The sequence below is a fragment of the Bacillus sp. L381 genome (assembly GCF_030284525.1).
Classification (GTDB): domain Bacteria; phylum Bacillota; class Bacilli; order Bacillales; family Bacillaceae; genus Bacillus; species Bacillus amyloliquefaciens.
Genome location: NZ_CP127224.1, coordinates 498,874 through 556,544, shown reverse-complemented (window position 1 = coordinate 556,544; position 57,671 = coordinate 498,874). Strand labels below are relative to the sequence as shown.

The window sequence follows — 57,671 nt, the reverse complement described above, 5'->3', positions numbered from 1 at the left end:
CACTTGAAACGATGCCTGTCTATGAAAACGGAGCTGATTTTTCTCAATTACATGCAATGAAAGAAAAATTAATCTATGTGACCCCCTCCCATCACAGCCCTTACGGCGTAAGCATGTCCATTCAGCAGCGCCAGACACTGATCAATTGGGTGAATAAAAGAGAGGGATATATTCTGGAAGATGATTATGACAGTGAATTCCGTTATACGCAGCAGCCGTTTCCCGCTCTTGCCTCCATTCAATCAGACCGTGTGATTTACTTAGGGAATTTCTCAAAATCCTTTCTTCCGGGCATCCGCATAAGCTATATGGTTTTGCCGCAGCGCATTTTACACCGGTTTAAAAAACGGTTTATTCATTTTGAAAGCACCGCTTCTTCGCTTAACCAGCTGGCCATGGCTGAATTGATGAAGGCCGGTGAGTGGACCCGCCATATTAAACGCATGCGCACTGTCTACAAGCGCAAAATGCAGCATTTGATTACACATATCAACCAGCACTTCGGCGATCATGTGACGATCATCGGCGAGCAGTCGGGGCTGTATATATTGGTGAGAGTTCACCTGAACTATTCAGAAGAAACATTAATCGAGCGCGCTTTTCAGTACGGGGTGAAGGTATACCCTACCGCCATTTATTTCGTTTCCGGAAAGCCGGAACCGCCGATCATAAAGTTAGGTTTCGCCCATCTCGATACTGATCGGATCGCACAGGGCATTCAGCTTTTGAAACATGCCTGGCTGACATGAAATAAAAAAGGCGCCATTTGGCGCCTTTTTTTTATTTCGTATTTCTTGTAAACTTCGGCAGGCCAAACATAATGGCGATAATGCCGCAGATTCCGATGAGAACGGGATAAAAAGAGTATGGCAGAATGCTGACGGGTGAAATATTCCCGAATTTCCCGGCCGATAACAGCTGCGCGCCGTAAGGAATGAGCCCTTGTACCATGCACGAAAAGATATCCAGAATACTTGCCGATTTTCTGTTGTCGATCTTAAATTCATCAGCGATATTCTTCGCAATCGGCCCGGCTGCGATAATCGAGATCGTATTATTGGCCGCAGCCAGATTCGTCACGCTGACCAGACCGGCAATGCCGGCTTCAGCGCCTTTTTTCGAACGGATTCGTTTCGTAATGAACTCCAGTAAAAAGTCGATCCCGCCGTTTTGTTTCATAACGCCGACCATTCCGCCGATCAGCATGGACAGGATGATAAGATCGGACATTCCGGCAATTCCATCCGTAATCGCCTTAAAATAAGATGCAAACGTCAGGCTGCCGCCCGCTAATCCGATGATTCCCGTTAAAACCAATCCGCCGAATATGACAGCCATCACGTTAAAACCGATTAACGCAAAGACTAACACGGCGACATAAGGCAGCACTTTGATCCAGCTGTAAGATTCAGCGCCCGCATGGCCTGCGTGGCCTGCCGGAATAAAAAATAGGATAATAACAGTGACAATGGCAGCGGGCAAAACAATCAGAAAGTTCGTTTTAAATTTATCCCTCATTTGTGTTTTTTGCGTCCGGACTGACGCAATGGTCGTATCGGAAATAAAGGATAGATTATCTCCAAACATAGCTCCGCCTACGACGGCAGCCATCGTAATCGCGCCTGGGATGCCTAGCTCTCCGCTCAAACCGGCGCTGATCGGGGCAACCGCCGCAATCGTTCCCATTGAAGTTCCCATCGATATAGAAATGAAACAAGAAATGATGAACAGCCCCGGCAGCAAAAACTGCTGCGGAATAATGCTCAAAGCAAGATTGACAGTTGAATGCACCGCACCCATCGCTTCAGCCGTTGAAGCAAAGGCACCCGCCAATATAAAAATCATCACCATAATGATAATATCAGGATGTCCCGCACCGGAAGCAAACCATTCTATTTTTTGATTGAGCGATTTCTTGCGGTTAAATAACAGCGCAAAAGCTGATGCAATGATCGCGGCAATCAAGATCGGCAATTTATAAAAATCTCCGGTCACCAGACCAGAGCCGACAAAAAGCCCTACGAATAAAACTAATGGCAATAACGCCCAAGGGTTCTTATTATTGTTCATCTGGGTAAACCACCTCTTTTCAGCATTAAAGTCGCTAATCACAGTCTAAGCAACATTTCACACTTTAAAAGTCTGCAGTGAAAAAGTCAAGCTGAAAAAAGGATAAATAAAGATTAAATTAGATTCATTTCTCTCTATTGTGGTTTTTTATGTTTTCCAAAAAAAGGTGCGGATAAAGTCAGCAGAAAATAAAAAAACCAAGGCTTTGTTCCCTTGGTACATTTCTTGCGGCCGGCGCTCAGGTCATCTTCGTCACTCAGAAATACATTCAGCTTTCAAGCTGCCTTTTAGTTTCGCTTCATTTTCAAGTATGATTTCGTAGTCCTCAATCTTCTTGTTTAACCTATTTATGGTTTCATCAATTTCTCTCTGTTTCTCCGTCAGCCTTTTTCTTTCATTAATAAGAATGTTTTTTCGGGGTTCAATCGTATGATCGGCTCCTTCAGTAAATAAAGCGGTATATTCAATCAGCGCCTCAATCGACAGGCCGGCACTTCTCATGCATTTTATAAATTGAATCCAATTCACATCATTTTCATCGTAATCGCGGATGCCGCTTTCATTGCGCTTTACCGGAGGGATCAGTCCTATGCTTTCATAATACCTAAGCGTCGCGGCTGATAACTCAACCTGCTTTGCAGCTTGTGCAATCTTCATGTTCTTACCACCCATCCTTCATCTATCATACCTTTCATAAGCGTGCCATTATAGAATATCATTTCATAAAAAAATAAACCAAATGCCTTGACTTAAAGTCCGCTTTAACATTTAAAGTAAAATTGAAAAGAGGATTCACCACTTTATTTCGGAAAGGAAGATAACCATGTGCAATAATCATCCAACTCGTGTGTTAAGCGCTCCGCATGCAAAAGCTGCATTTGAACGGACGACGATTGAGAGAAGAGCATTACGGCCGAACGATATCCTGATTGACATTAAGTACAGCGGCATTTGTCATTCAGACATCCACAGTGCATTCGATGAATGGGGCGGCGGAATCTTTCCGATGGTTCCCGGGCATGAAATTGCCGGAGTTGTGGAAGCCGTTGGCGATGAAGTCACCAAATTTGCCGTCGGCGACCGCGTGGGTGTCGGCTGTTTTGTAGACTCCTGCGGAGAATGTGAATACTGCCTCAACGGTGACGAACAATATTGCACAAAAGGTGTTGTTCAGACTTATAATAACCTGGACTACGAAGGAAATCCTACGTACGGCGGCTACAGCCAGAAAATAGTTGTCACTGAAAGATTCGTTGTCCGGATTCCGGATCAGCTGGAATTGGATGTTGCCAGCCCGCTGCTGTGCGCCGGTATTACCACGTATTCCCCGCTGAAACACTGGAATGCCGGTCCCGGCAAAAAAGTGGCGATTGTCGGAATGGGCGGCCTCGGACACTTAGCCATTCAATTCGCGCACGCTTTAGGCGCAGAGGTCACCGTCCTCAGCCGCTCAATGAATAAAAAGGACGAAGCTCTTGAATTTGGAGCCGACCATTACTTTGCGACAAGCGATCCGGATACATTCACTGAGCTGGCCGGACATTTTGATCTCATTTTAAATACGGTATCCGCGAACCTTGACGTCGATGCCTACTTATCCCTGCTTCGCATTGACGGTACATTAGTAAATGTAGGAGCGCCTGCTAATCCGGACTCATACAGTGTGTTCTCCTTAATCACGGGCCGCCGCAGCATTGCGGGTTCACTCGTCGGCGGTATTCCGCAGACTCAGGAGATGCTTGATTTCGCCGCTGAGCACGGCATTGCTCCTAAAATTGAAGTGATTCCGGCCAATCAAGTCGACGAAGCGTACGAACGGGTTCTCCAGAGCGATGTCCGCTACCGTTTCGTTATTGATATTTCGACTTTATAATCACCATAAAAAACATACCAATATCAGTTGGTATGTTTTTTCAGTTCAGACGGAATCCGCCCGACAAGGTGGTATGCGGCTTATTTCAGCAGCCAGTCGGGCACCGCTTTTATATAAACCAATTCGCCTATCAGCTCAACAATCGTCTGTGTGACGATAACAGCAGCGGCCAGTGTGGCCCAGGCATCCGGCAAGGCCAGCGCCAACGGAAGAACTGCGAGAGAATTTCTTGTGCCCGTGCTGAAGATCAGTGCTCTTCCTTCACCTGTATCCAAACGAAATGCATATGCGATAAACCGAGAAACAAACGGCATAATGAGCAAGAATAACAGATAGATGGGAATCACACGTACAATGATGTCAAAATCACTGTATACCTTGCCGATTTGTGTAGCGACGACCGCCAGTAAGACAAGAGCCATAAAAGGAACAGGCAGCCAAGCCGTCCATTCTAACACCTTTACTCCCGCCGGCTTCTTATCAGCCCATAATTGAGTCATTACTGCCGCCAGCAGCGGCGCAGCTATTAAAAATAAGAATGCTTCCAGAAACGGTCCCGCATGAACGGCTCCTATGACCTCTTTTCCGATAAACAGCCACAGGTATAACGGCAGCAATACCATCTGAACGACGAACAAAACCGGCGTAGAAGCCAATATTAATTTCTCATTTCCTTTGCCGAGCTGAGTAAAGACGATGACGTAATCGATACAAGGTGTAAGCAATACCAAACAAACTCCTAATAATATAGGAGGAGATTGAGGGAAAATGGCGGTCAAAACCCACACAACGACAGGGACAGCTAAGAAATTACCGATCAGTAATGCCGACATAAACTTGAGGTTTGAAATGGCTTCCCTCAGCTTTAAGAAGGGAATTTGGGCAAACATGGCATACATGAGAACAGCAATAAGCGGTGATATCGCCCACCCCCAGCGAAGTCCTGAATCTTTCCCGGCGATCCCCGCTATTCCTCCGATAACAAGAGACACACCATATATCCAAATTTGCTGATTTTCTAATTTTTCTCTGGTTATTTTCATTGGCTGGCAACCCTCCCCTGCCCATTATACCTTCTTTTATTTATAAGAATCGGGCTGGCGCCGCCGGAATAACAAAACACGACTCACACCTTTATTTATTGGTTATTATTTTTTTGATAGTTACCATATAATTGCCCGCAAGCGGCATCTATATCAATGCCGAATTGACTTCTGATGGTAACGTTAATTCCTGCTGACTTTAATTTTTTATAGAAGTTTACAACTTGATTCTCATTTACTTCTTTAAATCTCATAGGTGAACTAACAGTTGGGTTGTATCTAATGATGTTTACATGGAACAAGTTCCCTCTCTTATATCTGCCTCTTAAAAGCTTTACTACTTCATTCGCATGGTCAATAGAATCATTAACTCCCGGCAGCATAATATAAGCAATATAAACTTTTCTTGAGGTCACACGTATATGCTCATCTAATGTGTCCATTACTTCCATTAACGGGTAGCGTTCATTAATTGGCATTAACTTGCTTCTCTGTTCGTTAAAAGGAGAATGTAATGAAAACGTCAGATTGACCTGCGGATAGTTTTGAGTCATTTTTTTAATGCCCGGAATAATCCCTATGGTCGAAATAGATAACCTGCGAGGACTTAAAGCAAACAACCCCGGATTTGTAAGTACATGTAAAGCATCAAAAACTTGTATATTGGCTAAGGCTTCTCCCATTCCCATAAAAGAAATACTATCAATTGAATGCCCTTTTAAGTGAAAGTACAAAATTTGGTCAGTAATTTCATCTGACGTTAAGTTGCGTTTTAAACCAATATCTCCTGTTGCACAAAATGTACAGCCAAAATGACAACCGCACTGCGAGGATATACAAAATGACTCCCAGCCAGCTTTATATTTCATATTTACCGTTTCTATTTTTTCGTATCCTGAAATTTCAAATAAGACTTTTGTAACTTGCTCAGAATGCTGTGCTTTTAAAGCAGCAATATTTAAAACCGACTCTCCAAACTCCTTAACTAACATTTTTCTCAAGGATTTAGGAAGAACCGTTATTTCATTGAAATGATTTATTCTCCCATGGAATATAGCATTTGTGATTTGTTTCATTCTAAAATCAGGAAATTCATTCTTCTTCAAGAACTCTTGAATTCTTATATACTTGTTTTTTTGTCGCATGTTTTCTCATCCTTCCATAAAACTCTCGTTTGTTTGAGTAAATAGAAGGGAGTTATCATCTAACCTTTTTTAAAAATTAGGCACAAAAAAAACACCGACACAATTATCGGTGTTACGCTTAAATAAAATCATGCACAAATAAACAAGGACATTATGTCATTGAATTATCGCTTATTTGCCATAGAGTAAAAGCGCCGATAACTGTTTTTGTATGGTTATTTGGCTTAAAAAAGGACAGACTGCTCCCTTTGCCGGCCAAGATATTTCCAATTTTTGCATCTGAACCATACAAAATTCTAAAAACGGTTATCATTGCTTTCACCTCTTTCTTGTCAATATTAGTAATAATCACCATATCATAAGGGTTCCCCTATGTAAAGTTTAAAACATAACAATGCTTGACTATAACTGCCTGCTCCGAACATTTCTAAATTGATATAATGGGTGAACGGCAGCTGCCTACTTGAATACCAATCTTCTTATAGTGATTTTTTATATTTAAGACAGTATGATGATTTGTCACTTCATCGATCAGTTCGTTTAATTGATCCAGATTGACCGGTTTATTTTCTAATAAGCTCCTGAAACTTTCTCTGATTTCTTCAGGATAGACATTTCCGACCAAGCTTGACAGACCGTTACACCCGTTATTCAGCATTTCTGGAAAATTAACGTCTCCTGCCGCAAATATAATGAAGTGATCAGGGAACTCTGTTTGTTTATGACGCAGAACGTCTCCCACTTCTTTAAGCCCCCTGATCTCAGGGTGCCGGCTTATTAAATCCTTAAGCGCTTTCTCACTCAGATTAAAACCGGTCCCGCCAGGATTATTATAAAGCACAGCCTTTTTAGAAGTATGACTGAGAAGTTCATCAACGTAATAAATAGCCTGCTGCTGTGTCGGTCTTATATAAGGCGGAAACCCTATGAGTACAGAATCAATATTGGTTTTCTCAATGTTTTTCATAAGTGTTACGGCATCACTGGTTCTTACGGCTGAAACACCGAACATCAGTTCAAGATCTTCAAATTTTTTCTGATTGAAATACTCAATGATCTCAAGACGTTCATCTATGCTCAGTGAATGCTGTTCGCCAGTCGTGCCGCATATGAGTAACGAATTGATACCGCTGTTTTTTAAACGTTCGACAACAGGATCAAATCCTTCTAAACATAAACTTTCATCTTCATGAAAAGGGGTAGGGATTGCAACATTTAGATTCTGCATGAGAATGTCCTCCTATTCTTAATTGCTTGTAGGGTATCATATAACACCGACTGACATTTAAAAAGGTACAGTTTCAGATAATTTAACATGTCAGATACCGTATGAAATGCCCTTATAGCATGTTAACGTTTTTTATCAACCCTGCAAAACCGTGCACGGAATGTCGGGCAGATACACGCCGCTCCTGTTATTCTTTTGTTAAAGGAGGTCAATAAAATGGATTCGATTACAAGTATGAACAGAGCACTAAAGTATATTGAAGAAAACCTTACTAACGATATTGATTTTAAAGAAGCAGCAAAGCTTGCTTTCTGCTCTGAATATCATTTTAAAAGGATGTTTTCCTTCCTTACAGGTATTTCATTATCGGAATATATTCGCCGCAGACGTCTTACTCTTGCAGCTTTTGAACTTAAAGACCGCAGTGTAAAGGTTATTGATATTGCAATAAAGTACGGTTATAACTCACCGGATTCTTTCGCTCGAGCATTTCAACATTTGCATGGCATAAGGCCATCTGAAGCTAAACATAATGGCCATTCACTTAAAGCTTATCCACGAATGACCTTCCAGTTATCAATCAAAGGAGGAAATGAAATGAACTATCGTATCGAAGAAAAAGAGGCATTTCGCATCGTTGGCATTAAGAAAAGAGTTCCTATTATTTTCAAAGGGGTGAATCCGGAGATTGCATCCATGTGGGAAAGTTTAGATGAGGAAACAATAAATGAACTTAAAGAGCTTTCTAATGCAACACCTTTGGGACTCATTAGTGCATCCACAAACTTTTCTGAAGGCCGTACAGAGGAGAAGGGAGAGCTTGATCATTATATTGGCGCAGCAACAACGAAACATTGCCCAAATCACCTATCACAGCTTGAAGTTCCTGCCTCAACGTGGGCTGTATTCGAAGCAATCGGATCATTCCCGGATGCACTGCAAGAAGTGTGGGGACGGATTTATTCTGAATGGTTTCCATCGTCAAATTATGAACAAATAGAAGGCCCGGAAATACTGTGGAACGAGCATAAGGATGTAACATCGCCATCTTTTAAAAGCGAAATTTGGGTGCCGATTTCAAAAAAAGAATGTTATACAAAGAAGTAAAAGGTATTGAAGATTTTTTTAAGGAAGGATTATGCCCCCTTCCTTTTTGTGCGCCAGTTGCAGCCCTGGCTGCATTTTTTCGTCTTTCCTCAATACGCACACAATAGTGCCCGTTTAAAACTCAGCAGCAATTAAAATTTACAGTACCAAAAAATCGCGATTTCATTTGCTGTCGAAAAGTTGGAATAAAGCATAGTATCCACAGCGCCTATTACAAATCGGTGTTTGGCATAAAAATGACAAGCTGACACATTAATATCCTGTGTTTCAAGCATAAGGCCGCAACAATCATTCTCCTTTGCCCACTCCATCGCTTTATTTAATAATGCTGTTCCAACACCATTTTTTCTATAGTCCTTTGCAACAGCAATATCCTCTATCAGCGCATACCCATTCCAATGAGAACGAATCTTTATCCGGCCGATACAATTGTTGTCAGCATAATACAAAAAAACAGCTTTCCCCTCTTCTTCAACATAACTGACATCAATATCATCATCTTCATATTTCTTAACATAAGGTTTAGAAAAACGTTCCTCAGTATATGTCCACACATTGTTTTCAAATGAAGGTGCAATTCTCCCTGACACAACGAAAGGTTCGTTTGGTTTATTGAAATCTTTCATATGACATTGAGTCATTTTAATAATCATATGAATCTCCCTTCTAACGAGATTATATTTTGACGGTTCCATTATATGTTATTCCGCAAATAAATCAATAACTGAAAACGAGAGGCCATACATTCTTATAGAAAAGGTTTGATTCTTCCTAATATGGACTTATACCGCGTTTCTTTTTTTCTTTCTCCACATATCTTTAATACTAGTAAGTTGTAAATTTATATCAGGAGGAGATTTGAAGTGGAAGAAATGAATATGGAGCCATCACGGCTCTGCAGAGAATTTGCACGCATTCTCAGTTCAACGCCCAGTGTCGTAAATGGTGTATGTACGGCTACAAGATTTCGAAGCAACATTCATCCAGTGGTACTCGGAAGAAGAGCCGAGGCATTTCCTTTTATTCCTCAAGCCTTTTCTTTTGAAAGCATGGACCGGGAAGGCAGAGCTTTATGTTTAGGTGAGACTGTTTTACTTCAGGAAGAAGTAAACCCGTTAATGAGTGAGCTGCGCGAATTCGGTATTATCGTAACCGCCGTTCATAATCATTGGCTGTTTGATAAACCGCGTCTGATGTTTATGCATTTTGAATCAATTGATAAACCTCTTAATTTTGCAAGAAAAGTAAGAGAGGCCTTTAGAGTTCTAACCACTAAAACTGTGCGTGCGGTACCAAAAACTGACGGGGCAATGATTGAACAGCATGGTCTGTGTGACGAATTCAATGATATTCTTGGCGGAACCATGCATACCTTTGAAAATGGAATTTGTACAGTGATGAGATCCCGCACAAATATAAAACCAGTAGTGCTTGGAAGACCAGGAAGATCATTTTTGCTCATTCCTCAAATGTTCTCATTTGAATCTATGACAAAAGATGGCCGGGCTCTTTGCAGCGGCGAAACTGTAATCCTTCAAAAAGAAATCAATCCATTTATCAGTGTCCTTCGGGAACATGATCTGATTGTAACGTCACTTCACAATCACTGGCTGTTTGATAAACCAAGACTGATGTATATCCATTTCGAAGCAATTGATAAACCTGTCGACTTCGCATTAAAAGTAAGAGATGCTTTAAAAGTTCTTACTGATAAAGAGGTCAGGGGTTAATATATGTTTCGGCCCTATTGAAATCACAGTCATAAAAAGCGATTGAAAAATCGCTTTTTTACATAGAAAAGGTACTGATGCAATGGAAGCACCGCTGTTGCTCTGACTAATGTTATATTTTTTTCAGAATCGGGCATCCTTAATTTATACAATAAACCTGTTCATTTCCTAACCCAAAACTTATAAGCTTCTTAAAATACTAAACCTCTAAAAAAATAATGATACTTTGCAGATCAAGTAACGGTGTTAGATGAAAAATCCGGAGGCTTTTATGTCACATTTCATAACTTTATTTGAACAACATAGTTATCTGATTTTATTTTCCGGTATTATTTTAGAGCTCTTAGCTATTCCAATTTCAGCCGAGATGATCATGAGCTATGCAGGGTATTTTGTTTATCAAGGAAAAATGAGTTATGCTTTAGCACTTCTAACTGCCTTTATTTCCGCGGGCACGGGGATAACAATCACATATTGGATTGGCAGAACCGGAGGATATAGATTAATCGAGCGGTATGGAAAGTATGTTCATTTAGGGCCCGAAAGGTATAACAAAACAGCGGCTTGGTTTGAGCGGTCAGGGAGTAAATTGCTTATATTTGCTTATTTCATTCCCGGGGTCAGGCATTTTACCGGTTATGTATCGGGAAGTTCCAGAATGTCATTTCCAACATTTATTATCCCTGCTTATATTGGGGCCATTTTGTGGGGAAGCTGTTTTATTACTTTAGGGAAAGTATTGGGGCCTAAATGGGAGACCTTACATCAGGCAGCAAGCAAATATGCAGTCATTTTTCTTTTTGTTTTGGCTGTTTTGTTAGCGGGGTATCTCCTTTTTCGGTTTTATAAAATTCAAATTAGAAACTTTTTTATCCATTGGCTAATGAGATTAACAAATCGTTTCAGAACGATAAGGGCTACTGAAATATTCCTTACTTGCCTTACGTTAGTTTTAATTGGGTTTGTGATCCTGATGTTTAGCTTAGCTCAAGATTATTTAGCAAATGACGTTGCCCAGTTTAATCAAATTGCGGAATACGTCGTTTATACTGCTGTTTATACGGACTGGATGAAAGGATTTTTAATCTTTCAACAGCCGGCTGCCATTGCCGGCCTCATCGTTTTAACCATAATAAGAATTTGGCTAAAGAATCAGAATAGGCTGCTGGAGTATCTATTATTCGCGGTTTCCATTCTCGGCGGAGTCCCTTTTCGCGCATTTATTATGGAGGCCTTCTCTATCCTTCAAACGTTTGGTTTTAAAGGGACATTTCATTCTGACGATTTTCCGGATCTGAATGCCGCTATGATGATTATCATTTATGGAACCTGCATATTTTTACTTATCCGGCATTCAAAAAATAATTATCTGACCATTGTGACTCCCTTATCAGGCTTATTCTTATTAATAGCTTTCGCGATTGTACATATTAAATGGACAAGCATCCTTCCAAGCGACATAGTGGGCGGATACGTATACGGCGGGGTTTGGATGTTTTTTAACTTCCTGTTATTTGAGCTGTTTCGACTTGTGCTTGAAAAGATTAAATGAGAAAGGCTCAACGAGGAGTGAGGCCGCTTTCTATGTGAAGTTCAGACCCAATAATATTTGATGGCTTCATTTGGGCAAATGCCCTTATCAAAAACGATCTGGGTGCATATCCTGCTCCTAAATGTCATTCATTAAGGGAGTTTAGATATGTATTATTATTATACTAGTCCGTATTATGTTTACGATTTCAGACAACAGCCTGATTTAAGTCAGGCAAATCATAAAATGCGAAGCCATTTATCTACGATCCGGCAAATTCCAATACACTCATCCTCCTTCCAAAGATCAATGGCTGCAGTAGTGAAACATCTGCAGGTTGTCAGCAGAGCACTCGCTCTGGGGTGCGGTATGAGTTCAGAATTCAGATTTCTTCCAGACACCTGGGGATTACGTGAACTTCATATTGTACACGCGAAATATCTTACACCATTGAGTTATCACGTTTATTCCGCCTTAGGTGCAGCAGAGCTTCTCGCCTCCGGACAAGGCCGGGCTCCTCATTTTCCTCTTATGGTTGGCTGCATGAATTCAATACTTCGTCTATGGTCAAACTTTCCTGCAGCAATAGCAGACCTGCGAAGAGCGGCCGGCCGCCAATACGCGGCATCTGTAGACGAGGCAGAACGCCTATTAAGACCGATGGTTCAATCCACACAACAGGCATTATCAATCAGCCAATCCGCAGTTAGTCCGGCTATTTGGGAAGCTTCCTTACGCGCCGCACATTTAGCCCGGGAAGTACGGCAGAATGTTGCACAATCAGTGAGTCAGGGATCTTCATATTAGTAAGTCAAGAGATATAACAGCGATACTTTGGGGGCTTTACACAGTCACATAACTAGACTTAATCACACCAAAAGAGAGCAGTAAACATGAGAGTTACTGCTCTATTCACCGTTCATTTATTTTACAGTATTTCATTTCTAGCAAATCCTTCTGCAGCTGAAACACCTCTATGATGTATGATTTGACCTTTTTTATCCAAAACATCTTCTGTTTTCAACTGAAAAAGGGATTCCTTAAACCAGCAGCCCAAGTAATAGATGAATCCCCCCGCCAATTTTCGCCGCTAATCTCCTCATGAAAATCAAATAATCATTTTAATGATGATGGCTGTCATGCGGCTTCTCACTTTTGACCTGACAAAGAATCGTATTGTCGTGATTATGCGCGGCTGTTTCCATTTGAACCGTTACATGCGTAATGCCTTTGTGCTCAAGCACATGTTCAATTTTGCGTAAAATACGTTCACTTTCTGAAATAGTCAGCTGATCATCAACAACAGCGTGGCAAGAAAGAGCATTCAATCCGCTTGTGATAGACCATATGTGTAAATCATGAATGTTTTGAATGCCCTCTGTCTCTTCAATTGTATGAATGATGTCAGTAACATCAATATTTTCTGGAGTACCTTCCATTAATACGTGAATGGCATCTTTAGTCACGTTATAACCGCTCCTTAGGACAAGAACAGCCACAATGACACTGGCCAATGGATCTGCCCAGCCCCACCCAAAGAAGATGATAAGTATCGCAGCTAGTATGGCACCCACGGATCCGAGCATATCACTTATTACGTGTAAATAAGCTCCTTTTATGTTCAGGTTATTCTTTGTATCTCCGCCATTCAGCATAATCCATGCGACCAATATATTCACAGCTAACCCGATGATACTAATGATAAGCATGCCCGTTGTCGCTACCTCCGGGGGATGAGAGAAACGTTTGATTGCTTCATAAATGATATAAAGGGAAATAAGAATTAATGCAACACCGTTTATCACAGCGGCAAGAATTTCAAATCGTTTATAGCCGAATGTCTTATTGTGACTCGCCTTTTTTTCAGCCAATTTAAAAGCAATCAGAGCAATCATTAATGAGATTGAATCACTTAGCATATGACCCGCATCTGACAAAAGCGCCAGACTATTCGTTAAAAATCCGCCTATCGCTTCTATAATCATATAACCTGTAATCAGGATAAAAGAGATCAATAAAACCTTTTTGTTGGACCCATCAGTATGATTGTGACCCATGAAATCTCCTCCTTAACCTAAAATTTCTTGATGCATATGCTTTTATTATTTCTTTTCTGTTATGAAGCATTCTAACATGTCACAAAAACAATTATATATGATCATGTGTTCATATACGTATATAAATGTTCTTTACTATCATTTTTTAATGAAAGATACCCCCTTTACATCTTTAAAAACAAACTGAATAATTAAATAACTTCTGCTGTCTCTCCTAATCAATGATTGATATAATTTTCTTATCATGAGCTTGGGAGGCTGCATTTTTATGAAACCACGGATTACAGTAATCACGTTAGGCGTAGATCATTTAGAAAAATCGCTGCACTTCTATCGAGATGGTCTTGGTCTGCCTACAGAAGGAATAGTCGGTAAAGAGTTTGAGCATGGTGCAGTTGCCTTTTTTGACTTGCAGCCAGGACTGAAACTTGCCATTTGGGAACGCAAATCCATCGCACATGAAACAAATGTTGCTTTAACTGCACCAAGCCCTGTCGAATTTACATTAGGGCATAATGTTCATAGTAAGGCTGAAGTCGATAAAGTAATGGAACAGGCAAAACAGGCAGGAGCAACTATAACTGATCCCGCTCATGATACTTTTTGGGGCGGATACTCCGGTCACTTCCAAGACCCTGATGGGCACCTATGGGAAATCGTTTGGAATCCGCACTGGGATACATTAGATAAAAACTGATATGCTATTTTCTGATGGAGCAGTGTTTTTCATTTAAGAAATAAAAGCACACCTAAATTTTCTGGTGTGTCGGATTTCCGGTATGATTTGGACAAATTCTTAGACAGATGATCGACTAACTTAAAGATAGATAAATACTATCCCCCTATAAAAACTAAAAGACAAGGGCGGCAAGCTGCCACTCTCTTGTCTCTTCTCATTTCAGTTCCCTAAACGGTATGGAGCCGGATGTTTTTTATGCCTGCCCTGCTATGCGGCCTTTTTCACCGTTTAGTTCTGCTGAGCAAGCTCCTTGTTTGATCCTCCAACAGCCTTGCACGGAATTTTCGCGGTGAAAATTTTCTTTCAAGGAAAAAAAGATTCAAGTCTTTTATTAAAATTTTATTTTTTCTTCTTGTGCTTACGTTTACAAACATGTTCTTTCTCTTTCTTATGACGCTTTTTACATTTCGCTTTTGCTGCTAATCTTGCTGCTTCTGCGTTTGCTTCCGCCGCTCTTGCTCTTGCTTCTTCTGCCCTTGCTATTGCTTCTTCTGCTCTTGCTCTTGCCTCTGCTTCTCTTGCTGCTTCTGCTCTTAATGCTTCTTCCACCTGATCAATATCATGACCACTGTCACAGGCTTCGTTGTAAGGCTTTTTTTTCGGAATGAACATTTGATCTTCACCTTGGTTATAATACATAATCATCACTCCTTCTCACATGATGATTAACCAACACATTTCAGAGAAATTTTCATTCATCCATACAATAGACACTGGAGAAACATATACTGAATGATAGTTTTAATGTGAAAGGAGACATCAACTTTGGCAAAATATCGGATGATGACCTTTGATGGGGGCGGTACCTTAGGTGCTTTAAGTTTACAACTATTGAACAGACTGGCTAAACAACATCCAACATTAATAAGCCGAACCCATGTGTTTTCGGGAAATTCAATCGGTTCATTCACTGCCCTTGCATTAGCCAGCGGAAGATCGCCGCAGGAGACATTCCGCTATTTTAAGGAAAATATCCTGCCAGCATTCAGCATTTCCCGGCCGGGCGGACCTGTTTTCAATCAACAATTACCATATTCCGGTTTTATTAAAGCGGTACGAAACTTTTTCCCGGCAGATCTTCGCCTCAAAGATTTAAGAAGACGAATTGTTGTCCCTTCATTCAAATTATATTCTCCAAAACTGGATCGTTGGACTCCTGTATTATTTCACAACTTTCCCGGCTCTCCCTATTTAGATGAGAAAGTGAGTGATGTCATACTGCGGAGCAGCGGTGCTCCCGCGACGCAACGCGCCTATCAAAACTACGTGGACGGATATGTAGTAGCAACGAACCCCAGTACAGCCAGTATCGCGTTTGCAGTAGGAAAAGCCAAAGTCCCTTTGGATCAAATTGCAGTATTATCCATTGGAACAGGTGAAGCCCCGACTCGGTTAAAACGAGATACGAGGGGGTGGGGAATGGTAAGTGCAGATAACATACGTCCCGAAAACCTGAAGAATCTTCCTCCGAATTGGGGAGTCCTTTTGGACAGGTCGCCTAATGAACCTTTACTGCCATTTCTGCAGATTGTCGGTGGCGGAAACGGTTACTATGAATCCATGGTCAGTGCGAATCTTCTGGGAGATCGCTTTTTCCGGTTAGATCCGCGGATTCCTAACTTCTCCAAAACGGACCCTTCCGTGGTTCCCGCTGTCATTGAAATTGCGAACAAAACCAACTTACAGCCTGTGAATAAATTTATAGAGAAAAACTGGAACAGCAAATAAGAACGGACAAAATACCAAGAGTGGAAAAACCCTTGGTATTTTTCGATTCGGCCGAGAGGACTTGAACCTCACCTCATACGGGTTATTCACCCACTAGGCCCTCAATAGCCTGTTATTTCAAGCATTTGCAGTCATTCATTGTATCTATTTACACCGTTTTATGTTCAATTTAGGCAAGCATAAAGTACTTTGTTTATTCTTTATTTCCAAGTGACCATATCACCACCGGAATTAATAATAACGATAATATTCCTCCGCCAAGTGATAATGTTAGGTAACTTGCGCCTGCTACGACCATTCCGGACAATGCTCCGCCGGCAGCTCCGGACAACGCAATCAAAACATCCACTGTACCTTGAGTTTTAGCCCGTGCGGAAGCTTCAGTTGAATCAACAATAAGTGCAGTTCCGCTTATTAAACCAAAATTCCATCCTAACCCGAGCAAAGATAGAGCAATGACCATAAGAATCATAGAATCTCCCGGGGCAAATGCCGATATGAGTCCTGCAAAAAGCAGCGTAATTCCAGAAGATACAGCCATTACAGTACGGCCTAATTTATCCGCAAGCACACCTGTCACCAGTGAAGGGAGATACATAGCACCTATATGAAAACCAATAACAAGACCGACTGCACCCAAGTCATGCCCATGATGTCTCATATGAACCGGTGTCATTGTCATAATAGCTACCATTACAATTTGAGTAAGAATCATAACCGCTGCGCCCGCAATGATCCCTCTTTTTTTCTTTGTGTGTTCGTCCGCGGTCACTTGGCCTCTATCATCAGGTTTTTGGCCGGAAATTTCTATTGTTCTTGCTATGACTAACGGATCCGGACGGAGCATGATGAAAAGCGTGGCACCTGCTAAAATATATGCTGCTGCCGCTAAAATGAATGGGCCCGCAAGTGACGGAACACCAATAGAGAGAGCAAATTTCCCCATTACATTCACTAAATTCGGGCCCGCCACTGCACCAAATGTGGTAAAAACCATAGTCATACTGACAGCAGTCGCCCGCTGTTTGTGATTTGCCAAATCCGTACCTGCATAGCGGGCTTGCAGATTTGTCGCTGTTCCCGCACCATAAATAATCAAAGAAGCAAACAACAGAAAAACACTATTTATCATTGCCGCAATGATGACTCCTATCGCTCCCAGTCCGCCAATCATAAAACCGGCTGAAAGACCTGTTCGCCGGCCATAACGCTGAGAAAGCCTTCCCACAAATAATGCGGCCCCTGCTGATCCTAAAGTAAATAAAGCAGAAGGTACACCGGCAAACGCATCTGTACCAAGCATTTCCTGTGCAATAAGCGCACCGACAGTAACTCCTGCCGCCAGCCCTGCACCGCCGAAAATTTGTGAAAGACTGACGACAGCTAAAGTACGCTTATATAACGCTTTTTGTTTTTCAGGAGAATCTATGAATTGCCGCAATGATGCCGATAGACCATCTGACACATTTATACTGTCTTTTTGAAGCATAACCCGACCTGCCTTTCTTATAACCTCCAACAGATTTGGATTATCATAACACGCGCAAAAAAGCCATACAATATGAGAATTGTATGGCGAACAATATTACATATGCTCATCCAGCAAGCGTTTAAGAATCATTAAGCCCTGCTCAAGCTCCCGAAGCGTTTTCGGTGCACAGACAGACACTCTGACAGCCCTTTCCGGACAACTATTCCCAACGACAAAGCGTTCAGCCGCATACACTTGCACTCCATGTTGTGCGGCTAAATTTTCAAATTCCGCACCTGTCATGTTTCCGGGTAACATTAACCATCGAAAGATTCCCGTTTCAGCACCTGCACACGTATAGCCATGTAAATATTGATTTACGATTTTGTTTCTGCGAATGGTCTGTTCACGATGACTTTCAATTAAGACTTCAAATTGATTCGATACGATCGTACGTGCAGTAAGTTCTGCTAATAGCGGAGAAACAGTTATATTTAAATTGTAAAGCGCCTTTGAAATCGGCTCATTATATTGATCGGGACTGCGACATACGCCAGCCTTAACCCTGGTGCTAATGATTTTGACAGACCGGCAATGTGAATGGTCTGTTCCGGTGCAAATGATGCGATGGCCGGAAGCGGATTTTTCCCCAGAAGGTGGTACGATGCATCTTCAATAATGAACTGATTATATTTTTTTGCAATGCCCGCAATCATCTTTCGATTCTCAACAGACATAAAAGACGCTGTCGGATTATGATAATCCGGGATTAGGTAGATGCCTTTAATATTTTCATTTTTACACGCATATTCAAATGAGGAAGGGCTCATTTCATTGTTCTCTGATTTTATCGGCACAATCTGCACACTCAGCATTGATGCGGCCGTTTTCAAGCCGGGATATGTATGATGATCAACTCCGATGCGATCTCCCGGTTTACAAAGACTTGCCAATGTGGCGGCAATCGCATTTTGCCCGCCGTTTGCAAATAAAATGTGATCAACGGACGTTTCAAATCCGCCTCTTCGAATCAGCTTGACAGCCGCATCTTTCTGCCAAAGACTTTCACCTGTCCGGCCATAGCCGAACCACTTTTCGTAATCTTCCTCTTGCAGCATACTTTTCAGCTGGAGCAGCAGCGGCTCATAAGAAACCTGATCCGGAAGTGTCGCTCCCATTTCAATTAAATGCTTCGGCTTTGTATCTTCGAGCAGATACGCATTCGATAATGCATCGTAAGCAACAAAAGTCCCGCTCCCGACAGATGCACTCAACAGACCTTTTAACTCGCAAACTTTAAAAGCCTTTGAAATAGTGCTTACATTTAAATCCAAATAATCAGCTAATTCTCTCTGAGGAGGCAGCTTGGTTCCGGGTAATAAAACTCCTTGTAATATATCCTGTTCCAATTTTCCCGCAATTGCTTTATAAATGGGCTTTTCCGTCTTATCAATCGTCGGCTTCCAGCTCATCGGATAGTTTTCAAAAGAATTGATCGGCATGATATGCTTCCTTTTTTCATTCAATTATATGATCGCACCGTTTAGAAAACAATTTTTAATCCATTATGCCAAACACATACTTTGAAATATTCCAGCAGCCAATCACCCCAGAGGATTTGGTTGACATACAAAATCGTGCAGTCGCTTTCCCTTACGCAGGAAGACGGCTTTTTAGATTGATGTCCTCTTATTATCAATTTATTTTTACAAATTTTGAAAACTGCACAGTTATAGATGAATTTCCCATGAAAAAGAGCAGACACAAAGTCCACTCAACTATTCAAAGAGTTATTTTGTTAATGATAAATACTTATTTACAATGGCTTGAGCGAGACAAGCTGATGAATCCACAAAGGTAATATCGCTGCTTTTTTTATCTGTGACAACATTTAAATCTGTACATGCAATGATAGCCGTATCAACCTTTTCTGCTAATTCACGGTGTAATTCATCAAATAATGTAATAGACTCATTGATTTGTCCTTGTTTAATCTTTTCTATTATTTGATCGACACAGATTTGCCAGCTATCTTGATGTAAAAAATCATAATTTTCTCTGATTAAGGCTTCTTGAAATATTCCAGATTGAACCGTTGGATAGGTGGCTAAAAGGGCTGCTTTTTTTGAGCCTTTTGGTATTTTTTTTATTGTTTCATCAACCATGTTTAGTAAAGGGACTGAAATCGATTTTTTTAATTGATTAAAATAGATATGAGCGGTATTACATGGGATTGCGATAAAATCAACACCAGTTTTTTCAAGCTTTACAGCACCCTCAATAATCGCCATTTCCATGTCCATATGATTGAGAGGTTTATTCATGTAAAAAGGAGTCGGACAAGAATAAATCATCATATGAGGAAAATCAATGTCATTTATTGCTCCATATATTTTTTGGCACTCGTCTACTACTTTATCTACAAATGGCCCGGTAGATTTTGTCCCATTCCTGCCATTATTCCAATCATAGTTGTCCTCCTATAAAAATGGTACTCAAATGATTAATTAAAAAAGCTTTTAAGGCAGTTGCTGATCTTGATGATCTCCGGTGTGCTGAGATGCAAGCTTATCCGATGCATATGTCGAAGAATCCTTCTTAGAACACGAACTGGCAAACGCAAATAGAAAATCAAACAATTAGCTGAATTGCTTTCCGGACCATCAATTAAAGAAGCCTCCAAACCTGAAGTGCTCCTCTAAAGCCGGCCTGAAGTTTCATTTCATCATAACACTCATTTTAATTGTTGATTGATTTTGTTCAGCAATTCATTTAAGGTTTGCTGCTCCTCTTCAGTAAGGACAGAAATGATTTCATCTTCCACTTTTTGAAAGGATTGATTAAAGGATTTAATCAGTTCAATGGCTTTAGGCAAAACATAAATATTTTTTTGCCGCTCATTATTAGCAGGGATTTTGCGCTCAACCAATCCTTTTTTCTCAAGGCCTTGAAGCATACTTGTTATACTTGCACCGCGCAAATGGAAACGATCTGCAAGGTCCTTTTGAATTAAATCTTTATCTTGATTCTTGTAGATATAGTCAATGATTTTTCCTTGTTGAGAGTTTAACCCCAAATCTTTTATGCTTTCGTCTGCTCTTTTTTTCAGTTTAAGTCCGATAATTTGAAACAAATCAAGGTAGGTTGTATCCTTTCGAGACTTCATGGTATACCTCCTAATAGAACCGATAATTAGTTAGTTAACTAACAGTCAATAGATGAACTATACAAAATTTACACTTGGTTGTCAATGACTGAATTTATAATATTGACAGTTAGGAAGCTAACCGTTAGAATCCTAACTAAATTGTTATTTACCAAGGAGGAACATCAAAATGACTGCTACGGAAAAAGTTACGGCCATTACAAATGTACGTATTTTCGATGGGGAAAAGGTTATCGATGCAAGAAGTATTGTTATCAAAGGTGAAAAAATTATTGCAGTGGGCGAAGATATTCCAGAAAATGCAATAATATTCAATGCGGAAAATGCAACTTTACTTCCTGGTTTGATTGATGCACATGTCCACACTTCTATAGGTGGACTAAGGGATGCTTTAAAATTTGGTGTGACAACCGAACTCGAAATGAACGGCGATTTTACTAAAAGAGGGCGTGAGATCCAGTTGAAAGATTTGGTTGATGTCGCCGACGTTCGTTCCACTGGTACTGCGATCACTGCACCGGGCGGTCATCCAGATGAACTGTTACCAGATGGAGATGAAATTCCTGAATTTGTCTTGAAAGAATTAGAAAAGCTACCGAGGGAAGACAGGGAGGCTATGCTTGCTGCATACGCTCATGATCACGAAGAAATTCCTCAGGTGACTACTGTGAAAGAAGCAATCAAGCATGTGCATACCCAAGTTAAAAATGGAGCCGACTTCATTAAGGTTATGATTGAAGAAGGTACTGTCATGGGCGCTCCGGGACTGCCTGTTTTAAGTGACGCTATTTTAAAAGCAGCTGTTGATGAAGCTCACAAATTAGAGAAAATCGTCATTGCCCATGTATTGACAGCTCAATCTTCCCAAGAAGCCATCAATATTGGAGTAGATGGTTTGGGCCATTTGTTTATCGACAGGCCAGAATCAACGTCCGAGCTGGTGAGCTCTATAGCTGAGTCAGGGGCTTTTGTCACACCATGCCTGGTATTGAACTCATCAATCCTTGGAAATTCGGCATCGGGATTAGCAGATGATCCACGTGTATATTCCAAATTAAGTCCAGAATGGATTGACGTTTTGAACTCAAGCTTTAATACCTTTCCCCAAGGCAGCATGGTGAATAGCTTTCAAAATGTAATGGATCTTCACAATGCAGGTGTAGATATTCTGGTCGGGACTGATGTCTCCCCGGTTCCTGTTCCGAATCTCGGCGGTCTTGCTCATGGTGCCAGCGTTCATCATGAAATGCAATTGCTGGTTAAGGCGGGATTCACTCCAATAGAAGCTCTTCAGTCGGCTACGTCAAAAACGGCTCGTTGCTTTTGTCTTGATGATCGCGGTCGTATTGCCGAAGGTATGCGTGCTGACTTTGTACTGGTAAACGGCGATCCGACGACCAATATAACAGATACTTTGTCAATCGGATCTGTATGGTTCAAAGGTATAAAACAATCAATTTAATGGTTCATTCATTATTTTTTCTTCTTATACTGTTTGTCTATGTCAGCCTAAGTTTCCAGTTGGATACTTTCCTTTTCTTATCAGCCCTTTGGCTAACGATAGGTGAGCAGAAGAGGAAATATCGGACCTATTCGTTTTGATGATTTAAGGTCACATGTCGCTTTGCTTATCAACCAAGGTGAAGATATCTAGTGATAAAAGAACGTCTGGGACATGGGTTCAGTTGTCTTTAGAATAGCAAGTCCTTTTTCAAGGCCGTATTTTCATCATAAAAAAATAATTACCAAAGGTGGTTAAACCCTTGGTATCATTGGGATGCGGCCGAGAGGACTTGAACCTTCGCGGGTTATTTACCCGCTAGGCCCTCAATAAAGTGAAAGGTTATTGTTAAAAAAGCCTATGTTTCCTCATTTAAACTCTTCATTTACACTCATTTTCATTATTTTTGATTTATTTCGGGCACAAAATGGGCACTGTTTGGGGCTTATAAATATTAATATTCCTTGTAATCATTGTGTAGCTATGCACATGCGACTGGTGCCACGTTCGGCCAGATTGCTATAACGTGGAATTTTATAATAACTAAAGTTTGCCCAATCTATTTTGTTTATCTACACATAAAATATTCTATGATTAATTACTCCAAACAGGAGGTGACTCTGAAGAGGTTATGATGAATAGATTGTAAACAAGATCTAATTAATTTTCGCAAATGATGGTTTGCCTTAGTCATTTCATATTTGTTCTGCTAATCATTGTAGATTGTTGAACGCCTGCGGAGCAGATCCGCGTCTAATAACTTATGACCTGAAAGGAGGAAAACCCATGCCTTTATTTGGATTATATGCAAGAAACCGATTTTTTCGTGGCGGTTTTAGAAGGGGATTTGGCCCTCTTGCATTCGAAAGAAGAAGACGGTTTGGATTCGTTGGAAGAGGACGCAGATTTTATTAAGTGAATTATTTTATTCATGTTTCCAGAGGGCCTGCGGGCTCTTTTTTGTTTTCTCTTTATTGAAAGCAGTCCTCCCGCATTCCCATGTTGCATTGCTGATACATCAAGAGAAGATTACATAACGATTAAATAGTGTTTGAGCCATGGTTCTGTCAAAACCACAATTGATGTCTATGGTCACTTATATCCTAACAAACAAAAAAATGGCAGAGAAGTTAGATAGCTTACTATAAGTAGGTTGTCAGTTCCAAACAATAATAACAAATACAAAAAACACCAATGGCCTTTGACCCTTGGTATCATTGATACGGATGAGAAGACTTGAACCTTAACGGGTTATTCTCCCACCGGGCCCTCAACATTACAATTCCAAATTATTGGTTATGAAAGCTTATTTTCATTACACAATATAACTTCAACATTGACGAAATTTCTAGATATAATTCATTTAACCCTGTATTTAAATTAACGGGCAAGTTAGTGAAAGAAGAAGGAATAACATGCAGTTATATTGAGAATATAAAAACAAATAATTTATATACATTCCGCATATTGTCAATTCAATATGTTATACTGTAAACAAACCTTTGAAGTTTTAAACCTTTTTCTATTACCTTGTACCATCTCTCCCTACTCGAACGTTGAGTAGGGTTTTTTATTAAGTATTATACAGAGAATATAAAAAAACAGGCCCTATATAAAGAGCCTGTTTGTATAAACGATTGAAGATTAAGCTTTTTGAACGTTAGCAGCTTGAGCTCCACGAGCACCTTGCTCAACGTCAAACGTTACTTTTTGACCTTCGTCTAAAGATTTGAATCCGTCACTTTGGATTGCAGAAAAGTGTACGAATACATCGTCTCCATTTTCACGTTCGATAAATCCAAAACCTTTTTCTGCATTAAACCATTTAACTGTACCTTGTTCCATTTTTGTTGCCTCCTAGTGTGATATCACACATTGTATTACTATCCTTGCCCAAAGTATCATCAAGACGAAAAGTCGATATTCATACTATCCTTTACACGAACAAAAATAATTCCCCTTTATCATAGCACGAAACGGAAATAACTGCAAATTAATATTACATTTATTTGCGGGGTGTTTTGGTATGGTTTTTAGAGGTTCCAATAGGGTTAAATCAAAAGGGATAACAAGCAGTAAGACGTCTCTTTTTTAGCTGCCGTATAATAGACGAATCTAATCTGTCATCAGCAACATGAAAAGGAGCTTTGATAACAGGGACATCATTTGTTAAAACCATTCCTGCTATGCTACCCAATAAACAAAATCCGGCTGGTCTTCATTAATCATCTCCCCTTTTTTATTTTCCGTCTCGCTTCAATACTTCAATCGATAATATTCATTAGAACGTGATAAATCCCCTTCTTCATAAAAAGAATCCGCTGTTCTGATTCAAAATTTTCAATGTCTCCGAACATTCTTCTTTTATTCAGATACGAAAAGGTCTCTTCAATTAAAAAGAGCAGACTTATATGTCTGCTCAAAATATCCTCACCAATCTAATCCGCCAAGACAAGAATAGATACCAGGATAATTAGGCACAAAACGCAAGTTGAATATACTTCCCACCATCATATAATTGATTGTACTTTAGCTTCAGCTGTTCTAACCAACAATGATCTTCAGGCTTCCCTTTTCCCTGCTAATCTTGAAGCAGCTTCTTCAACTTCTTTATTTGCTTTTTGTAAAACATCCTCCGGACTTAGTAAAGCTGTTCCTTGCACTCGTATAATTTGATAATCCTCAATACCGAGGAAATTGAACATTGATTTCAAATATTTATGAGAGTATTCAACTTCTTCATACCAATCATCATTTGTATAAATTGATCCGCTAGCTTGTATGACAAGCATTCTTCGTCCATCTTTAAGCAGACCCACTGACCCAGTGTCAGTATATTTAAATGTTTCACGTGCGATCATGATATTGTCCATGTAGTCTTTTAATTTTGATGGAATATTGAAATTATGCAAAGGCAAAACGATGACATACGTTTTTGCACTTTTAAATTGTTTCAATACTTCTGTCATACGTTCCGTTACTTTTTGTTCATCACCAGTCAGTTCATCGCCTTTTCCTGCCTTTTCCCATGCGCTTAAAACTGTTTTATCAATCATAGGCACTTCATCACTATACAAGTTAATCTGCTCAAGCTCTTCACTCTTTGGAATTAATCCTTTGTAAGTTTCCAAAAAATGGTTCATTACCTGCAAACTGTATGATGATGCATCATCTACTTTCGGATGTGCGTTAATGATAAGTGTTTTGCTCATTTGAAATTCCTCCTTTTATCTTCTATTAAAGACCAATTTGATCGACGATTAAATAGATCTTTAATATAAACCCTTCATTTTATTTTGTCAAATGAAACAAATAATATATCTAAAGAAGGGTTTTATGATTGACTATCACCTAAAATACTCCTAAGATACAATGTGATTACCCACAAAAACAAAAGCAGGTGAGTTTATATGCAGTATAGTGTTGGGGTTGAATATGCTTTACATTGCCTGGTTTATTTAATAGATGTTCCCTCCAAGGAAAGTGTCGGGATTAGGGATCTTGCAGAGTTCCAAGGACTTTCAGAAACATTTCTTTCAAAAGTTTTCGGTAAATTATCTAAAGCTGGTATTGTAAATTCTGTCCCTGGTGTAAAGGGAGGATATAGGTTAGCAAAATCCCCGGAAGATATTTCATTTTGGGATGTAATAGAGGCTGTTGAAGGACCAAAACCCATTTTTCAATGTAAAAATATTGTTAGCAATGGCCTGCTTTATCGTGATAAATGCAACTCCTGTGAATCCAGCAATTCTTCTTGTACAATTAACTTGGTAATGCTTGAAGCAGAAGAACAGATGCGTAAGTATCTTCGTAATAAAACACTCGCATGGTTAAACAAGGAACTGGACGCCGTATTGCCTAAAAAAACAAGGACAGATACTCGGGAATACTTCATAAAAAAAAGCTCTGACTAAATTAATTAGTTAGAGCTTTTTTTGCGCCTTTAATATTACCGTTTTTCATATCGATGTTTGAATTTATAAAAATACTGCTGCACCTATGGGTATAGCTTGATCGATTAAATTCTGACTAAGAGTTAATAGATGAGCTACAAGAACCGCGTATCTTTTATTCTCATTAAACCTTTCCTAGCCCAGCAAGCTGAAGCAGTCTAGAGGAATTCAGCTTACATCTGAAGGTGAATTCCTTTTTGAGCACGGATTACGTTTGTTTCATTTAGAAAAACAGATTGATGAAAAATTCAAAACATTTTTCCGGATTGCTCAAACTTCTGCAGAATACCTATGCTCACCTTCCGCAGCCGCTGCATCTGCTTTGGTCGCATGAACCGTACCAAATGGATGGTTAGGAGGAGCATAAATGGAGTATAGTTTTAATGGCGTATTACCTGTATTAATCACATTGTGCCAAGTGCCCGCAGGTACAAAAATGGCAAAATCATCATAGACATTTCTTTGGAAATTTAAATTTTCTTTACTCTTGCCCATTTTAACTATCCCTCGGCCTTGCTCAATCCGTAAGAATTGATCTACGTTAGGATGGATTTCCAAACCGATATCTTCTCCAATACCAATACTCATCAAAGTAACTTGAAAATGTTTTCCTGTCCATAGGGCAGTACGGAACGTATTGTTTTGTTTCGTGGCTTTATTGATATTTACAGCAAATGGTTTTGGCCCATAATCTTTCAAGAGAAGGTTCCTATCTTCGTATGAAGATCCCAAATATTCAAATCTGTTTGCATGCTCTGCGTCATTTGGGATAGTCCAATAAACAGATCTTCCATCGACATACATCGGTACATTCACATAATAATAACATTGATGCAAAAAAGGTATATAGTACATTTTTTGATCCCCACAATTTTAGATTTTTATGATATAACCATATGCTTTTTTTATGGGAATGTTCCACATAAAGGAATTTCATTTAAATGAAACGGTATTTAGCCTTAAACACATAACTTCTTAATAAAGAGAAACAGTTATATCAGTGTATTTTATCGGTACTCTAAAGAAGTTAACTATTTCTAATACACAAAAAAGAAGGGGACTATATCCCCCTCCTCTTTAGGTGGTTAAACCCTTGGCATCATTGAGATGCGGCCGAGAGAACTTGAACCTCCACGGGTTATTCACCCACTAGGCCCTCAACATAGTAAATCCATATCACTGGTTATGAAAGCTTGTTTTCATTACACTCTCTATCCTCCATTTTCATCATTTCTATATGTTTTCACGAATTATGGTTAAAAATCGGTGATTAAATTGTGCTCATATAGATTAGCAAACATGTCATTGGTGGCATGTTGTTAGAATACCCATCTAAGGAAAGAATACAAAAGAGTACCATCAGCAATTTTAACAATTAACAAAAAAAACTGATTCTCCAGGAAATATTAGCTTCGTTTTTGGGAATCCCACAGGTCCCCTAACGTTTTGATGTTACTTGATTTGTTTTTCAGAAAAAGTTATTGACACCGAAAAACGGTCATGTTATTATTAAAAATTTGATATCACGTTCCATATGTGGTAATCTTAAGTTAAGTTACCATATATGGAGGTGGATTATATGTTTCAAATTGGCGATAACATTGTTTATCCAATGCACGGAGCAGGTATAATTGAAGCCATAGAAGAAAAAGAATTCTTAGAGGAAAAAGAACACTATTATGTCATAAAAATGTCAATCGGTAATATGACAGTTATGATTCCAACGCGTAAAATATTGAGTTTAAATATACGACCAGTTACTGATATACTTGCATTAAAACACATTATGCACATTTTTCAGCATGGAGAATCAGATAAGTTACTGCCGTGGAAACAAAGGTATAAAGTAAACACAGACAAAATAAAAACGGGTAAAATACAAGAAGGTGCTGAAGTTGTACGTGATTTAATGCGTATGAAGAATGAAAAAGCACTTAATACAAGCGAAAAAAAAATGTTGGATAATGCATATGAATTTTTGATTAGTGAACTGGAAGTCATTAAAGGAATCACTGAAAACCAAATAAAAAGTTTCTGTTAAGGTTTATTATAGATAATGTTTTGCATTCCAAAAAGCACCCATAAATCTTCAGAATATTACGATTAAAGGTTAACTATTTCAAAGACGTTTAACTTCTTCAACTTACTTTTAGAACATTCACCTCTTTTATTATTCCTACAATCTAATCTGTTTTTATTATTAAAATTTCTCCAACGAACATTTGAAGTTTTATCAAAAAACTCGATGAAATAGTCACTTGATTTTTGTAATCCTGATTCACACTGGCACGGACAAGGAGCCGTAAGGATGGAAGAGAGGTAGGGCTTTCATTGTTTTAGGTCTAAGTGATTATTTCCAGAAGAAAAAACAACCACTCTCCTCTCTATCTTTAAGAATTTCTTACATCTGCTGCGACAGTGAATAGTAGTTGTTTATCTCTTTTCATAAAAGAGATATGCGAGTTGTAACATCTAAATATATGGTCAAGAATAAAAAAATGACGAAATTTCTAGATATAATTCATTTAACCTTGTACTTAAATTAACGAGCAGGTTAGTGAAAGAAAAAAGAATAACATGCAGTTATATTGAGAACATAAAAACAAATAATTTATATACATTCCGCATATTGTCAATCCAATATGTTATACTGTAAACAAACCTTTGAAGTTTTAAACCTTTTTCTATTACCTTGTACCATCTCTCCCTACTCGAACGTTGAGTAGGGTTTTTTATTAGGTATTATACAGAGAACATAAAAAAACAGGCCCTATAAAGAGCCTGTTTGTATAAACGATTGAAGATTAAGCAGTTTTTTGAACGTTAGCAGCTTGAGCTCCACGAGCACCTTGCTCAACGTCAAACGTTACTTTTTGACCTTCGTCTAAAGATTTGAATCCGTCACTTTGGATTGCAGAAAAGTGTACGAATACATCGTCTCCATTTTCACGTTCGATAAATCCAAAACCTTTTTCTGCATTAAACCATTTAACTGTACCTTGTTCCATTTTTGTTTCCTCCTAGTGTGTTACCACACATTGTATTACTATCCTTGCCCAAAGTATCATCAAGACGAAAAGTCGATATTCATACTATTCTTTACACGAACAAAAATAATTCCTCTTTATCATAGCACGAAACGGAAATAACTGCAAATTAATATTATGTTTCATTCATGATATTATTTGTTAAACATGTCGATATTTTGGTATGGTTTTCTTAGATAGGTTCCAATAGGGTTAAATCAAAAGGGATAACAAGCAGTAAGAATGAACTGTCTCTTTTTTATGCTACCGTATGATAGACGAATCTGCTCTGTCTACGAATTTGTTTTTTTTGATCTAACTCACTAAGCACCTACTCTGTCATCAGCAACATGAAAAGGAGCTTTGATAACAGGGACATCATTTGTTAAAACCACTCCTGTAATGCTACCCAATAAAATGACTGTAAACAAAGTCCGGCTGATCTTCATTAATAATCTCCCCTTTTTTTATTTTCCGTCTCGCTTCAATACTCAGTCGATAATATTCATTGGAACGTGATAAATCCTCTTTTTCATAAAAATACTCCGCTGCTCTGATTGCAAAATTTTCAATGTCTCCGAACATTCTTCTTTTATTCAGATACGAAAAGGCCTCTTCAATTAAAGAATATTCATCATCACTAAAATAAAGTCCTTCTATAATCTTGAACGGGTTCATAGGAAACAGCAAATCATTTTTATGACTTACTTTAAGTAACTGGTGAGCAAGTCTTCATCCAAGGCCGCATTTTCTCATAAAAAAATAATACCAAAGGTGGTAAAACCCTTGGTATCATTGGGATGCGGCCGAGAGGACTTGAACCTTCACGGGTTATTCACCCACTAGGCCCTCAACATAGTAAATCCATATCACTGGTTATGAAAGCTTGTTTTCATTACACTCCTTATATTGATTTGCCATCATTTCTATACGTTTATATGAATTATGGTTAAAAAATGGTGAGCCAAAACAGTAAACGTCTAACATTTTTCATTTATATTGATTTTAGAATTTTATTTTCTTTCTTATTGTAAAAAAGCTGACGAAAATTCGTCAGCTAATCTTGATCTTCTTGATTTTCTCATATGCGCTTTGCATAAATGATATATCGCTTTGGAGCATTACCGATATATGAAAAGGGATAACAAGTTGTAAGTATGAGCTCCTCTTTATCATGCTGTAACGTAATAATAGACGTATCTGTTTTGTCTACAATTTTTGTTTTGTCTATTTCATATGAAAAACTTCCAAATGGCAGCTCAACTTTTAATTGATCACCTTTTTTCAGTTCTCCCGTTCGGCGGAAGACGGTATCACGATGACCTGATAGAACAATTTGTCCGTTTTCATCTGGATAATAACTGCCTTTGTAATGGCCGACTCCTTTTTCCAAATCTTCCGCATCGGTTCCCTCTACAATCGGAAGCTCTGCGTTGATTTTTGGAATCTCCAGGATGCCAACTGCCTCTCCGAACTTAGGCTTAAATCCTTCTTTATCTGAGCCTTTACTTTTTCCAGAAGGGCTCTTTAGTGCAAGTTTAGCCTCATCTAATGTTTGTTCTGTCTTATGATTGATGTCCACCACTTTCCAGACTCCGTAACCTGTAAAAATGAGTCCAGCAATAATGATGCATATAGGAAGATATTTCTTCATGCAGCATCAGGCATTTCTTTTTCTTCTAAAGTACCAGAGTGCAGTTCCTGCTACTAACAATACCAAACCAACAAGGATCAGATTATACGTATTTGTTGCTGTATTTGGAAGCTCATTTCCTGTGTCACTTCCCTGATCTTTAGTTGTAGGCTCAGTTTGTTTTGGCTTTTCTGGATTGCTAGTGTTGGTTGAATTATTAGGCTTGCTTGGTTTTCCAGGTGCCTCTGGTTTGTCAGATACAGGGTCCTTCTGTTGGACTGTAATATCTGCTTCAGGCTTATCCGGCTTATCAATACTGCTGCCTTCGACAGTTGCCACATTTGTAATCGTTTTGCCTGCATATCCGGACTCAATTTTCGCTTGGAATGTCACAGTCCGCCACTCAGTGTCAGTGACATCGCCAAAGTTAGCAGTAACCTTGCCGTCCTTGATTGTTGCTTTTTCGCCGTTACTCGCTTTCAAGCTGCCTTCGACATACTTTAATCCGGCTGGAAGTTCATCTGAAATAACCAGATTTTCTACTTTACCGTCGGATACTGTATTTCGGGTCTTAATTGTGTAAACAACAGTGTCTCCTGCTTCGTATTTCTTTTTGTCTGTGTCGAGATTCTTCGCTGTTTTTTCAGATTCTAAAACAGGAATTCGCGGATATACCTTCACTTCATGGCTCGGTTTGTCAGGAGTCGTGATATTATCGCTGCTAATGTTTGCAGTGTTGACGATATCTTTACCTGCTTGACCAGACTTCACTTTTACTTCAAATGTCACAGAGTGCCATTTCGTATCTGTCACATTGCCAAAGTCACCTGACACCTTACCGTCGGCATAATAGCCATGATCATCGTCTTGATCATCACTTACCGCTGTACCGTCTACTTTCAGTGTTCCTGAAACATATTCTAATCCATCCGGAAGAGAATCCGAGATGACAAGATTTTTGACAAGGCTGTCTCCAATTGTGTTTCGGGTTTGGATTGTGTAAAGAAGCGTGTCGCCCGATTCTGGATGATCCGCATCTTTATTTCCTTCAGCTTTTTCCTTAATGGAGGCTGTTTTCTTTGATTTTAATTTTGGATCTTTAGGATCGACTTTAATGTCTGTACCCGGTTTATCCGGTGTGTCGATATTGTCACCATCAACAGTTGCCACATTTTTAATCGTCTTTTCCGCATAGCCGGACTCAATTTTCGCTTGGAATGTTACAGTATGCCATTCTGTGTCTGTAACATCACCAAAGTTAGCTGTGATTTTTCCGTCCTTGATTGTTGCTTCTCCGCCGTTGCTCGCTTTTAAGCTGCCTTCGACATACTTCAATCCGGCTGGAAGTTCATCTGAAATAACCAGATTTTCCACTTTACCGTCGGATACTGTATTTCGGGTCTTAATCGTGTAAGCAGCAGTGTCGCCTACTTCATATTTCTTTTTGTCCGTATCAAGGTTCTTCACTGTCTTTTCTGATTCTAAAACAGGAATTCGCGGATATACTTTCACTTCATGGCTTGGCTTGTCAGGAGTCTTGATATTGTCGCTGCTGATATTTGCTGTGTTGACGATATCTTTACCTGCTTGACCAGACTTCACTTTTACTTCAAATGTCACAGAGTGCCACTTCGTATCTGTTACATTCCCAAACTCACCTGACACCTTACCGTCGGCATAATAGCCATGATCATCGTCTTGATCATCACTTACTTCTGTACCATCTACTTTCAATGTTCCTGACACATATTCTATTCCTTCCGGAAAAGAATCCGAGATGACAAGATTTTTGACAAGGCTGTCTCCAATCGTGTTTCGGGTTTCGATTGTGTAAAGAAGTGTGTCTCCCACTTCTGGATGGTCCGCATCTTTATTTCCATCAGCTTTTTCCTTAATGGAAGCTGTTTTCTTTGATTCTAGTTTTGGATCCTTAGGATCAATTTTGATACTTGTTTCGGGCTTATCCGGTAAATCGATATTGCCGCCGTCAACGGTTGCCACGTTTTTAATCGTTTTTTCCGCATATCCGGACTCAATTTTCGCTTGGAATGTCACAGTCCGCCACTCAGTGTCAGTGACGTTGCCAAAGTTAGCAGTAACCTTGCCGTCCTTGACTGTTGCTTCCCCGCCGTTGCTTGCTTTTAAGCTGCCATCTACATATGATAAACCAGCTGGAAGCTCATCTGAAATCACAAGATTTTCTAAGGTACTTTCCGTTATTTTATTACGTGCCTTAATGGTGTAGACTACAGTGTCGCCTACTTCATATTTTTCTTTGGCCGAGTCAAAATTCTTCGCCGTTTTTTCTGACTCTAAAACAGGATCCCTCGGATATACTTTGACCTCGTTACTAGGTTTGTTAGGAATGTCGACATTATCACCGCTGATATTCGCAGTGTTGACAATGTCTTTACCTGCTTGGCCCGTTTTCACTTTCACTTCAAACGTGACATTATGCCATTCCATGTCAGTGACTTCATCGAAATCTCCTACAATTTTGCCGTCTGCGTAGTGACCTTGGTCATCGCCTTCTGAGTCACTTACCGCAGTGCCGTCTACTTTTAATGTTCCTGGGACATACTCCAGCCCTTCTGGAATTGCATCTGAAATGACGAGATTTTTCACTAGACTGTCTTCAGAAATATTTCGTGTCTGAATTTTGTAGAGAAGTGTATCTCCCACCTCAGGATGATCTGCATCAGTATTACCTTCACCTTTTTCCTGAATAGAAGATGTTTTCTTTGACTCTAATTCAGGATTTCGCGGATATACTTTGACTTCTTGTTTTGGTTTATCCGGAGTATCAATATTGTCCCCTGTCACGCTTGCTGTGTTAACAATATCCTTACCCGATTGCCCCGGCTGTACCTTGGCTTCAAATGTCACAGCATGCCATTTCATATCGCTTACATTTCCAAATTCGCCTGTAGCTTTTCCATCGACGTAATGCCCCTGATCATCATCCTTGGTATCACTTACTCCAGTACCATCTACTTTTAATGTTCCTGGAACATATTCCAATCCTTCCGGAAGAGAATCCGAGATCACAAGATTTTTCACAAGACTGTTTTCAACCGTATTTCGAGTCTGAATAGTGTAAAGCAGTGTGTCTCCCACTTCTGGATGAACAGCATCCTTATTTCCTGCTGCTTTTTCTTTCAGATCCGCAGTTTTTTTCGACTCTAGTGATGGAGGGTTATAATTAACGTGAATTGTGATTGTCGTTTCTGTCGTCCCACCATATCCATCATCAACAATAATCGTAAATGAATCGTCACCAGAATAGTCTTTATCAGGTGTATAGGTCCATGTCCCATCATCATTTACTTTAATCGTCCCATTGCTTGGTTTCTTACCTTCTTTATAGGTTAAACTGTCACCATCTGGGTCTGACCCGCTTACTTCTCCGGAGACCGGTGTATTTACCGTCGTAGTCTTTGAATCATCCGGGGCGGTTGGTGGCTTGTTTCCAGCTGGAATTGTGCCGGAATCATTTGCACAGCCATTGGATGCCGATATTGTAATGTCTTTAGAATGATCAGCATTTTTCAATATCGCATGAATTTTCCCATCTGCATCAGAAACTAAACTTGTTACAGCTTCTCCGTTCGGTCCGGTTAACTCTCCGCTAGAAGCAGTAAAAGAATCAAGTGGTGCCCCCTGAACCGGATTACCTAGTGGATCAAGCAACGTTACCGTAACATTATATCCCCCTTGCTGATTTGACTGATCAGTCATTACTTTTACAGTGCTGGGCGCTTGTTTATAATCATTTTGCGGATTGAGCGTCTCAATAGGGTTGTAATGATTTACAAAATACCAGTTATAGATATCATGAGTCTCATAATTTGGAGATCCTGTTGACCCAGTAAAACCAGCATAAAAAGGTTTTCCATTAAATACAGTACCAAGATCTATACCATTTACATCTAAAATTTGTTTAGAACTTGCCCTATCTGGTGATGTACCAAGACGAACCTGAACATTCTTAGTTAGACCATCATAATCGATCCACGTATAATACTGGGTTCCGTTAGATAAAACATAGTTTGATCCATTAGCTGTATTATATTGATCTAAGTCAGTATACCAGCCAGCTTTGTTAACCGGATCGCCATTTTCTGCTAGTCCGATATAGTTTGCAGAAGGATCGCCATAACCTGTGTTTAGGAATGTGTCATATTTAATAGTAAAACTCGGTTTAATTCCATAAAACGCTAGGCTTCCTCCATTAGTTAGCGAGCTGGTTGTATCACCCTGTATAGTAAATGTTAACCCGTCACTTGGACCTTTTGGGCCAGGATTACTCATTTTAAACGAAAAGGCTGTGCTAAATGAATAATTGTCTTTTGGACAAATCTCATTTTTATTAATGACTGCTCCAGCTTGTATTTCGGATGCTGGTGTTAGCCGTATAAAATTAGTCCCATTAGGAACTTCTGCAGAACCATTTAAGTACAACAATTGATTTGCAGTATCATTGGAAAATCCATCATATTTCATGGTTAGCCATTTACTATCTGAAGTAACAGCCTCTGCCTTTTTAACTGTGCTAGGCAAAACAGTAAACAGGTTACTTACAATTAATAATATGATTGCTAATAACATGAAGCATTTCCTGAACTGTTGTTTAAAAGACTTAGGTAAAAAAGCTTTCCTCATAACCCCACCCCAAATACCATTTTTTAAAAAGTTTACATTTACAAAATCGGTTTCTGAATTTAGGCAAAAAGCCCTCTTTCTGGATTTATTTTGTTCTTTATATGGTCCCCCTCTCCTTTTTCTAAATATATAAAATAAGCACATCTTTTACAATGTGACAAAATATTCATATATTTGTCATAAAATAAGGTACGATTGCAAAAAACATCAAGTATTTGTCGTAACTTGTAAAGGGTAAATAGTCCTTTATTGTTTAATTCTGTGCGAAACACTGTTTATAAGTGTTTTGTGCAGATATATCAGGCAAAACGTGATTGTTAAAAGTAGGCGGTAAGACGAGCATGCCATTGATTCAACATCATCAATATAGAAAGATTTGATCCCTCTGATGCAAAAACAAAAAAGATACCAATCATAGTTTGGTATCTTCTTTGTGAGTTCGGGTCCCTCAACATTGTGGAAACGTATCATGTATTACATAAACCTTATAAATAAAGCATTCCTTATCTTCATTCCCACCTATTTTCTTCTTTTTTCATGAATTTTGGGCAATAATTGGGAAGTACTTTTTTAAAAAAAATCACTAAAAATATTAGCTTTAAATTTGTAATTCCAGCTAAGACCTAAGAAACCACTAACAAGAGAAGTAATGTGGTATCGCCCACTGAGTTTTTTCTTTTGGTAGTATCTTCACTTGTCCGATTTTGTAATTCAGTATAGATAGACAGAGTAAAAAAGAGTACGTATTAATCTTGAATAGCACAAAAAACACTACCCTTTTCGTTACTTTAGAGAAAGGATAGTGTTTTTTCGTTTTGCGGGTATCGGAAAATCTTTGCTAGTAGCAGTACCTCAATAAGAAGATCGCAATTTCCACTTACCTCGCTATATCAAGGCTTACTTATCTGATTTGAGATGTTTGGGATGCAAAAGTTGAGTTGCAAACATTATTATCCAAAAAATATTTACTGTAATTATTTTACATGGTATTATTTGTATTATACATGCGGAGTATGCATGTATAATAAAATAAATTAAAAAGGAGTGCTTAATCGTGAATCTTAAGTCCATTTTCAAAGGAGTATCATCGACTCTGATAGCTGGTGTAATTGTTGGGACTTGTACTATACCTGCTTTTGCGGAGTCGACTACAAGTGTATCTTCGAAAAATTATGCAGTTACAAGTGGAGTATTCAAAGCTCTAAACAAGGAGGTTTCAAAGGGCTCTGTTGATCAATCAAGCTGGAGTCGGGAGTTCGAATTAGATGAGAATGACGGAGCACAAGTAAACTTCTGGATTGAAAATACCGGGAGTAATGACATAAAAATATCAATTGATGGAAAAGTCTCAAGAACCATCGCACCAGGCAAGCAAGGCCACATTTCTGCTGAGGTTAAAAATGGTTGGTTTGGTTGGACATACAATTACACATTTACAGCTTCACCACCGGCTAACGGTGGTAAGGTTAAAATGAATTATAGTATTGCTCAAAGAAATAATTAACGAATTACGGAAAGGTAATCACTCATTACCTTTCCGTAATTTCATCATATCCCTCACCAAGATTAGCAAAATAAAAAACGAAGGGCATCCCTCCGCTTTTTTTTATGCTCCAACTCGGTCGGCTGCTATTTTAAATCCCTCGATTGAAACCTGCTCACCCGCAAAGTGAGAAAATGCTAAAATGCTACTTAACACCATTACTCCCAATAGAATTCGGCTGAAAAATAAAGTCCTTCCAAATCCCAATGTTCATATGAGACATGCCAATCAGATGAGGAATTTTAGTGTACTCTGCAATTTCTAATGCATTCAAAAATTGTTGCAATGCTCTTTCAAATTCCAAAGAATCTATCAAATTTCCTGTTGGTATGGCTTGATCGGTTAAATTCTGACTAAGCGTTAATAGATGAGCTACAAGAATCGCGTATCTTTTATTCTCATTAAATCTTCGAAAAGAATGAGGTTCATATCGGGCACCTAGCCTAACAAGCTGAAGCAGTCTATTCGAATGAATATGTTCGGACCAAATAAGAAATCAATCTTGAGATAAATAAATCCAATTTATATCGTCAAATTCTTTAATAACATAATCTGATCCTATACTACGTAAAATTCTATTAAAGAAAATGATGTCATCTTCATCATCGTAATCATATAAATCCTTTTGAACATGTTCTTTAATAATAAAATTCGTTAAATTTGTATTATTAACAAATTCGAAAAAGCAAGATCTTATAAAAGTTGAATCATCTTCATTTAATTTTTCATCATTAACAATTGAAATCTTAAAAACATTTAAAATCGCATTAATATCTTCTTCGTCCATATAACATAATGGTTCAAGCTTTTTGTCTTCTTCTGTAAATGGCTTTCGAGTATCTTCAATTATTACGTAAGATAAAATGTTACCATCTTTCAGCACACGAAAAACTTCTAAATCACGTAATTTTAAAGCTCTATTAAGTGATAGCATAATTTCCCCCTACTCAAATATTAAAACCCAAATACTAACTTTGGATTCATTAGTAATCACCTACTGTTACACCTACTAAAGTTGCTATTATTATCACATATATAGGGTGCCATAATATATCAGTGCAACATATTTAGAAACTTTTTTTCGAGGATAATTGAGTGAGCCATCAATTATAAAAAGCAATCTGAATATATTTCCCACCACCATATACACGAATTACGGCATTACCCCTTTTGACATCATCAGTATCCCTTCCTCTTTCACTTAAAGAGGTCTTATACTTCTTTATTACGTTATTAATCGCATGATCATATACATACACCGCACGCATTCAACAGAAGGATGAATAGGGATACCGGGAAGTACCAATTAGATTACAGACTTACAATAAAAAAGCGCTTCACTTCAAGTTAGTAGACACATTTGGTCACAATCATAAAACACAAAAAAATACCAAAGGTTCAAAACCCTTGGTATCATTGAGATGCGGCCGAGAGGACTTGAACCTCCACGGGTTATTCACCCACTAGGCCCTCAACCTAGCGCGTCTGCCATTCCGCCACGACCGCGTGCTATGAAGCTGTCTTTCCACTAAGCATGTAAGCTAGTGAATCATGATCAGCACTTTGAAAATAAAGTGCGGGTGAAGGGACTCGAACCCCCACGTCGTAAGACACTAGATCCTAAGTCTAGCGCGTCTGCCAATTCCGCCACACCCGCGTGACAAGTGGTGAGCCATGAAGGACTCGAACCTTCGACCCTCTGATTAAAAGTCAGATGCTCTACCAACTGAGCTAATGGCTCGCTCTAAAAGTGATTCAAAATTTTAAAATAAAATGGCTGGGCTAGCTGGATTCGAACCAACGCATGACGGAGTCAAAGTCCGTTGCCTTACCGCTTGGCTATAGCCCAACGAAGGTAAATGGTGACCCGTACGGGATTCGAACCCGTGTTACCGCCGTGAAAGGGCGGTGTCTTAACCGCTTGACCAACGGGCCGTCTGGTTGAGAACTTATCTGGCGGAGAAGGAGGGATTTGAACCCTCGCGCCGCTTACGCGACCTACACCCTTAGCAGGGGCGCCTCTTCAGCCACTTGAGTACTTCTCCATAATGGCTCCACAGGCAGGATTCGAACCTGCGACCGATCGGTTAACAGCCGATAGCTCTACCACTGAGCTACTGTGGAATGATCAGACTTTCTTCATTATAAATGATGCGACATATTGTGTCAAGAAGCAACATTTGTTTTTTTAAGAAAGTATCGTTGTCTCTCAACGACTTTTATAATTTAACATAGATCACCGAAATGAGTCAAGCCTTTTTAAAAAATTCTTTTGATTTTTCCTCTGCACTTTCCGCAGGCATATCTTTCCGGGTTCATTGCCCGTTTCTTTATATACTGTTGGCCGCAAGCCGTGCATCTATACATATATGTTTTCTTTTCTGTCTTTTTTGTTTGCAGCGGCGTGCAGAATCTCGGCGCTCCGACTTTCTGAAGCAGCTCTCTGAAGTCTTTGTCTCTGTGCTTGTACCCTTTTCCTTCAAGATGAAGGTGATAATGGCACAGCTCGTGTTTAATGATGCCTTCCAGCTCGCTCCGGCCGTGTTCGAGCAGATATTTGCGGTTTAATTCGATGTTATGGGAAGACAGCATGTACCGGCCGCCTGTCGTTTTCAGCCGGTCATTGAAGAAGGCCCGGTGGCGGAACGGCTTTCCGAAATCTTGTGCAGAGATGTCTTCCGTCAGCTTTTGAAGTTGTTCGTTATCCATAAGTGCACCCCGCTTTAAAAACATTGAACGGGACAATTCACCGTTCGCATACAATGTGTTAAAACCGCCCTCTAACTAAAAGCTGAGGAGGAATGAGCCATGCCGAATTGGCTGATGAAACAAATGCAAAAAGCGTTTTTAGAAAAGGACAATTACCAAATCAAACTGCTGAACCAGTGCTGGTACTTCTACAGAAAAAAACACTGCTCGTAAGCAGTGCTTTTATTTTACCATAGACAGCGACACTCTGCCTTTTTGCACGTCCACCCCTTCGACCCATACGGTGACGATGTCTCCGACCGATACGACGTCGAGAGGATGTTTGACGAATTGATTGCTCAGTTTTGAGATGTGCACAAGCCCGTCTTGCTTGACGCCGATATCGACGAAAGCGCCGAAGTCTACGACGTTGCGGACGGTGCCCTGCAATTCCATCCCTTCCTTTAAATCCTCAAGCTGCAGAACGTCTTTTTTCAGCAAAGGTTTCGGCACTTCATCACGAGGATCGCGCTCCGGCCTTGTCAGCTGCCCGCAAATATCCGCAAGCGTAATGTCCCCTATTCCTAGCTCTTCTGCCGTTTCAGCCAGCGGAAGTGCGCTGATTTTCTCTTTTACGTCTGCGCTTCCGATCTGATCTGCTGTGAGATGAAGTTTTTTGAGCAGCGCCTTTGTCTCTTTATAGCTTTCCGGGTGTATCCCGGTGCGGTCGAGCGGTTCCTGTCCTTCGGGCACTCTCAGAAAGCCGATGCATTGTTCATATGTTTTTGCACCGAGGCGCGGGATTTCTTTCAGCTCTTTGCGATTTGTAAATTTGCCGAGTTCTTCCCTTTTTTTGACGATGTTGCCGGCAACGGTTTTGGATAACCCGGCTACATACTGAAGCAGCGCTGCTGATGCTGTATTGACATTTACCCCGACTTGGTTGACGACGGTCTCTACGACAAAACGGAGAGATTCGTTTAAATGCTTTTGGCTGACATCATGCTGGTATTGCCCGACGCCGACGGATTTAGGATCAATTTTCACAAGCTCGGCCAGCGGGTCCTGCAATCTCCGCGCGATGGAGACGGCGCTGCGCTCTTCGACCTGAAAATCCGGAAATTCCTCACGAGCGATTTCTGACGCGGAATACACGCTTGCCCCTGCCTCATTGACGATGACATAATAGATGTCCCGCTCTGTTTCTTTTAACACATCAACGATGAATTGCTCTGTCTCTCTTGATGCCGTGCCGTTTCCGATCGCGACAACCTCGACTTCGTATCGGTCCAGCAATTGTTTGATTTTTTTCTGGGCTTCGGCTGTCTTTTTGACGGGAGCGTGCGGATAAATAACGTCGATTTTCAGCACTTTTCCCGTCTCGTCAACGACTGCCAGTTTGCATCCCGTACGGAAAGCCGGATCGACGCCGAGCACGACTTTCCCCTTCATCGGCGGCTGCAGCAGGAGCTTACGCAGGTTTTCAGCGAAAATATGGATTGCCTGCGCGTCTGCTTTTTCTGACAGCTCTTTGCGAATGTCACGCTCAATAGCCGGCTGGATCAGGCGTTTGTACCCGTCCTCAATGGCTTCTTTCAGCGTTTCTTTCACAGGCGTTTCACGATGTTTGATGATTTGCTTTTCTAAATAAGCTTTCACCTGATCGGCGGGCGGTTCGATCGCAATCTTTAAAATGCCTTCTTTTTCACCGCGGTTCATCGCAAGCACTCTGTGAGGAACGACTTTTTGGATCGGCTCTTCGTATTCATAATACATTTCATAGACGTTTTTCTCGTCATCTGCGGCTGACTTGCCTGCTGTGGATGTGAGAATTCCTTTTTTATACGTTTCCTGGCGGATCCACTTTCTGAAATGAGGATCATCCGAGATTTGTTCGGCTATGATATGCTTCGCGCCTTCAATGGCTTCTTCTCTTGTAGCGACTTCTTTCTCTTCACTGATATATTGATCAGCGATTTCATGGAGCCGGTTTTCTTTCGGGAGAGAAAGAATATAGTCCGCAAGCGGCTCAAGCCCTTTGCTTTTGGCGACGGTCGCTTTTGTTTTCCGTTTTTGTTTGAAGGGACGGTATAAATCCTCGACTTCCTGAAGTTTGGCCGCTTGTTCGATTTTTCGCTTCAGTCCGTCCGTCAGCTTGTCCTGTTCGGCGATCAATCTGATGACTTCTTCTTTCCGCTGCGTCAGGTTTTGTATGTATTGCCACCGCTCGGAGATTGCCTGAATCTGCACCTCGTCCATTGAGCCGGTCTGTTCTTTTCGGTACCGCGCAATAAACGGGACGGTATTGCCGTCTTCAAGCAGGCGGATGACACTTTCGACATTTTTTTGGGATAAAGCTGTTTCTTCAGCAATTTGTTTTTTCAAAAGGGCTAACGTTTCCATATCACAAAAGCCTCCATCTCTTCATTCTTACTCTAGTGTATCAAAAAACGGCGGAACATAAAAAAGCAGCCTTACGATAAAAGCTGCCCGAGAATATAGGTCAAATCATCACGTCTGGATGTTGTGTATGGATGAAGTGATTTTGATATATCTTCTATTGAGTGTCCCTGCTTTAAGCAGGTGCGGATATGCGGAACCTCCAGCCCATCTGTATAGACGATGAATGTTGCCCCTTTTTCATATGATGAGGTATACGTTTTGTACTTCTGCGGTTTGCCTGAAAGGTAGCCTGAGATCGGCAGCGGATGAAAGACTTCGCCTGATGGGGAATGCAGAAAGAAACGGACGTTCCCGATCGAACAGTATGTCAGTTCCCTTTTGGTGAAATTGAATTTCAAGATGGAGGCAGTCGCCCCTCTTTTGTTTCTCATCGCTTGATTGCAGCGCTCAATGATGCTTTCTACATCCTCATCTGCATACGTCTCAACGATGTCTTTAATGGCCGACGAGGATTCGTTGGCAAGAGATCCGCTGCCGAGACCGTCCGCTACCGCGCAGACTAATTCCTCTTCATTCGCCTTTATAAAAAAGCTGTCGCCGCATATGGACTTGCCTTCTTTATTTAATTGGTATACAAGAGTTTGAACATGTTCATTTTCTTCAACCTGAATCATTACATTAGCTCCATGGAGGGATCTCCAATCAAGGCCTCTCTCAGTTTTTTCACCGCTTTCCGCTGCAGGCGCGAGACGTGCATTTGAGATATTCCGAGAATGTCCCCTGTTTCTTTTTGGCTTTTATTTTGCACAAAAGTTAGATCGATAATTTGTTTTTCGCGGTCGGACAGCACATGAAGCACGCTTTTGATCATCATCTGCTGGTTAACGCGTTCGTAACCTTCCTCCTGCGAACCGACGATATCAAGAATCGTGACGGTGCTTCCGTCCGCATCCGCTTCGATGCTGTGATCGACAGACAGCGCCTGATAGCTTTTTCCCATCTCCATCGTTTCCAGCACTTCCTCTTCTGATACATCGAGAAAGGCCGCGATTTCTTCGACTTTCGGCGACCGCTGTGTCTCTGTCGTCAGCTGATCCACCGCCATTTTTATGCGGGGGCCGAGTTCTTTAATCCGTCTCGGAACATGTACGCTCCATGTTTTATCTCTGAGGAAGCGTTTGATCTCACCGATGATGGTCGGGATTGCAAATGCTTCAAAGGATTTGCCGACCTCGGGGTCATACCGTTTAATGGCACCGAGAAGCCCGATCATCCCGACCTGGCGGAGATCTTCGTGAAAGCTTTTTCCTTTTGAATATTTCTTTGCCAGCATTTCGACGAGATTGGTATACACCTCGACAAGTGTTTCCTGGGCTTCTTTATTATCATGTATTTGAAAGTCGAGTATGAGCCGATCAACTTCATCTTTAGTTAGTTTCGTAGTTTTTGATGGTTGTGCCATGATCAACTCGCTCCCCATTTAAATACTTTGTCATCGCAACGGTTACGCCAGAGTTGCTTTGAACTTTGACTTCATCCATGAGCGTTTCCATTAAATATAGACCGAGCCCTCCTTCTGACAATTGATCGACTGTGTGCGAAGGTGTGTACGGCCCGAGATCCTGCTGCTTTTGATCAAAATCAAAGCTGTCTCCCTGATCGGCGACAATGACCTCCAGCCGATCCTCAAACACACCGAACCGCACGGATACTTCTCCCTTATTCTCATCTTTGTATGCATGCTGGACAGCGTTTGTACAAGCTTCACTGACAGCGATTTTCAAATCTTCAATGTCATCATAGGTATAGCCCATTCTGCTGGCCACACCTGATAACGTAAGCCTGACGATTCCTACATATTCCGGTTCGGCCGGAATTTTCATCTCTATATAATCAACTGATGTACTCATTGCACGCCACCTTCTGACTTTGCCGAAATATCGATGATGTCCTTAAGCCCCGTAATTTCAAACAGACGGACGAGCCTTTCGGAAAGATTCTCAAGCTTCAAAGAACCGCCTTCCTTGCTCACCGTTTTAAACACGCCTACAAAAATGCCTAAACCCGTACTGTCCATATAGTTCACATCTTTTAAGCAGATTCTCATGTTTTTCCCCTCGTTAGCCAGGGGCATCAGCTTTTCACGAACCACCGGAGCTGAGTATACATCAATTTCTCCAGCGATATTGATTTGTATATCTGAAAGATTTTCCTTCATATCTACTGTTAAATTCATCGTATCACCTCTGAAAGTTTTCCTTACTCGTGCTAATGGCTTTTTACCCGCGCTGCCGTTTTTCTAAACCTTTCTTTTCAGAACAATTAACGTAAAATCGTCATGAAGCTGAAAATCCTGAAGTCTCAGCAGGCTGTCGTAAATATTTTTGACCATATCCTGCGCGGAGCAGTCCATATGTTCTTCCAGCATTCGTTGAATGTCGCCGCGCTCCAGGAAACCGTTTTCGGTACGGCATTCGGTGACGCCGTCAGAAAAAAGAACGATCATGTCTCCTTCGTCCAGGTGCTGTTCGTATTGGCTGTAATCAAAATCCTGAGAAATTCCGAGCACCAATCCTTTTGCCTCCAGGTCATTAAACTTTTTTTCTTTTTCAGAGTAGTAGAAGCCCGGTTCATGCCCCGCAGAAGCATAGGTAAATTGGTGACTCTTCATATTGTAGTTTGCGTAAAACATGGTGATAAACATACTTGAATCCACGTTCTGTTCTACAACGCGGTTAAGATTTTTCAGCACTTGGGAGGGGTGAATGCCGATCTCCGGAAGAGAATCCATGGCATACTTAATCATCGACATGCACAATGCGGCGGGTATTCCTTTTCCGATGACATCGGCTATCGCGATGTTAATCGATTCCTTGTCTTTGACAAAGTGATAATAGTCCCCGCTCATCTGTTTGGCGGGAACGCTGATCGCCCCGATATCCAGCTCTTCTTCCTCAGGAATTTTTGTGCCGAGCAGCGTCTGCTGAACATTTGCGGCAATTTCAATTTCTGAACGAATCTCCTGCTGGATATCTCTCAGACTTTGGTGCTCCTGATAAGCCATCCCGTAGCCAATCATGACTTCTATTAAAAAATCCAGCGAATGAAAAACATCTTCCGGCAGATCCGGATACAGTTCTTTTACTACTTTCCGGTGGATGCTGATAATTTCCTCCGGGGGAACTTGATGTTCAATCGTTTTTCGGCTGAATTTTTGAGCTTGATATAAAGATGTTTCTGTTAATTCGGCTATATAACGGCTAAGCAGCTGATGGTACCGCTGCTCTATAACCTCCCTGAAATCCACGTTCTAACCTCCTACCGAAGCCATTTCACGGCTTGAATCTCTGTTCCTTCCTCTTCAACAGATTGCAGGCTGAATTCGTCCATCAGCCTTTTCACGCCCGGAAGGCCCGCTCCCAGTCCGCCTGACGTTGAAAAGCCGTCTTCCATCACTTTACGGATGTCCGCGATTCCGGGTCCTTTGTCTTCTGCTATGATTTTAAGGCCTTTTTTTCCTCTGTCGTTTACTTGTTCTATGCTGACCTGGCCCTTGCCGGCATATAAGTAGATATTTCTGGCCAATTCTGAGATAGCCGTCGTGATTCTGGCCTGATCCACCGTGCCGAAGCCTAATTCCTTCGCAACGTTGCGGCCAAGCTGTCTGGCGGCTACGATATCCCATTCTGTCATGATTTTCACACAGGATTGGTCGTTCATCGCTATTCCCCCAATTCCCGCTTCAATGTCTCAAGCCCCTGCTCTAAGTCGAGCGCCGTTTCGATTTCCTCAAGTGAGATTCCGAGTTCTATCAATGTGACCGCTACAGCCGGCTGAATTCCCGTCAATACGACCTTTGCGCCCATCAATTTTGACATGGTAATGACATCGCCGAGCACTTTCGCGATAAATGAATCGATCATGTCGACGGATGTCAGGTCAATGACGACCCCGTTTGCGCCAGTTTCATAGATTTTGTTCAGCAGGTCTTCTTGAAAATGCAGAGCAGTCTGATCGTCAAGCTCCCATTGGATGGATACCAATAAGCAATTATACAGTTTCAGGATCGGGATTTTTGGATGTCTCACAATGTTATTCCCCCAATGAAACGATTTTTCGATTTGTCATTTCAAGCGCTGTTTGAATTCCTTTTTGAAGGGTATTCTTCGTAATAACCTGCGACAAATCAATTCCCAGGTTAACGATCGTCTGCGCGATTTCCGGACGGATTCCGACGAGCAGGCATTTCGCGCCGACAAGCCGCACCGCTTCTGATGCCTGGATAATATGGTGCGCCACCATCGTATCAACGACCGGCACGCCCGTAATGTCAATTAAGACAACCTGTGAACGGTGCTTCACGACGCCGTTTAACAGATTTTCCATGATTTGTTTCGCACGCTCCGTATCAATCGTCCCGACAAGCGGCATGACGGTTACATGCTCAAATACCGGGATCAGCGGAGCCGATAGTTCCTGCAGCGCGATTTTTTGCAGAGAAACTGTTTTTTCCCAAGAGATGGAATACTGATTTAAAATTTCCGTGTTGATCGGACTGAAAAAGCTGTCTATTTCCAGAATCAATTCTGCTCTGTCCTGGTCGGCCATCTCATGGTCAACCATCGTTTCGTAAAGCAGCTTCCAAAACTCTGACAGGGTCACTGAAAGAAGTTTCAATGACAGGCCGAGCTGAACGGCGCGCAGAGCGAGCTGGCTGATCTGCTCTTCCGCAGCTTCGTCATTTTTTGTCGATAATAAAAGAATGTCTATATAGTCTTTGCAGATATTTTCGGATATGTGATACGTAAGCTGATAATCTTCCTGATTGCCTACTTCTTTTAATTTGGATGTCCAAGTATCAAGCAGTTCATCATGCTGATCAATAATGAACTGATACACTTTCTGATTCGACATGGGTTTCGCTGACCTCCCGACACAAAACAACATATTTTGTTTGATTATCTCTTTATTATAGCGCTAATGTTTTTCGAAAACAAAAAAAGTTGCTCTATATGAGCAACCAGAAAAATATGACTAAAAATCAATGAGTGCCAAACTGATTTGCAGGGCTTCATCAACCTTATCCATCATTTCATCATCCAGATGAGTTATTTTATCCGTTAATCTTTGCTTGTCAATCGTCCGAATTTGCTCCAGCAAAATAACGGAATCTCTTTCAAAACCGTAGCGTTTTGCATCAATTTCGACGTGGGTTGGTAATTTCGCTTTCTGTATTTGGGCTGTTATGGCTGCAACAATAGCAGTGGGGCTAAAGCGATTTCCGATATCATTCTGGATCACTAAAACCGGGCGTACGCCGCCTTGCTCTGAGCCAACAACAGGAGATAAATCAGCAAAATAAACATCGCCGCGCTTTACAATCAAAATGATTATCCTCCGCTGACTAAGCGCTCAACCGTCGTTTCTGCTTCGCACTCAGCATAGTGAGCCTCAGAAGAAATATTCAAGTTGATTTTCGCCATTTCCATATACCCGCGTCTCATCAAATCACGGTTATGGCGAGTTGTCCGTTCGCTGACATACGCTCTCACTGCCTGTGATATCAGTTCGTTTCTGCTTCGTTTCTCCCGCATCGCTACACCATCCAATTCAGCTACTAAGTTTTCAGGCAAGCTGATTTTCATTTCGGTTCTTGCGCTGGATTCAGACAAAAAACATACACCTCCACCAAACTTACGGATACGACCAATTATCCATCCAGACATAATGATACCATTATTCAAACGTCAAGCAAAGCTGTTTTATAAATTCTCTTTTTCCGGATGACGGCTACTTACTTGTATTTTCTTGCAGTAAAGGATTTCTTACTTCCATTATACTCTCATTTTCCAAAAACATACGGGGAACGCGGGAACTAATCGTACAAGGGATCTCGTAATTAATCGTCTCAAGCCGCCCGGCGATTTCGTCCATCGTAATCGTTTCTTCCTTCTGGCTGCCGATCAGGGTGACTTTGGTGCCCGGCGGATAAGATTGGTCCAGTTCGACCATCAATTGGTCCATGCAGATTCTTCCCGCAATGTTCATCCGCCTGCCGTCGATCAGCACAGCCGTACCGCTCAGCTTGCGGAGCCAGCCGTCTGCATAGCCGATGGGAACGGTTCCGATCCATTGATCCTTCTCTGCCGTATATGTTGCGCCGTAGCTGACGCTTTCCCCTTTGCGGATCTTTTTTACATGGGACAAAACAGAGTGCAGCGTAAAAGCCGGCTTTAATTGAAACGGAATTTCGTTTTGAATGTCGGCAGAAGGACGAAGCCCGTACATACCGATGCCGAAACGAACCGCGTTAAAGAAGCCTTTTTTAAGACGAAGGCCGGCAGCGCTGTTCGCGCAATGCACCATCAATTCCTTTAACGGAAGCGGAGCAATCAATCTTTTAAAGCGCTCAAATTGGAAGAGGAAATAATCCCTGTTTTTTTCATCCGCGGTAGCAAAATGGGTAAAAACGCCTTTACAGACTAAACCCGGGTTTTGGCTGAGGATTTTTAATACGCTTTGGATTTCTTCCTCCGTTTTGACCCCGAGTCTGTTCATGCCGGTATCGACTTTCAGGTGAAACGGCACTGTTTCACTTCCGAGGTGGCGCGCAGCTTCCTGAAGCCATTCAACAGAATATCCCGTCAGTGTTACGTCATATTCGGCAGCTGCTTGTACATATTCGGGCGGCACGGCGCCAAGCACGAGAATCGGCGCTGTGATGCCACGTTTTCTCAATGAGATCGCTTCATCCAGTATGGCAACGGCAAGACAAGAGGCACCCGCTTCAAGCGCGGCTTTCCCGACTTCCAAATCTCCGTGGCCGTACGCGTTCGCCTTTACAACCGCCATGAGATGGACGTTTTCGCCGATGTGTTTTTTCATATGTGTAATATTTTCTTTAATCGCAGACAGGTTGATTTCCGCCCACGTATCTCTGTAAAAGGATGCTGTGTTCACTCGATACACTTCCTAGCGTTATTTTCAATCCATATTGTTATTATCATACTAAAATTGTTCTGCAAAGTGAAATGGAATCAAAAAAAGAAAGAGACCGACAGCGGCGGCCTCTTTTTTGACGTTATTTTGATGACTGTCCCTGCATGCTTTTGGCGGCTGCCACCATTTCGTCTTTGGTAAGATCCTTCGATGACAGGAGATAATCGACTCCGTCATATGTCCATGTTAAAGACGTATCAGACAGCGCGGCGACCGTGAAGCCGAGATTAACCGGTTCGCCGTTCAGCGTGACGGCAGAGGCGGCTTTTGCGATTTGGGCTTTTTCCTGAATGAGCGTGAATGATTTTTCCCCGCCGTATGTCATGACGATCCGTTTGCCGTCCGCTGTTGAAATATCTTTTTCTTCAAGCTTTTTGACGCCGGCCGGCACTTGAAGCGGAGTTTTTACCGCAAATGAATCAGACGGCTTGGCGCTTGTGGCGACGTCCATCTGGGAAAGCGTCATATTTTTCTTCTCGTCAAAAGAATCTTTGTCAAACGGTTTGTTGAATTCAAAGCTTTTGAATTCGACTTTCACCATCACTTTCCGGTCTGTATCCATGACTTTGACGAGCGACGGGCTCATGTCCTTTTTGTTGAAAGTGATTTCTTGCGTCGGCAGCATTTTGTTGTGCTGATAGTTTGTTTTCGTTTCAAAAGTGTACTTTTTATCTTTGGCGGAATAGACGGCGTCTTTGTCACTTTGCACATCCTTTACAAGTGATTCGAACAAATATACCTGACTGCTGTTATTCGGCCAGTCGCTTTGAAATCTGAAGCTCTTATTTAAAGACGGCGTGAGGACAAATACTCCGTTGGCGTTCCGCAAAATGACTTGGTTTTGGTCTTTTTTCGGATTTTCCAGATAGACCCGGTACAGAGAAGGTTTTTTATGCCAGATTTCCACATTGTATACTTGCGGATCACTCCCCGTTTGAATGGTCATTTTGGCTTTCGCCTTGTACGAGGTGTATTCTTTCGCCTTCTTATCTAAACCGTTCACAATATCTTCCTGTGATTTTTGGCCGCAGGCCGAAAGAATAAGGACGGCAAGCAGTCCCGTTAAAAGCAAAACAAAGCTTTTTCTCACCTTTTTTCAACCCCTTCTTCTCAATTGATGTAAAGGGAAGAAATCGCTTGTTTGACTTTAACGGTACGCCCTGAACGGCCGGACGCGTACCATAAAAGCCTCAAACAACTTGTCTCCCTTAATGCACTATCAAATATATGAAGGGGTTTCGGCTAATATGCAGACTAGCGTGACAACCTTTCAATCACGACCTGCGCCGCAGCGTATTCTTTTGTATGGGTAATGGAGACGTGAAGTGCCGCGCCGTCCAGCTTGGCGCAGGTCAGCACAGGCTTTCCCGCCGGGTCCTTCCCGATTTCAATATCCTGAAAACTGAGCTCTTTGCCGATTCCTGTGCCGTATGCTTTCGAAAAGGCTTCTTTTGCCGCAAACCTTCCCGCGAGAAATTCAATTTTCCTTTTGTTTGACAGCTGTGTAAAACGGGCGTATTCAGCCTCCGTCAATATTCTTTGCGGAAACCTCGTCTGCCGGCTGAGCATGTTTTCAATTCTGTACAGTTCAACGATGTCGATTCCGATTCCGAAAATCATGTGAATTCCTCCTAAAAGTCCGTACTAAAAAACGGTTTATGTCATAAACGTGTTACTATATATGTAACAAATCAGATGCAAAGGGGCTTGCGATGTTTATACGAACGGAAAATTTCCAGACTTTTATCAGACGTTATCCGGCCGTCAGCTGTATTTTGGCGCTGCAGGCGTTCTTGTGGCTGTTTTTCAGCCTGCCGCTTCATTCCGTCATGATGTGGTCAGATGCAGTGACCGGCTATAATTACGGCGTTGCCGAAGGAGAATGGTGGCGGCTGGTGACACCGATGTTTTTACACGCGAATTTCACCCACCTTCTGTTTAACTCCATGTCTCTCTTTTTATTCGCGCCCCCGCTTGAGCAAATGCTCGGAAAAGTCCGCTTTCTGATTGTGTACATCGCATCAGGCATCATCGGCAATATCGGCACGTATCTTGTCGAACCGCTTGATTATGTGCATGTCGGCGCATCAGGCGCGATCTTCGGACTTTTCGGCGTGTATGTGTTTCTGACTGTTTTCCGCAAGGAACTGATCGGCCGGGACCAGTCGAAAATGATTATGACCCTGCTTGTCATTGCGGTACTGTCGACGTTTATCAATTCTAATATTAACATTATGGCGCATTTGTTCGGACTGGCAGGCGGATTTTTGCTTTCTTTTTTATGCGTGCAGCAAAAAAAGCGGCGGTATTAACCGTCCGCTTTTTCATATGAATACCAGCGCCTGATGCGTTCGGCATCTTCCTCGCTGACATCCCTCAGCATGACATGCTCCATGTGGTGAGCTGATTTCACCGCTGTAGCCACGGATGCGAGCCGTCTTCTTTTTTGCAGAAAGGACCGGCTGACTTCGAACATCTGCATTCTTCTTCTCAGCATAATCGTGGTCGTCTTCCCGATCAGCCTCGTGGTGATCTGCAGCCGGCCGCCGTTTAAGCACCATGACGCACTCCTAAACGAGGCATAGCCCAGCACCAGTTCGGCGGGAAGCACAAGCAGCGATGCATATCCCCACGGTTTAAACAGAATACAAAGCGGAATGATCACGAAAACCGAGAAGATAACGGAGCGGAATAAATATCGGCGCAGCGATCTCTTCGGCAAATGATGCCGATTTTCGTCCAGCACGTAATCCGGCGTAAAATCCTTGAGCATCACACCGAGCCTTGATTTGCTGATGATCGGAAACAGAATCGTCTGAGCGCCTTCTTTCTCATTCCCCGCACTGCCGGCGCTGACAATCGCAACCGTCGCGTAGCCGAATAACTGTCTGATGACATTTTCTTTAATTTTGATGGCTTGGATTTTACGGAGCGGGATCGTCACTTGATGCTTCTCAATAATTCCTCTGGTAATGACCAATTCATGTTCCTTTTTCTCTATTTTAAAGTTCGCATGCTTGATCATCATACCGGCGATGCTTAACAGCCAGGCGATGAACAAGCCCACGAAAATAATCACGGCGTAAATGCCGATGCTCGCATGCTTGAGAAAAGAAAACCTGTCATAGAGCCAGTCCATCGGAAATACTTCATCAATCTGAGAGATGAGGGCGAATACCGCTGAGATGATGACACCGATTCCTCCGGATGTTGAGGCGGCCATGAGCAGCTCACCTAAAGACAGGCGGTAGACGGATTGCACATCATCCTCACGCACGGGCTCCTGCTCCGCTGCAGTTTCCCGGTGCTCTTCTTGCTCGGCTTTTTGCTGAAAAACAGCCGCTCTGATCCGTTCCGCCTCGTCCACAGTAATCGCGGATAAGACGGCCTCGGCATTTTTCCCGTCGCCGGCCGTTTCGATTTGCAGCTTCACAAGCTTAAAAAGCTGCTGAACGACGCCGGCACTCGTATTCATTGATTGAATCCGGTCAATGGAGATGTATCTTTTTTTCGTAAAAAATAAGCCTTCTTCAATCCTGAATTCTCCGTCTTCAATCCGATACGTGAACTTTCTCCACTCGATCACACTTGCTGTAATCAGCCAGATCAGCAGAACGGCGAGCGCAATGCCGCCATAAAAGCGGATGAAATGGTTGGAATTGACGATATAGACGAGAAAAAAAGGAAGAATAATGTTTTTAATGGTTTCGATAATAATATGGAATAAGTTCAAAATCACGGCCGCCGGGTGCAGACGTTTCGGTTCAGACATCATCTTCCGTCACCCTTGCCAGACGGGAAATGGAATCCCTCAGCCGGTCAGCTTCCTCCATATCAAGCGCCGGAATGGAATGAACGGTTGCCGCCGTGGAGATTTTGACTGAGGCCAGCCGGTATTTTCTGAGGAGCGGGCCTTGTGAAGTGTCTACGTGCTGCACCCTCACCATCGGCACAATGACCCGTTTGACAATAAAAATGCCGGATTGAATATCTATTTCATTTTCATGGACTTCATAACGCCATATCCTGTGCCTGATTTTCGGTATGGCATAGATGGATATCACTGAACCGATAATCCAAATGATGCCGAGGACTCCTGTGATCCAATACGGCCAATGGAAGAAATGGCTTAAAACAGCTGCTGCTATGACGGCTAGAAGACAAACGGCGGACAAGATGACTTCCTGAAGACGCCAGACTCTTAAGCCGCTTGGACTGATTCGATTTTTTGGCTGTGCTCTCAATATACCTACCTCCCATTTTTTATCATACATACAAATACGGCTGATTTGCAAAAAAGATTCACTTTCCGGCATATCGAAAAAAAGCGGACCCCGTAGAAGGGTCCGCTTTCTGTGTCTTAGTATGATTTTTTCTGGCGTCGGTCACCTGAAGAACGGCGGTCGTTTGAACGTTTTTTATCGTAGGAAGAACGGTTGTTGCTTTTCCCTTTGCCGCCGCGGTAGCCGCCGCCTTGGCCGTCTCTGCGCTTAGAAGTACGCTGGTTTTTATAGCGTTTGCTGATCATCGGCGCTTCATCAGTGAGGCGTACAGGCGTGCTGTCCGGCTCTTTAGTCGCCATTTTAATGGCTGCAGCCACAACTGTCACTGCATCATGATCTTCTAACAGTTCCGCAGCTGCCGTCATGTAGAAGTTCAGGTTGTTTTCGCTGATCGTCGTGCGCAGACGGTCAACCGTCACCTGCTGCTGTCCTTCTAATGCTTCGTCAAGCGTCGGCTCTTTCATGCGGTCCATTTTGCGTTTTGTCGTCTGTTCAATTGCGCGAAGCATGCTTTTCTCACGCGGTGTGATAAACGTCATCGCCATACCCGTTTTTCCTGCGCGGCCCGTTCTTCCGATACGGTGAACGTAGCTTTCAGGATCTTGAGGCACGTCAAAGTTGTAAACGTGGGTAACGCCTGAAATATCAAGTCCGCGGGCAGCAACGTCAGTCGCTACAAGCACTTCGATCGCACCTTCTTTAAACTTGCGGAGCGCTACCATACGCTTCGCCTGCGTTAAGTCGCCGTGAATTCCTTCAGCCGCATATCCGCGAAGGTTCAGAGCTTCCGCTAATTCGTCAACACGGCGTTTTGTACGGCCGAATACGATCGCAAGTTCCGGAGACTGAATGTCAAGAAGACGAGTCAGCGTGTCGAATTTTTTGCGTTCTTGCACTTCCAAGTAGAACTGCTGAATGTTGGACACAGTCATTTCTTTCGCTTTTACTTTTACGTGCTCCGGCTCAGTCATGAAACGCTCTGCGATCCGTTTGATCGGCGCAGGCATTGTTGCTGAGAATAAGAGCGTTTGGTGCTCGCTCGGCACGTTAGAGAGAATAGATTCGATATCATCAATGAATCCCATGTTCAGCATTTCATCGGCCTCATCCATGACAACCGTATTCACGTTGTTTAAACGGATCGTGCGGCGGTTGATATGGTCAAGAAGACGTCCCGGCGTACCTACGATAATATGCGGGTTTTTCTTCAATGCGCGGATTTGACGTCCGATATCCTGACCGCCGTAAATAGGCAGCACTTTCGCACGCTTATCTTGTCCGATTTTATATAACTCTTCAGATACTTGAATGGCTAATTCACGGGTTGGCGCGATTACGATTGCTTGAATATTAGGAGACTCGGGGTTCATTTTTTCAACAAGGGGTATACCGAACGCAGCTGTTTTACCTGTACCTGTTTGCGCTTGTCCGATGACATCTTTATTTAAAAGTCCGAGCGGAATCGTTTGTGCCTGAATCGGTGTTGCTTCTTCAAATCCCATACGATTGATTGCTTTCATGAGATCAGAACTTAATTGGAAATCTTGAAACGTTATAGTCAAATTATTCAAACTCCTTCTGATTGCTGTTTCAGTAATGTCGTGATTTACCACTAAAAACTGTCCTTCCATGTAAAGGACAGGATCATACGTATACAAAGCCCGAATTACTTTACGTTTAATCTTACCATTACACTATGTGTTTTTCAATAAGGCGAGATGGTCAGGCGGCCGGAAGCGGCCTGACCGGATTCTTCCCGCATTGACGCCGGACCCCGCGCCGGGCGGGATTTTCCAGCCGTCGGTAATTCTTTTTCATACGGACAGAATTATTTCACCCTGAATTAGTTTCTTCATTTTTGCTGATTTTTATGATGCTGATCAGTATTTCTTCAGTTCTTCTCTAATAAATCTTTAACGGTTTCTTCAAGCTTCATACCTCTTGATGCTTTAAACAGAAGGAGATCGCCGGAAGCGGCATTTTCCCGGATGGCGTGCAGCAGTTCTTTTTTATCAAGATAATGGCTGACGCGGTCCTCTTCAAAATGTTTGCGTGCTCCGTCAGCAATGAATGCACCGAGAGTGCCGTAAGTAAACACATGGTCGATTTCCGCCGGATTGATCGCGGCCCCGCATTCTTCGTGGAACGCTTTTTCTTCATCACCGAGTTCAAGCATATCACCGAGAACAAGCATTTTCTTTCGATAGCCTTTCATCGTTTCGATTAATTCGATCGCCGCTTTCATTGACGTCGGGCTCGCATTATAGGCGTCGTTTACGATTGAGATGCCGTTTTCCGTTTTGACCAGTTCCAATCTCATTCCCGTCACCTTCAGGCGGCTCAGTCCCAGAGCTGCATTTTCCGGCGTAATGCCGAAATAGATGCCGGCGGCGTATGCGCCCATGGCGTTCATCACATTATGCCGGCCGAGAACGGGAATAAAGAAAGACCGATCAATACCGTCGATACTGAAATATGTGCCTTCTTCCGCCTGCTTTATTTCTTTCAAGCGGAGGTCATTGTCCGCACCTTCGCCGTATGTCGTTGTCCGGCAAGTGTACGCCTTTTCGCGCAGCAGCGGCTCATCCCCGAAATAAAACAGCACGCCGTCTTCCCGAAGTCCGTTTATAATTTCAAGTTTTGCCTCTGCAATTCCTTCTCTTGAGCCTAAATCCTGCATGTGGGATTCGCCGATATTGGTAATGACGGCCGCTTCCGGTTCAGCAAGGCGGCTCAGAAAATCAATTTCGCCTCTCGCGCTCATTCCCATTTCTAAAACGGCAATTTCCGTATCCTCAGGCATGGCAAGCACGGTCAGCGGCAGGCCGATATGGTTATTAAAATTGCCGGCGGTTTTGTGAACGCGGTATTGAGTGCCGAGGACGGCGTGAAGCATGTCTTTTGTTGTCGTTTTTCCGTTGCTTCCGGTCACCCCGATGACCCGTGTGCCGAGCTCTTCTAAATAAGCTTTTGCCAATTTTTGCAGCGCCTCCAGCGTGTCATCGACAAGGATGACAGCACGATCTTTCGGCGGATTTGGTTCGGAGCGGTCCCACAATACGGCGGAAACGCCTTTTTCGAAGGCTTGCGGCACAAAGGTGTGGCCGTTAAAATGCTCGCCTTTTAAAGGGATGAACAGCTGATTTTTTTCCAAAGTCCGCGTATCGGTTGCGGCGCCCTCAATCATTGTTTGTTCAAATACAGGATTTGTCAGTGTGCCTTTGACCATGTCTGCGATTCGTTTTACAGTTCGCTTTATCAAAGGTGGCACCTCGCTTTCTGAAAATGTTGTCTGTTACGGGAAAAGACACTGCCCCCTTACAGGCAGTGTCCGTCTTCATTAAAATGTATGTTTAATCAGCTGTTTCTCGGCATGGCGCTCTTTTGCCAGCTCAACCAGCTGTTCAATCAGATCACTGTAATCTACGCCTGCTTCTTTCCATAGCAGCGGGAACATGCTGAATGGCGTAAAGCCCGGCATTGTGTTCACTTCGTTAATGAGCACTTGACCGTCATTGGTCAGGAAGAAATCGGCGCGGACAAGGCCTGAGCCGTCAATCGCTTTGAAAGCTTTAATCGCCATCTCGCTGATTTCCGCGTATTGTTCATCCGTCACTTGCGCGGGAATCATTAAATCCGTGTCGCCGTCTTCGTATTTCGCTTTGTAGTCGTAAAAATCGGTTTTTGGCGCGATTTCACCGACGGCGGAGCATTTCGGTTCGTCATTTCCGAGCACGCCGATTTCAATTTCTCTGCCGGCGATTCCTTCTTCCACAACAATTTTCCGGTCATACTCAAAAGCCAGTTCAAAGGCTTTTTCAAGCTCTTCACGGTTTCGGCATTTGCTGATTCCGACACTTGAACCGAGGTTCGCCGGTTTGACAAAGCACGGATACCCCAGTTCCTCTTCAACCTGCTGTAAGCAGCTGTCCGGAGTCTGTTTCCAATCTTTTTTTAAGAAAGCGGCGTACTTCGCCTGCGGAAGCCCCGCTTGAGCGAACAAATGCTTCATGATGACTTTATCCATGCCCGCTGATGATGCAAGCACTCCGTTGCCGACATAAGGAACGTTCAGCAATTCAAGAAGCCCCT

The 57,671-nt window shown here is 41.7% G+C and carries 53 protein-coding genes, 7 tRNA genes and 5 pseudogenes (2 of these 65 only partly in view); 16 read left to right on the top strand and 49 right to left on the bottom strand.

Annotation, left to right across the window (positions count from 1 at the left end; all coding sequences use genetic code 11):
- Nucleotides 1-749, top strand: partial view of a MocR-like pyridoxine biosynthesis transcription factor PdxR gene (pdxR, locus tag QRX25_RS02695; RefSeq protein WP_212100415.1) — the 3' portion only. 634 nt of this gene lie to the left of the window's left edge; only the last 749 of its 1,383 coding nucleotides appear in the window; its start codon lies beyond the left edge, outside the window; its stop codon occupies nt 747-749.
- 31 nt (nt 750-780) lie between these two features.
- On the opposite strand, the gene QRX25_RS02690 is transcribed toward pdxR, so the two are convergent.
- Together QRX25_RS02690 and QRX25_RS02685 are read right to left on the bottom strand one after the other, a co-directional pair.
- On the bottom strand, nt 781-2,070 hold the full coding sequence (locus QRX25_RS02690; RefSeq protein WP_212100412.1) for a Na+/H+ antiporter NhaC family protein: 1,290 nt from the start codon (nt 2,068-2,070) through the stop codon (nt 781-783).
- Nucleotides 2,071-2,322: 252 nt separating this feature from the next.
- On the bottom strand, nt 2,323-2,727 hold the full coding sequence (locus QRX25_RS02685) for a MerR family transcriptional regulator (RefSeq protein ID WP_212100409.1): 405 nt from the start codon (nt 2,725-2,727) through the stop codon (nt 2,323-2,325).
- Nucleotides 2,728-2,893: 166 nt separating this feature from the next.
- Here QRX25_RS02685 and QRX25_RS02680 point away from each other — a divergent pair, with 166 nt between their 5' ends.
- Nucleotides 2,894-3,943: an NAD(P)-dependent alcohol dehydrogenase gene (locus tag QRX25_RS02680; RefSeq protein WP_212100404.1), complete on the top strand. Its 1,050-nt coding sequence runs from the start codon at nt 2,894-2,896 to the stop codon at nt 3,941-3,943.
- A gap of 80 nt (nt 3,944-4,023) precedes the next feature.
- Here the strand turns inward: QRX25_RS02680 and QRX25_RS02675 are convergent, their stop codons facing one another.
- From QRX25_RS02675 to QRX25_RS02660, 4 genes are all read right to left on the bottom strand, one after another.
- On the bottom strand, nt 4,024-4,986 hold the full coding sequence (locus QRX25_RS02675) for an arsenic resistance protein (RefSeq protein ID WP_212100400.1): 963 nt from the start codon (nt 4,984-4,986) through the stop codon (nt 4,024-4,026).
- Between the two features lie 95 nt (nt 4,987-5,081).
- A complete protein-coding gene (locus QRX25_RS02670; protein ID WP_212100397.1) occupies nt 5,082-6,131 on the bottom strand; it encodes a Cfr family 23S rRNA (adenine(2503)-C(8))-methyltransferase in 1,050 nt (349 codons plus the stop codon).
- A gap of 151 nt (nt 6,132-6,282) precedes the next feature.
- Complete coding sequence (locus tag QRX25_RS02665) at nt 6,283-6,486, bottom strand: hypothetical protein (RefSeq protein WP_115998162.1); 204 nt, start codon at nt 6,484-6,486, stop codon at nt 6,283-6,285.
- 72 nt (nt 6,487-6,558) lie between these two features.
- Nucleotides 6,559-7,359: a dihydrodipicolinate synthase family protein gene (locus QRX25_RS02660; RefSeq protein WP_212100395.1), complete on the bottom strand. Its 801-nt coding sequence runs from the start codon at nt 7,357-7,359 to the stop codon at nt 6,559-6,561.
- Nucleotides 7,360-7,575: 216 nt separating this feature from the next.
- On the opposite strand from QRX25_RS02660, the gene QRX25_RS02655 reads away from it, so the two are divergent.
- Nucleotides 7,576-8,466 carry an AraC family transcriptional regulator gene (locus QRX25_RS02655; RefSeq protein ID WP_212100393.1) on the top strand — a complete coding sequence of 297 codons (891 nt, stop codon included), beginning with the start codon at nt 7,576-7,578 and terminating at the stop codon, nt 8,464-8,466.
- 131 nt (nt 8,467-8,597) lie between these two features.
- Here the strand turns inward: QRX25_RS02655 and satA are convergent, their stop codons facing one another.
- Nucleotides 8,598-9,119, bottom strand: a complete 522-nt coding sequence (satA, locus tag QRX25_RS02650; protein ID WP_212100390.1) for a GNAT family N-acetyltransferase — start codon at nt 9,117-9,119, stop codon at nt 8,598-8,600.
- Between the two features lie 210 nt (nt 9,120-9,329).
- Between satA and QRX25_RS02645 the strand changes: the two genes are divergently transcribed.
- Both QRX25_RS02645 and QRX25_RS02640 read left to right on the top strand, forming a co-directional pair.
- On the top strand, nt 9,330-10,196 hold the full coding sequence (locus QRX25_RS02645) for a DUF1259 domain-containing protein (RefSeq protein ID WP_212100387.1): 867 nt from the start codon (nt 9,330-9,332) through the stop codon (nt 10,194-10,196).
- 250 nt (nt 10,197-10,446) lie between these two features.
- A complete protein-coding gene (locus QRX25_RS02640; RefSeq protein ID WP_258415654.1) occupies nt 10,447-11,748 on the top strand; it encodes a VTT domain-containing protein in 1,302 nt (433 codons plus the stop codon).
- A gap of 1,100 nt (nt 11,749-12,848) precedes the next feature.
- Here QRX25_RS02640 and QRX25_RS02635 read toward each other — a convergent pair.
- Nucleotides 12,849-13,784 carry a cation diffusion facilitator family transporter gene (locus QRX25_RS02635; RefSeq protein WP_212100381.1) on the bottom strand — a complete coding sequence of 312 codons (936 nt, stop codon included), beginning with the start codon at nt 13,782-13,784 and terminating at the stop codon, nt 12,849-12,851.
- Between the two features lie 268 nt (nt 13,785-14,052).
- On the opposite strand from QRX25_RS02635, the gene QRX25_RS02630 reads away from it, so the two are divergent.
- A complete protein-coding gene (locus tag QRX25_RS02630; RefSeq protein WP_115998169.1) occupies nt 14,053-14,481 on the top strand; it encodes a VOC family protein in 429 nt (142 codons plus the stop codon).
- Between the two features lie 381 nt (nt 14,482-14,862).
- On the opposite strand, the gene QRX25_RS02625 is transcribed toward QRX25_RS02630, so the two are convergent.
- Nucleotides 14,863-15,162, bottom strand: a complete 300-nt coding sequence (locus tag QRX25_RS02625) for a hypothetical protein (protein WP_212100378.1) — start codon at nt 15,160-15,162, stop codon at nt 14,863-14,865.
- Between the two features lie 126 nt (nt 15,163-15,288).
- Here QRX25_RS02625 and cotR point away from each other — a divergent pair, with 126 nt between their 5' ends.
- Nucleotides 15,289-16,251 carry a sporulation hydrolase CotR gene (gene cotR, locus QRX25_RS02620; RefSeq protein ID WP_065980783.1) on the top strand — a complete coding sequence of 321 codons (963 nt, stop codon included), beginning with the start codon at nt 15,289-15,291 and terminating at the stop codon, nt 16,249-16,251.
- 193 nt (nt 16,252-16,444) lie between these two features.
- On the opposite strand, the gene QRX25_RS02615 is transcribed toward cotR, so the two are convergent.
- From QRX25_RS02615 to QRX25_RS02605, 3 genes and pseudogenes are all read right to left on the bottom strand, one after another.
- Nucleotides 16,445-17,740, bottom strand: coding sequence for an MFS transporter (locus tag QRX25_RS02615; protein ID WP_212100375.1), 1,296 nt, complete (start codon nt 17,738-17,740; stop codon nt 16,445-16,447).
- 96 nt (nt 17,741-17,836) lie between these two features.
- A pseudogene (locus QRX25_RS02610) lies at nt 17,837-19,224 on the bottom strand (aminotransferase-like domain-containing protein).
- Between the two features lie 288 nt (nt 19,225-19,512).
- Nucleotides 19,513-20,192 (bottom strand): annotated as a pseudogene (locus tag QRX25_RS02605) (aspartate/glutamate racemase family protein).
- An 89-nt stretch (nt 20,193-20,281) separates the two neighbouring features.
- Here QRX25_RS02605 and QRX25_RS19800 point away from each other — a divergent pair.
- Nucleotides 20,282-20,362, top strand: a pseudogene (locus QRX25_RS19800) (hypothetical protein); the annotation flags it as partial.
- A gap of 94 nt (nt 20,363-20,456) precedes the next feature.
- On the opposite strand, the gene QRX25_RS02600 reads toward QRX25_RS19800, so the two are convergent.
- The gene (locus QRX25_RS02600) at nt 20,457-20,888 is read right to left on the bottom strand and encodes a MarR family winged helix-turn-helix transcriptional regulator (protein WP_065980780.1); all 432 of its coding nucleotides are present in this window, start codon (nt 20,886-20,888) and stop codon (nt 20,457-20,459) included.
- A gap of 169 nt (nt 20,889-21,057) precedes the next feature.
- Between QRX25_RS02600 and QRX25_RS02595 the strand changes: the two genes are divergently transcribed.
- The 3 genes and pseudogenes from QRX25_RS02595 to QRX25_RS02590 form a co-directional block, all read left to right on the top strand.
- On the top strand, nt 21,058-22,350 hold the full coding sequence (locus QRX25_RS02595; protein WP_212100372.1) for an amidohydrolase family protein: 1,293 nt from the start codon (nt 21,058-21,060) through the stop codon (nt 22,348-22,350).
- Nucleotides 22,351-22,467: 117 nt separating this feature from the next.
- A pseudogene (locus QRX25_RS19795) lies at nt 22,468-22,568 on the top strand (hypothetical protein); the annotation flags it as partial.
- An 813-nt stretch (nt 22,569-23,381) separates the two neighbouring features.
- Nucleotides 23,382-23,537, top strand: a pseudogene (locus tag QRX25_RS02590) (tyrosine-type recombinase/integrase); the annotation flags it as partial.
- Nucleotides 23,538-24,033: 496 nt separating this feature from the next.
- Here the strand turns inward: QRX25_RS02590 and cspC (QRX25_RS02585) are convergent.
- Nucleotides 24,034-24,234, bottom strand: a complete 201-nt coding sequence (gene cspC, locus QRX25_RS02585) for a cold shock protein CspC (RefSeq protein ID WP_013351108.1) — start codon at nt 24,232-24,234, stop codon at nt 24,034-24,036.
- Nucleotides 24,235-24,950: 716 nt separating this feature from the next.
- The gene (locus QRX25_RS02580) at nt 24,951-25,601 is read right to left on the bottom strand and encodes an FMN-dependent NADH-azoreductase (protein WP_212100369.1); all 651 of its coding nucleotides are present in this window, start codon (nt 25,599-25,601) and stop codon (nt 24,951-24,953) included.
- A 198-nt stretch (nt 25,602-25,799) separates the two neighbouring features.
- On the opposite strand from QRX25_RS02580, the gene QRX25_RS02575 reads away from it, so the two are divergent.
- Nucleotides 25,800-26,303 (top strand): RrF2 family transcriptional regulator, encoded by a 504-nt coding sequence (locus tag QRX25_RS02575; protein ID WP_065980777.1) that lies wholly within the window; start codon nt 25,800-25,802, stop codon nt 26,301-26,303.
- Between the two features lie 309 nt (nt 26,304-26,612).
- Here QRX25_RS02575 and QRX25_RS02570 read toward each other — a convergent pair whose 3' ends face one another.
- Nucleotides 26,613-27,197, bottom strand: coding sequence for a cupin domain-containing protein (locus QRX25_RS02570; protein WP_065980776.1), 585 nt, complete (start codon nt 27,195-27,197; stop codon nt 26,613-26,615).
- Between the two features lie 724 nt (nt 27,198-27,921).
- Here QRX25_RS02570 and QRX25_RS02565 point away from each other — a divergent pair.
- Nucleotides 27,922-28,383 (top strand): CarD family transcriptional regulator, encoded by a 462-nt coding sequence (locus tag QRX25_RS02565; protein ID WP_212100366.1) that lies wholly within the window; start codon nt 27,922-27,924, stop codon nt 28,381-28,383.
- A gap of 763 nt (nt 28,384-29,146) precedes the next feature.
- Here QRX25_RS02565 and cspC (QRX25_RS02560) read toward each other — a convergent pair.
- The 4 genes from cspC (QRX25_RS02560) to QRX25_RS02545 all read right to left on the bottom strand — a co-directional run bounded on the left by cspC (QRX25_RS02560) (nt 29,147) and on the right by QRX25_RS02545 (nt 35,609).
- Complete coding sequence (gene cspC / locus QRX25_RS02560; protein ID WP_003156143.1) at nt 29,147-29,350, bottom strand: cold shock protein CspC; 204 nt, start codon at nt 29,348-29,350, stop codon at nt 29,147-29,149.
- A gap of 423 nt (nt 29,351-29,773) precedes the next feature.
- Complete coding sequence (locus tag QRX25_RS02555) at nt 29,774-30,046, bottom strand: hypothetical protein (RefSeq protein ID WP_222891153.1); 273 nt, start codon at nt 30,044-30,046, stop codon at nt 29,774-29,776.
- A gap of 403 nt (nt 30,047-30,449) precedes the next feature.
- Nucleotides 30,450-31,022, bottom strand: coding sequence for a class D sortase, LPxTATN-specific (gene srtD, locus QRX25_RS02550; protein ID WP_115998530.1), 573 nt, complete (start codon nt 31,020-31,022; stop codon nt 30,450-30,452).
- Between the two features lie 6 nt (nt 31,023-31,028).
- On the bottom strand, nt 31,029-35,609 hold the full coding sequence (locus QRX25_RS02545; protein WP_212100363.1) for an isopeptide-forming domain-containing fimbrial protein: 4,581 nt from the start codon (nt 35,607-35,609) through the stop codon (nt 31,029-31,031).
- 1,108 nt (nt 35,610-36,717) lie between these two features.
- Between QRX25_RS02545 and QRX25_RS02540 the strand changes: the two genes are divergently transcribed.
- Nucleotides 36,718-37,167 (top strand): hypothetical protein, encoded by a 450-nt coding sequence (locus tag QRX25_RS02540; protein ID WP_212100359.1) that lies wholly within the window; start codon nt 36,718-36,720, stop codon nt 37,165-37,167.
- A 535-nt stretch (nt 37,168-37,702) separates the two neighbouring features.
- On the opposite strand, the gene QRX25_RS02530 is transcribed toward QRX25_RS02540, so the two are convergent.
- The 10 genes from QRX25_RS02530 to QRX25_RS02490 form a co-directional block, all read right to left on the bottom strand.
- Nucleotides 37,703-38,140, bottom strand: a complete 438-nt coding sequence (locus QRX25_RS02530) for a terpene synthase (RefSeq protein WP_115998343.1) — start codon at nt 38,138-38,140, stop codon at nt 37,703-37,705.
- Nucleotides 38,141-38,309: 169 nt separating this feature from the next.
- The gene (locus tag QRX25_RS19755) at nt 38,310-38,474 is read right to left on the bottom strand and encodes a cystatin-like fold lipoprotein (protein ID WP_115998344.1); all 165 of its coding nucleotides are present in this window, start codon (nt 38,472-38,474) and stop codon (nt 38,310-38,312) included.
- 154 nt (nt 38,475-38,628) lie between these two features.
- Nucleotides 38,629-38,712 (bottom strand) — tRNA-Leu (locus tag QRX25_RS02525).
- A 69-nt stretch (nt 38,713-38,781) separates the two neighbouring features.
- Nucleotides 38,782-38,863: transfer RNA gene (locus QRX25_RS02520), tRNA-Leu, on the bottom strand.
- 8 nt (nt 38,864-38,871) lie between these two features.
- A tRNA-Lys gene (locus QRX25_RS02515) sits at nt 38,872-38,947 on the bottom strand.
- Between the two features lie 33 nt (nt 38,948-38,980).
- Nucleotides 38,981-39,055, bottom strand: a tRNA-Gln gene (locus tag QRX25_RS02510).
- 11 nt (nt 39,056-39,066) lie between these two features.
- Nucleotides 39,067-39,141: transfer RNA gene (locus QRX25_RS02505), tRNA-Glu, on the bottom strand.
- 19 nt (nt 39,142-39,160) lie between these two features.
- Nucleotides 39,161-39,251 (bottom strand) — tRNA-Ser (locus QRX25_RS02500).
- A 4-nt stretch (nt 39,252-39,255) separates the two neighbouring features.
- Nucleotides 39,256-39,330, bottom strand: a tRNA-Asn gene (locus tag QRX25_RS02495).
- Between the two features lie 135 nt (nt 39,331-39,465).
- On the bottom strand, nt 39,466-39,915 hold the full coding sequence (locus QRX25_RS02490; protein ID WP_065982845.1) for a SprT family protein: 450 nt from the start codon (nt 39,913-39,915) through the stop codon (nt 39,466-39,468).
- 99 nt (nt 39,916-40,014) lie between these two features.
- Between QRX25_RS02490 and cmpA the strand changes: the two genes are divergently transcribed.
- A complete protein-coding gene (cmpA, locus tag QRX25_RS02485; RefSeq protein WP_003156164.1) occupies nt 40,015-40,128 on the top strand; it encodes a cortex morphogenetic protein CmpA in 114 nt (37 codons plus the stop codon).
- A gap of 9 nt (nt 40,129-40,137) precedes the next feature.
- Here cmpA and QRX25_RS02480 read toward each other — a convergent pair whose 3' ends face one another.
- The 14 genes from QRX25_RS02480 to acpS all read right to left on the bottom strand — a co-directional run bounded on the left by QRX25_RS02480 (nt 40,138) and on the right by acpS (nt 50,916).
- Nucleotides 40,138-42,297: a Tex family protein gene (locus QRX25_RS02480; RefSeq protein ID WP_212100356.1), complete on the bottom strand. Its 2,160-nt coding sequence runs from the start codon at nt 42,295-42,297 to the stop codon at nt 40,138-40,140.
- A 71-nt stretch (nt 42,298-42,368) separates the two neighbouring features.
- Nucleotides 42,369-42,971 carry a phosphoserine phosphatase RsbX gene (gene rsbX, locus QRX25_RS02475; protein ID WP_065980772.1) on the bottom strand — a complete coding sequence of 201 codons (603 nt, stop codon included), beginning with the start codon at nt 42,969-42,971 and terminating at the stop codon, nt 42,369-42,371.
- Complete coding sequence (gene sigB, locus QRX25_RS02470) at nt 42,971-43,759, bottom strand: RNA polymerase sigma factor SigB (protein WP_013351101.1); 789 nt, start codon at nt 43,757-43,759, stop codon at nt 42,971-42,973. The genes rsbX and sigB overlap by 1 nt, the downstream gene beginning before the upstream one ends.
- On the bottom strand, nt 43,725-44,207 hold the full coding sequence (gene rsbW, locus QRX25_RS02465) for an anti-sigma B factor RsbW (RefSeq protein ID WP_003156173.1): 483 nt from the start codon (nt 44,205-44,207) through the stop codon (nt 43,725-43,727). The genes sigB and rsbW overlap by 35 nt, the downstream gene beginning before the upstream one ends.
- Nucleotides 44,204-44,533 (bottom strand): anti-sigma factor antagonist, encoded by a 330-nt coding sequence (locus QRX25_RS02460; protein ID WP_014469786.1) that lies wholly within the window; start codon nt 44,531-44,533, stop codon nt 44,204-44,206. Before QRX25_RS02460 ends, rsbW begins: the two co-directional genes overlap by 4 nt.
- A gap of 63 nt (nt 44,534-44,596) precedes the next feature.
- Nucleotides 44,597-45,604: a PP2C family protein-serine/threonine phosphatase gene (locus QRX25_RS02455; protein WP_013351098.1), complete on the bottom strand. Its 1,008-nt coding sequence runs from the start codon at nt 45,602-45,604 to the stop codon at nt 44,597-44,599.
- An 11-nt stretch (nt 45,605-45,615) separates the two neighbouring features.
- Entirely contained in the window at nt 45,616-46,017 is a 402-nt protein-coding gene (locus QRX25_RS02450) for an anti-sigma regulatory factor (protein ID WP_065980770.1), read from the bottom strand.
- 2 nt (nt 46,018-46,019) lie between these two features.
- Nucleotides 46,020-46,385 carry an RsbT antagonist protein RsbS gene (gene rsbS / locus QRX25_RS02445; protein WP_003156180.1) on the bottom strand — a complete coding sequence of 122 codons (366 nt, stop codon included), beginning with the start codon at nt 46,383-46,385 and terminating at the stop codon, nt 46,020-46,022.
- A gap of 4 nt (nt 46,386-46,389) precedes the next feature.
- The gene (gene rsbRA, locus QRX25_RS02440) at nt 46,390-47,211 is read right to left on the bottom strand and encodes an RsbT co-antagonist protein RsbRA (protein WP_065980769.1); all 822 of its coding nucleotides are present in this window, start codon (nt 47,209-47,211) and stop codon (nt 46,390-46,392) included.
- A gap of 120 nt (nt 47,212-47,331) precedes the next feature.
- Nucleotides 47,332-47,682 (bottom strand): type II toxin-antitoxin system endoribonuclease NdoA, encoded by a 351-nt coding sequence (gene ndoA, locus QRX25_RS02435; RefSeq protein WP_003156187.1) that lies wholly within the window; start codon nt 47,680-47,682, stop codon nt 47,332-47,334.
- 5 nt (nt 47,683-47,687) lie between these two features.
- On the bottom strand, nt 47,688-47,969 hold the full coding sequence (gene endB / locus QRX25_RS02430; protein WP_003156188.1) for a type II toxin-antitoxin system antitoxin EndoAI: 282 nt from the start codon (nt 47,967-47,969) through the stop codon (nt 47,688-47,690).
- A 118-nt stretch (nt 47,970-48,087) separates the two neighbouring features.
- Nucleotides 48,088-49,257, bottom strand: a complete 1,170-nt coding sequence (gene alr, locus QRX25_RS02425; protein ID WP_115998346.1) for an alanine racemase — start codon at nt 49,255-49,257, stop codon at nt 48,088-48,090.
- Between the two features lie 121 nt (nt 49,258-49,378).
- Nucleotides 49,379-50,386, bottom strand: a complete 1,008-nt coding sequence (locus QRX25_RS02420) for a LolA family protein (RefSeq protein ID WP_065980767.1) — start codon at nt 50,384-50,386, stop codon at nt 49,379-49,381.
- A gap of 164 nt (nt 50,387-50,550) precedes the next feature.
- Nucleotides 50,551-50,916, bottom strand: coding sequence for a holo-ACP synthase (gene acpS, locus QRX25_RS02415; RefSeq protein ID WP_115998347.1), 366 nt, complete (start codon nt 50,914-50,916; stop codon nt 50,551-50,553).
- 92 nt (nt 50,917-51,008) lie between these two features.
- Here acpS and QRX25_RS02410 point away from each other — a divergent pair, with 92 nt between their 5' ends.
- Nucleotides 51,009-51,608, top strand: a complete 600-nt coding sequence (locus QRX25_RS02410) for a rhomboid family intramembrane serine protease (protein WP_013351092.1) — start codon at nt 51,009-51,011, stop codon at nt 51,606-51,608.
- On the opposite strand, the gene QRX25_RS02405 is transcribed toward QRX25_RS02410, so the two are convergent.
- The 5 genes from QRX25_RS02405 to QRX25_RS02385 all read right to left on the bottom strand — a co-directional run.
- Nucleotides 51,605-53,071 (bottom strand): PH domain-containing protein, encoded by a 1,467-nt coding sequence (locus tag QRX25_RS02405; protein WP_115998348.1) that lies wholly within the window; start codon nt 53,069-53,071, stop codon nt 51,605-51,607. The genes QRX25_RS02410 and QRX25_RS02405 overlap by 4 nt on opposite strands.
- Nucleotides 53,061-53,540, bottom strand: a complete 480-nt coding sequence (locus tag QRX25_RS02400; protein ID WP_065980765.1) for a PH domain-containing protein — start codon at nt 53,538-53,540, stop codon at nt 53,061-53,063. Before QRX25_RS02400 ends, QRX25_RS02405 begins: the two co-directional genes overlap by 11 nt.
- 116 nt (nt 53,541-53,656) lie before the next feature.
- Nucleotides 53,657-55,141 (bottom strand): degradosome RNA helicase CshA, encoded by a 1,485-nt coding sequence (gene cshA / locus QRX25_RS02395; RefSeq protein ID WP_065980764.1) that lies wholly within the window; start codon nt 55,139-55,141, stop codon nt 53,657-53,659.
- Nucleotides 55,142-55,470: 329 nt separating this feature from the next.
- Entirely contained in the window at nt 55,471-56,841 is a 1,371-nt protein-coding gene (locus tag QRX25_RS02390; RefSeq protein WP_115998350.1) for a UDP-N-acetylmuramoyl-tripeptide--D-alanyl-D-alanine ligase, read from the bottom strand.
- 78 nt (nt 56,842-56,919) lie between these two features.
- Nucleotides 56,920-57,671: the 3' portion of a D-alanine--D-alanine ligase gene (locus tag QRX25_RS02385; RefSeq protein ID WP_013351087.1), read on the bottom strand. It continues 334 nt past the right edge of the window; 752 of the gene's 1,086 nt are visible here — the last part of the coding sequence; its start codon lies off the right edge, out of view; its stop codon occupies nt 56,920-56,922.

Bases quoted from the DNA above. Each gene is read 5' to 3' on its own strand.
- QRX25_RS02690 (WP_212100412.1), bottom strand. From the start codon at position 2,070: ATGAACAATAATAAGAACCCTTGGGCGTTATTGCCATTAGTTTTATTC.
- QRX25_RS02685 (WP_212100409.1), bottom strand. From the start codon at position 2,727: ATGAAGATTGCACAAGCTGCAAAGCAGGTTGAGTTATCAGCCGCGACG.
- QRX25_RS02680 (WP_212100404.1), top strand. From the start codon at position 2,894: ATGTGCAATAATCATCCAACTCGTGTGTTAAGCGCTCCGCATGCAAAA.
- QRX25_RS02675 (WP_212100400.1), bottom strand. From the start codon at position 4,986: ATGAAAATAACCAGAGAAAAATTAGAAAATCAGCAAATTTGGATATAT.
- QRX25_RS02670 (WP_212100397.1), bottom strand. From the start codon at position 6,131: ATGCGACAAAAAAACAAGTATATAAGAATTCAAGAGTTCTTGAAGAAG.
- QRX25_RS02665 (WP_115998162.1), bottom strand. From the start codon at position 6,486: ATGGTGATTATTACTAATATTGACAAGAAAGAGGTGAAAGCAATGATA.
- QRX25_RS02660 (WP_212100395.1), bottom strand. From the start codon at position 7,359: ATGCAGAATCTAAATGTTGCAATCCCTACCCCTTTTCATGAAGATGAA.
- QRX25_RS02655 (WP_212100393.1), top strand. From the start codon at position 7,576: ATGGATTCGATTACAAGTATGAACAGAGCACTAAAGTATATTGAAGAA.
- satA (WP_212100390.1), bottom strand. From the start codon at position 9,119: ATGATTATTAAAATGACTCAATGTCATATGAAAGATTTCAATAAACCA.
- QRX25_RS02640 (WP_258415654.1), top strand. From the start codon at position 10,447: ATGAAAAATCCGGAGGCTTTTATGTCACATTTCATAACTTTATTTGAA.
- QRX25_RS02635 (WP_212100381.1), bottom strand. From the start codon at position 13,784: ATGGGTCACAATCATACTGATGGGTCCAACAAAAAGGTTTTATTGATC.
- QRX25_RS02630 (WP_115998169.1), top strand. From the start codon at position 14,053: ATGAAACCACGGATTACAGTAATCACGTTAGGCGTAGATCATTTAGAA.
- QRX25_RS02625 (WP_212100378.1), bottom strand. From the start codon at position 15,162: ATGTATTATAACCAAGGTGAAGATCAAATGTTCATTCCGAAAAAAAAG.
- QRX25_RS02615 (WP_212100375.1), bottom strand. From the start codon at position 17,740: ATGCTTCAAAAAGACAGTATAAATGTGTCAGATGGTCTATCGGCATCA.
- QRX25_RS02600 (WP_065980780.1), bottom strand. From the start codon at position 20,888: ATGAAGTCTCGAAAGGATACAACCTACCTTGATTTGTTTCAAATTATC.
- QRX25_RS02595 (WP_212100372.1), top strand. From the start codon at position 21,058: ATGACTGCTACGGAAAAAGTTACGGCCATTACAAATGTACGTATTTTC.
- cspC (WP_013351108.1), bottom strand. From the start codon at position 24,234: ATGGAACAAGGTACAGTTAAATGGTTTAATGCAGAAAAAGGTTTTGGA.
- QRX25_RS02580 (WP_212100369.1), bottom strand. From the start codon at position 25,601: ATGAGCAAAACACTTATCATTAACGCACATCCGAAAGTAGATGATGCA.
- QRX25_RS02575 (WP_065980777.1), top strand. From the start codon at position 25,800: ATGCAGTATAGTGTTGGGGTTGAATATGCTTTACATTGCCTGGTTTAT.
- QRX25_RS02570 (WP_065980776.1), bottom strand. From the start codon at position 27,197: ATGTACTATATACCTTTTTTGCATCAATGTTATTATTATGTGAATGTA.
- QRX25_RS02565 (WP_212100366.1), top strand. From the start codon at position 27,922: ATGTTTCAAATTGGCGATAACATTGTTTATCCAATGCACGGAGCAGGT.
- cspC (WP_003156143.1), bottom strand. From the start codon at position 29,350: ATGGAACAAGGTACAGTTAAATGGTTTAATGCAGAAAAAGGTTTTGGA.
- QRX25_RS02555 (WP_222891153.1), bottom strand. From the start codon at position 30,046: ATGAACCCGTTCAAGATTATAGAAGGACTTTATTTTAGTGATGATGAA.
- srtD (WP_115998530.1), bottom strand. From the start codon at position 31,022: ATGAAGAAATATCTTCCTATATGCATCATTATTGCTGGACTCATTTTT.
- QRX25_RS02545 (WP_212100363.1), bottom strand. From the start codon at position 35,609: ATGTTATTAGCAATCATATTATTAATTGTAAGTAACCTGTTTACTGTT.
- QRX25_RS02530 (WP_115998343.1), bottom strand. From the start codon at position 38,140: ATGCTATCACTTAATAGAGCTTTAAAATTACGTGATTTAGAAGTTTTT.
- QRX25_RS19755 (WP_115998344.1), bottom strand. From the start codon at position 38,474: ATGCGTGCGGTGTATGTATATGATCATGCGATTAATAACGTAATAAAG.
- QRX25_RS02490 (WP_065982845.1), bottom strand. From the start codon at position 39,915: ATGGATAACGAACAACTTCAAAAGCTGACGGAAGACATCTCTGCACAA.
- cmpA (WP_003156164.1), top strand. From the start codon at position 40,015: ATGCCGAATTGGCTGATGAAACAAATGCAAAAAGCGTTTTTAGAAAAG.
- QRX25_RS02480 (WP_212100356.1), bottom strand. From the start codon at position 42,297: ATGGAAACGTTAGCCCTTTTGAAAAAACAAATTGCTGAAGAAACAGCT.
- rsbX (WP_065980772.1), bottom strand. From the start codon at position 42,971: ATGATTCAGGTTGAAGAAAATGAACATGTTCAAACTCTTGTATACCAA.
- sigB (WP_013351101.1), bottom strand. From the start codon at position 43,759: ATGGCACAACCATCAAAAACTACGAAACTAACTAAAGATGAAGTTGAT.
- rsbW (WP_003156173.1), bottom strand. From the start codon at position 44,207: ATGAGTACATCAGTTGATTATATAGAGATGAAAATTCCGGCCGAACCG.
- QRX25_RS02460 (WP_014469786.1), bottom strand. From the start codon at position 44,533: ATGAATTTAACAGTAGATATGAAGGAAAATCTTTCAGATATACAAATC.
- QRX25_RS02450 (WP_065980770.1), bottom strand. From the start codon at position 46,017: ATGAACGACCAATCCTGTGTGAAAATCATGACAGAATGGGATATCGTA.
- rsbRA (WP_065980769.1), bottom strand. From the start codon at position 47,211: ATGTCGAATCAGAAAGTGTATCAGTTCATTATTGATCAGCATGATGAA.
- acpS (WP_115998347.1), bottom strand. From the start codon at position 50,916: ATGATTTTCGGAATCGGAATCGACATCGTTGAACTGTACAGAATTGAA.
- QRX25_RS02410 (WP_013351092.1), top strand. From the start codon at position 51,009: ATGTTTATACGAACGGAAAATTTCCAGACTTTTATCAGACGTTATCCG.
- QRX25_RS02405 (WP_115998348.1), bottom strand. From the start codon at position 53,071: ATGATGTCTGAACCGAAACGTCTGCACCCGGCGGCCGTGATTTTGAAC.